The organism is Micromonospora sp. DT53, from assembly GCF_049841535.1.
Classification (GTDB): Bacteria; Actinomycetota; Actinomycetes; order Mycobacteriales; family Micromonosporaceae; genus Micromonospora.
In genome coordinates this window covers 284,228-341,898 of record NZ_JBNCKM010000003.1, presented here as the reverse complement: position 1 = coordinate 341,898, position 57,671 = coordinate 284,228, and the positions used below count along the sequence as shown (strand labels likewise).

The following is a 57,671-nucleotide window of genomic DNA, read 5'->3' as shown; positions in this document are numbered from 1 at the left end:
GGCAACGTCATGACCAACACCCAGACCCTCACGCTGCAACAACGTCCAGCCGGCAGCAACAACCTCTTCGTCGCCTGGGAGACGCTGACCCACGCCAGCAACCCCAACTGACCATGCTGCCGTGGGGCGGCGCCGCAGGCACGGCGCCACCCCACGGCGGTCCTCAGTTGTCGGCCCCCAACGCCACCACCGGGCTGACCCGCGACGCCCGACGGGCCGGCAGCACCCCGGCCAGCGCGGTCAGCCCGACCAGCACCACGAAGAGCCCGGCCAGCGGCAGCAGCGGCGCGGTCAGCGGCGCCTCGACCCCGAGGGCCTGGACGGCCAACCAGGCGTACGGGACACCGAGCACCAGGCCGATGGTCGCGCCGATCACCCCGTACAGCCCGGACTCCACGGTCAGCATGGTGCGCAGGCCGGTCCGGGACAGCCCGATCGCCCGGAGCAACCCGGACTCGCGTACCCGCTCGACCACCGACAGTGCGGTCGTGGAGCCCACGCCGACGACCGCGATCAGCACGGTCAGGCCGACCAGACCGACAGCGATCCAGACCAGGGTGCGCACCAACGCGTCGTTGCGGTCCCGTTCGTCGGCGAGCACCGCGAGGCCCACCCCGTCGCTGCCGCCGATCGCCTGCCGCAGCGCCCGCACGCCGGCGGTGCGACCGTCCTCGCCGGCACCGGCGGCGTCGGCCAGCAGACCGGTGTACGCGGCCGGCACGCCGAGCCGGTCCAGGTCCGCCGGATCGGTGAGGATGCCCGCGTGCAGCGGCCCGTCACCGGGCAGGACGGCGGCCACCCGCACGTCGACCCTGCGGGTGGCGACGGCGAGCGTGACGGTGTCGCCGGCTCGCAGGCCCGCGTCGCGTGCGACCCAGCTGTTCAGCACGATCCGGCCGGGGCCGCGATCGGCCAGGGTGCCCTGGGCCACGTTCAGGTCACCGGTGCTCGGCAACGCCGCCAGGTCCAGGTCGCTGGTCGGGTAACCGGACTCGACGTCGCCGAGCTTGTCGGCGCCGCGCAACAGCGTGGCGTCGCCGACCATCCGGTACGGCACCACCCGCGCCAGCGCGCCGTGGGCCGCCTCGGCCCGGGTCACGACGGCCGGCGGCAGCGTCCCGCCGTTGCTGGTGACCTCGAAGTCGGTCGGGGCCGACAGCGCCATCTCGCGGTCGGCGAGGATCTGCAACGACGCGCCGCCGATGACCACCCCGGAGATCAGGGTCACGCCCAGCGCGACCACGACGGAGACCGCGGCGGCCCGGCGCGGCGCCCCGCCGATCCCGCCGACCGACATCCGCCCGAGCGGCCCGAGCTGGCGCAGTGGCCAACCCACCACGGCCAGCACCGGGCGCACCAGCAGCGGGCCGAGCGCCACCAGCGCGAAGAACGCCAGCGCGCCGGACCCGACCAGCAGGAGCAGTGGCATCGAGGGGTCGTAGTTCGACTGGTCCGGTTTCGGCAACTGGCTGATCGTCGCGACCGCCGCCAGGATCGCGCCGACGGCCAGGAGCAGCCCGAAGACCAGACGTAGCACCCCGATGCCGCGCCGACCGGCGGTGGTGCTCGCCGTCCGCAGCGCCTCCAGCGGGGAGACCCGGGCGGCCGAGAGCGCCGGCGCCAGCACGGCCAGCACGGTGATCACGACGGCGCCGATCACCACCGTGACCGCCGCCGCCAACGGCAGGCCCGGCGAGGAGACCTCGTGGTCGGTGGCCCGCAGGATCGCCGGCAGCGCGTACCCGAGGGTGAGGGCGCTGGCGACCCCGACGACGCCGGCGACCAGCCCGGTCAGGGCGCCCTCGGCGGTCAGGGCCCCCACCAGGGTGCCCCGACTCGCGCCAACCGCCCGCAGCAGCGCGAGCTGCCGCATCCGCTGGGCGAAGACGATGCGGAAGGTCGAGGTGACCACCAGCGCCGCCGCGACGACCGCGATGGAGACGAACATGCCGACCAGGATGAAGAGCCTGCCCACCTCCTCGGCCACCGCGTTGGCCTCGGCCTCACGCACCTCGGCGCCGGAGCGGATCGGTTGGCCGGCGACCGCAGCGGTCACCCGTTGCCGGACGTCCTCCGTCGAAGTGCCGGTGGCGACGCGCAGGTCGACGCGCTCCACCGCCGTCAGGCGCGCCCAGGCGATCACGGCGCTTTCCGGGGCGTACGCGTCGTAGCCGGCGTCGGCGTCGGTGTCCACCACGCCGGTCACGGTGAGGGGGGCGGGCGTGGTGAGTTCCCCGCCCGTACCGCTGGTGGTGGTGCCTACCGACAGCCCGAGCCGTTCGGCGGTGCGCGGCGTGATCGCGATCTCGCCGGGCCGGTCCGGGTAGCTGCCCTCGATCACCCGGACCGCGCTCAGCGGGCCGGTGCCCGGATCGGACTGGAGGTTGAGGTACCCCTCGCCGACGGAGACCCCGGTCGAGACCCGGGCCACCGCCTCGGCCACACCGGGTACGGCCCGGATCTGCCGCAGGTCCGTCACGGTGGGTGGCGGCGCGTCGACGCTGCCGATCACCAGGTCGGTGACGGCCGGGGTGCCGCTGAGGTTGTCCCGCACGGTCCGTTCGGTGATCTGCTGCACCAGAACGGTGCCGAAGACGACGAACGAGGCGACCAGGATCGCCAGGCCGGTCAGGATCAGCCGGCCGGGCCGCCGGGCCGCGGCGGTCGTCTGGGTACGCAGCACGGTCGCCCTCATGCGTGGGCCGCCAGATCACGCAGGGCGTCGGTGACCGACACCTGGTTGGGCCTGTCGATCTCGCCGGCCAGCCGCCCGTCGGCGAGCAGCACCACCCGGTCGGCGTACGCGGCGGCGATCGGGTCGTGGGTGACCATGACGACGGTCTGGCCGAGGTCGCGTACCGAGTCGCGCAGGATGGTGAGCACCTCCGCGCCGGAACGGGAGTCGAGGTTGCCGGTCGGCTCGTCGGCGAAGACCACCTCGGGCCGTGCCACCAACGCCCGGGCCAGCGCGACCCGCTGCTGCTGGCCGCCGGACAACTCGCTGGGCCGGTGGTTCAGTCGGTCGCCGAGGCCCAGCACCCGCACCAGGTGCGCGAGGAGCTCGGCGTCGGGCTGCCGACCGGCGAGGTCCAGCGGCAGGGTGATGTTCTGCGCGGCGGTGAGCTGCGGCAGCAGGTTGAAGGACTGGAAGACGAACCCGATCCGCTCCCGGCGTACCCGGGTCAGCGTCCGGTCCGACTGGCCGGTCAGCTCGGTGCCGCCGAGCAGGACACGACCGGAGGTCGCCGTGTCGAGGCCGGCGAGGCAGTGCATCAGTGTCGACTTCCCGGACCCGGACGAGCCCATGATCGCGGTGAACTCGGCCCGGCCGAAGCCGACCGAGACCCCGTCCAGGGCACGGACGGCGGTGTCGCCGCTGCCGTACACCTTCACCAGGTCGACCGCGGCGACCGCGGCGTGGCTGGTCTCCGGCGGGGCGTGGGTTGTCATCGTTCCTCCAGTGGCTGCGTGGTGACCCGGAAAGCGTCGCCGCCACCGGCGGGTGGGCGCATCGGCCCGGGGCCGGGTATCGCCGGTGCCGGGTCTGTCTTTTGGCCGATCCGCCACCTCCCTCCGCCTGGCTACGCTGGGTCACCATGAGCACGCCGGATCTTCGACGTTGGTGGGTACGCCTGGCCCAGGCCGCCGGACTGGTGGCCATGGGGCTGCTCGCCCTCTTCGACCTGCGGTTCAGCGCACCGGATAGCATGGCCGCCCTGCTGGTTCTGCTGGTGCGGATGGGGCTCGCGGTGGCGACCGTGCCGCTGTGGCTGCCGGTGCACCGGCTGGGTTCACGGCTGCTGCCGCTGGCCGCGCTGGTGCTCGCCTGCGCCTCACTGGCCGTGACGGCAGCTGTCCTGCTGCTCTTCAACGGCAGTTATCTGATCAGCAGCAGCTGGGGGCTCGCCGAGTCGGCCGGGCTGATCGGGGTGGTCTTCGTGGTGGCCCGCTGGGGCGCCCCCCGGCTCGCCCCGTGGGCGGCGGTGGCCGCCGGGCTCGCCGTGGCCGCGTTACCGCTGCGCGTCGGTGCCGAGAACCTGCTGGTGATCTTCGGTCTGCTCCAGGTGCTCGCCGCGGCCGGCGCGGCCGGGGTGGGGCTCTATCTGCGGATCATGGCCGCTGGCCGGGAGCGGGCCATCGCGCTGGTCCGGGCCGAGCAGCGCACCGAGTTCGCCCGCGACCTGCACGACTTCATCGCCCACCACGTCACCGGCATCGTGGTGCAGGCGCAGGGCGCGCGGTTCGTCGCCGAACAGGACCCGCAGCGGGTGATCGTCGCCCTGGAGCAGATCGAACGGGCCGGCGCGGAGACGATGGCCTCGATGCGGCGGATGGTCGGGATCCTGCGCAACCCGGACGCGCCGCCGGACGCGCCGCTGGCTCCACTCGCCGGGGTGACCGAACTGGAGCCGCTGCTGACCGGGTTCAACGGCGCGGCGAAGGCGCCGGCCCGACTGCACGTCGACGGCGACCTGAACGGACTACCGGTGGAGGTGTCCACGTCGGCGTACCGGGTGGTGATGGAGGGGCTGACCAACACCCGCCAGCACGCCCCGGACGCGCGGTCCGTGGACGTCGCCGTGCGGCGTACCCCGGGCTGGTTGTTGGTCCGGGTCGCCGACGACGGGGGGTCGCCGCGGACCGCGCCGGCCCGGGGGCACGGCTTCGGCCTGATCGGCCTCACCGAACGGGTACGCGCCCTCGGCGGCACGATCACCGCCGGGCCCGGCGTCGCCGGTGGCTGGGTGCTCGACGCGGCGTTCCCGCTGCAGGTGGCGGTGGCCAGGTGATCCGGGTGCTGATCGCCGACGACCAGGCGATGGTCCGGACCGGCTTCGGCATGATCATCGGTGCCCAGTCGGACATGGAGGTGGTCGGCGAGGCCGCCGACGGGGTCGACGCCGTCGAACTGGCCCGACGACTGCGCCCGGACGTGGTGCTGCTGGACATCCGGATGCCACGCCTCGACGGCCTCGAGGCACTGCGGCTGCTCGCCGGGCCGGGCGTCGCCGACCCGATCCGGGTGGTCGTCGTGACGACCTTCGACCTCGACGAGTACGTGCACACGGCGCTCTCCAACGGCGCGTGCGGCTTCCTGCTCAAGGACTCCGGCCCGGCCCTGCTGGTGGAGGCGGTCCGTGCGGCCGTGTCCGGCGACGCGCTGATCAGCCCCTCGATCACGGTACGGCTGTTGGAGCACCTCAGCTCACCCGCCCCGGCGCGCGACGACGGCGGCCTGTCACCCCGGGAACTCGACGTCGTGAAGCTCGTCGCCCGGGGCCTGACCAACGCCGAGATCGCCGCCCAGCTCTTCATCGCCGTGGGCACGGTCAAGACCCACCTGGCGAGCGTGCAGATGAAACTCAGGGCCCGCAACCGGGTCGAGATCGCCGCCTGGGCCTGGGAACGCCGCCTCGTCGGCTGACGGGACACCGACCTGCGGCCCTCGCGCACGTACACCTTCTCGGTGTGGGCTCTGGACGCGGCCGGCAACAGCTCGGTGTCGAACCCGACCCTGCGGCTGACCATGCCCCCGGGGGACGACCAGCCGCCGGGCGCGCCGGGCGGCACGGTGTCGCTGGGGCTCGTCGCCTCCGGCACGCAACTGCCCGAGGAGGTCACGCTGAACGGTGGCCTCTGCGTGGTGGCAGACGAATAACGCTCGACTCCGGGGTCTGGCGCCAGTCGCGACATCTTGCGACGCTAGCGGTTGTGTATGACTACGACCTGTTGGTGCTGGGCTCCGGGCCCGGCGGTCAGAAGGCCGCGATCGCTGCCGCCAAGCTCGGCAGGCGGGTCGGCATCGTCGACCGCCGCGACATGATCGGTGGGGTGTGCATCAACACCGGCACGGTCCCGTCCAAGACGCTGCGCGAGGCCGTCCTCTATCTGACCGGGCTGAGCCAGCGCGACCTCTACGGCAGCAGCTACCGGGTCAAGGAAGAGATCACGGTCAGCGACCTGGCGGCCCGCACACAGCACGTGATCACCAGGCAGACCGACGTCATCCGCAATCAACTGGCCCGCAACCGGGTTGTGATGATCACCGGCACCGGCCGCTTCGCGGACGCGCACTCGATCTGGGTCGACAGTGGCTCCGGCCGCGAGTCGAAGGTGACCTTCGACAAGGTGATCATCGCGGCGGGCACCCGCCCGGCCCGCCCGGACAGCGTCGACTTCGACGACCGGACGATCGTGGACTCCGACGGCGTCATCAATTTGCAGGCCGTTCCCCGCAGCATGGTCGTGGTCGGCGCCGGCGTGATCGGCATGGAGTACGCCTCGATGTTCGCCGCGCTGGGCACCAAGGTGACAGTCGTGGAACGCCGCGAGCGGATGTTGGATTTCTGCGACGACGAGGTCGTCGAGTCGCTCAAGTACCACCTGCGCGACCTGTCGGTGGCGTTCCGCTTCGGCGAGGAGGTCGCCGCGGTGGAGAAGCACCAGACGGCGGCGTTGTGCATCCTCAAGAGCGGCAAGAAGATCGTCGCGGACACGGTCATGTACTCGGCCGGCCGGCAGGGTCAGACCGACGACCTGGCACTGGAGGCCGCCGGGTTGGAGGCGGACCGACGCGGCCGGATCAAGGTGGACGCCAGCTACCGCACCTCGGTGGACCACATCTACGCGGTCGGCGACGTGATCGGTTTTCCCGCGCTCGCGTCCACCTCGATGGAGCAGGGTCGACTGGCGGCCCAGCACGCCTGCGGCGAACCGATCCGGGAGATGCACGGCCTTCAGCCCATCGGCATCTACACGATCCCGGAGATCAGCTTCGTCGGGCAGACCGAGGCGCAGCTCACCGAGAGTTCGACGCCCTTCGAGGTCGGCGTCGCGCGGTACCGCGAGCTGGCTCGCGGCCAGATCGTCGGTGATTCGTACGGCATGCTCAAGCTGCTCGTCTCCCCCGACGACGGCCGACTGCTCGGGGTGCACGTGTTCGGCACGGCCGCCACCGAGATCGTCCACATCGGTCAGGCGGTGATGGGCTGCGGCGGCACGATCGACTACCTGGTCGACGCCGTGTTCAACTACCCGACGCTGGCCGAGGCGTACAAGGTCGCCGCCCTGGACGCGTCCAACAAGATCCGCAACATCACCCGCATCGACGGCTAACCCATCACCCCCACCCCCCGTCCCCGGTGATCAAGAGGTTTGCGTCATGACACGCCAGACGTGATGACGCAAACCTCTTGATCAACACGGGGTTGTCAGCGGGCTGAGCAGGTGGGGCTGAGGGTGCCGGCGGTGCCGGTGGCCTGGAAGCCGTACTCGGTGGAAAGGCCCGCGCCGACCTGGCCGTTGTACGCGACGTTCGTCCAGTTCGTCGTGCCGGTGCTACCGCTGCGGTTGGCGTTCCACGCGCCGGTGACCGCCGCGCCGGACGGCAGACCGATCGTGACCGTCCAACCGCTGATGGCCGACGAGCCGGCCGTCACCTTCACTGTGGCGACGAAGCCACCTGTCCACTGGTTCACCGACACCGTCGCCGTGCAGCCACCCTGACCCGGAGGCGGCGTCGTGGGCGGATCGGTCGGCGGGTCGGTGGGCGGGTCGGTGGGCGGGTCGGTGGGCGGGTCGGTCGGCGTGGTGCCGTTGTTCAACGCGGCGAGGACCGCGTCGTACGCCGGCTTCTTCGAGCCGTTGCTGTTGAACAGCAGCGGGGTCTGCGAGGACCGCCACGAGTCGCTGTCGCGGATGCCCCACACCGTGATGCCGTTGCAGCGGGCCACGGCCAGGCAGTCCTCGACCACGCTGCGGTAGGTGTTCGCCGACGCGCCCTGGATGTCCAGCTCGGTGATCTGCACGTCCACGCCGAGCGCCGCGAAGCTCGACAGCGTGGTGCGGTAGTTGCTCACGTACGGCGAGTCGTTGTTGAAGTGCGACTGGAACCCCACGCAGTCGATCGGGACGCCACGAGCCTTGAAGTCGCGCACCATGTTGTAGACGCCCTGCGTCTTCGCGTGCGTCCAGTTGTCGGTGTTGTAGTCGTTGTAGCAGAGCTTGGCGTTCGGATCCGCGGCGTCGGCGGCCCGGAACGCGGCCTCGATCCAGTCGTTGCCCGTGCGCTGCAGGTTCGAGTCGCGACGGCCGCCGGAGCTGCCGTCGGCGAACGCCTCGTTCACCACGTCCCAGGCCACCACCTGACCACGGAAGTGCGTGGCCACCTGCGTCACGTGGTTGAGCATCGCCTGCCGCAGAGCACTACCACTCATGCTCTCCATCCAGCCGGGCTGCTGCGAATGCCACGCCAGCGTGTGACCCCGCACGCTCATCCCGCGGCTGCGCGCGTGGTTGACGATCTGGTCCGCCGCCCCGTAGCTGAACTGGCCCTGCTGCGGCTCGGTGGCGTTCATCTTCATCTCGTTCTCGGCCGTCACCATGTTGAACTCACGGTTCAAGATCGTGGTGTACGCACTGTCGGAGAGCTTGAATCCGGCCACCGCCGTACCGAAGTACCGACCCTTCTCGGCGGCGGACGCGCCGAGTGTCGTGCCGGCGGCGGCGGGTGCCGTCGCGAACAGCGCCATGCCGGCGGCGAGGGCGCCCGCGCCGGCCAGCGCGAGCGCGGCTCTCGATCCCGCCTTCCACTTCGTTCTTCTCATCGTGCGACTCCTTCTGTGGTGGTGGATGAAGGTGGGATCAGGACACCGAACAGGCGGCGCCGTTGAGGGCGAACGACGTGGGTTTGCCAGTGCCGCCCTCATGCGTGGCCTGGAAGCCGATCTCGACCGACGCGTTTGGGGCGATGGTGGTGTTGTAGGAGACGTTGCGGGCGGTGACCGCACCGCTCGCCGGGGCGTACTGGGCGTTCCAGCCGCTGGTGATGCGTTGCCCGGTGGGCAGCGTGAAGGTCAGCGCCCAGCCGTTCACGGCGGTGGCGCCGGTGTTGGTGATGGCCACGCTCGCGGTGAGACCGCTGTTCCAGGCGTTGACCGTGTACCCGACCCGGCAGGCGCCGTCGGTCGGCGGTGGAGTCGTCGGCGGCGGAGTTGTGGGGGGCGGAGTTGTGGGGGGCGGAGTCGTCGGTGGTGGGGTGGTCGGCGGCGCGGTGCCGTCCAGCCCGAAGAAGCGGATCACCTGCGCGGCGTCGACCGGCAGGTTGTGCGTGACACCCTGCATGCTGATCGCCTCGACCGGCGCCATCGGGCCGCTGCTGCCGTAGCGGGTGCGGGTGTAGCCGGACTGCGGGGTGTCGGTGTACGTCGGGGTCTGACTCAGCCCGTACACGTTGGTCCACTGCTTGACCTGCTCACCGAAGTTCGGGTAGCGCAGCGTCTCGTCGTTGGTGCCGTGCCAGATCTGCATCCGGGGCCGCTGGCCGGTGTAACCGGGGTACGCCTCCCGGACCAGGTCACCCCACTGCTGCGCGGGCCGGATGAGTTGCCCGTTGGCGCACTGGCTGTTCCACTCCGAGGTGCCGCCGGTGGCGAAGCAGGCGAACGGCACACCGGCGAACGAGGCGCCCGCCGCGAACACGTCCGGGTAGACGCCCAGCATGACGTTTGTCATCATCGCCCCGGAGGAGGTGCCGGTGGCGAAGATCCGCGCGGGGTCGGCCGAGTAGCGCTGCCGCACGTAGTCGACCATCGACATGAGCCCGACCGGGTCGCTGCCGCCGCCACGGCGTAACGCCTGTGGGGAGTAGACGTCCCAGCACTTGCTGCTGCGGGTGGCCGACGGGTAGATCACGATGAACCCGTACCGGTCCGCGAGGGATGCGTACTGGGTGCCCGAGTGGAACGCGGGGCCCGTGCCGGTGCAGTAGTGCATCGCCAGGAGGATCGCCGGTCGGGTCGCCACCCGGTCCGGGACGTACAGATGCATCTGTAGGTTTGTGGGGTTGGTGCCGAAGTTGGTCACCTGCGTGAGCGTCGCCGCCGACGCGGGGGTGGCGAACGTCAGCGCGGCGGCGGCAAGCGTCACAGCCGCCATGGCGACGCCAAGCATTCTCGTCTTCAGTGTCATCGTCGCGATCCCTTGCGAAAAAGGCGCGTGGAAGGGGACTTAAGTCGAGGACTGCCCTTCGCCCGACCTTGACCGCGGCTCGCGTGACCATGCCAGCTTCAATCGAGCACACTCGATTGTCAAGACTTCCGGAAACCTTTCGCCGCAGCGGTTCCGGTGGTCACCTGCGCAGTGATGGGCGTCAACGGGTACGGTGAGCGCCGATAGGGCACGAGAAATTATCGGAACGTTTTCGGAAGCTGCAGACGTCCGATGAGCACGGCACGAGGGGCGGTCCAACCGGATGGTTGGGCCGCCCCTCGCCGCCACTCAGTAGATGTCCCGCCCGCGCTCGTCCGGCACCCCGGACTTGCGGAAGAAGTACGTGTTGATCTGGTCGCGCCACTCGGTGGCGCAGCGCACCTGCTCCTCGAGGCGTTCGGCGACCCGCTCGTACACGCTCGGGTCGATCATGCCGTTCAACGTCTGCCATCTGCGTCGCATCGCCCTCACGTCCTCGACCCCCGCGAAGTGGGTGTCGTAGATGTGCTGGATGACTGTCGAGCCGCTGTGCAGCACATGCCCGTACGGCACGTGGTGGAAGAAGAGCAGCAGCTCGTCGGGGCAGCTCTCAGGTGACTCGTACACCTCCGCCCAGTACGGCGGGTACTGGCCGGTGAAGCCGGTGCCCGACGCGCGGCTGCGATCCACGCCCACGCCGTCGCGGTCGGCGAAGTGGTAGGTGCCCCACCGGGTGTACTCGTACCCGTCGACGCCGGGGCCGTAGTGGTCACCGGGGTTGACCATGAAGCCGACCCCCAGCGGGGCGGTGTAACTCTCGTAGGTGCGCCACGAGTCGTCCATGATCTCGTGCAGTGTCCGCCGCACCAGCTCCGCGTCGGCGGTCGCCGACGGCGGAAAGGTCAGCGTGATCCACTCGTCGAGGATCGCCGTCGGGTCCCGCCGGGGATCCCAGGCCAGTCGGCCGAACGTGTACAGGTTGGCCTGCGCCAACGGATGCCCGGTCCAGAAGAGGTCGTCGCCGACGTTGGCCACGGCGACCATCCCGCCGCCCGCTGCCACCTCGCCCGTGACCACGTCGGCGATCGTCCGTCCACCCGGCCCCCAGGGGGCGAAGCCCAGCACCTCACTCCACCACGGGCCGAGGTGGCAGACGTGCCGCTGTTGGCCCGTGTACTCCTGGGTGACCTGCAACTCCACCGCCAGCCGGGTCGCCGGCATCGCGGCGAGCACAGGTGAGACCGGCTCGCGCGGCTGGAAGTCCACCGGGCCGAACTTCACCTGGACGACGACGTTTGTGCGGAACCGCCCGTCGAGCGGGGCGAAGTGGTCGTACGCGGCCCGAGCCCGGTCGGTGGACCGGTCCCGCCAGTCCTGGTGGTGGTTGTAGACGAACGCCCGCCAGTGCACCACTCCCCCGTGCGGGGCGAGCGCCTCGGCCAGGAGGTTCGCCCCGTCGGCGTGGTCCCGGCCGTACGTGAACGGGCCGGGTTGTCCCTCCGAGTCGGCCTTCACCAGGTAACCGCCGAAGTCCGGGATGCGCTCGTACACCCGCCGGGTGGCCGCGGCCCACCAGACCCGCACTGTCTCGTCCAGCGGGTCGGCGGTCGGCAGGCCACCGAGGACCACAGGCGCGGCGAAGCTGACCGACAGGTGCACCCGGATGCCGTACGGGCGCAGCACGTCCGCGATCTCGGCCACGTCGCCGATCCGGTCGGTGAGCAGCAGCGCCTCCGTGCGGGCCACGTTTACGTTGTTGACCGAGATCGCGTTGACGCCGCAGGAGGCCAGCAGCCGCCCGTACTCCCGCACCCGGGCCAGGTCGCCGCGCGGACGGCCGTCGTGCCAGAAGATCGAGCCGCCCGCGTACCCCCGTTCGACCTGGCCCATCACCGGGTGCACGGCCACGTTGTCCCAGTGGTTCAGCATTCGTCGGCGCAGCGCCGGCCGGTGCCGCTCCGGGGGGCGGGCCGGGTCGAAGGCCGCCGCGCAGAGCCGGACCACGTGGAAGAGCCCGTACAGCAGGCCGGCGGGCGCGTCGGCCAGCACGGCCGTCACGTCGCCGGCCCGCGCCAACACGAAACCCTCGTCGCCGAGCGTCGTGCCGTCGCCCAGCTCGACAAGCGCCGCCTCTCCGGCGGCGCGCGCCGCCTCCACCGCCGGGTTGGGCAGCTCACCCGCGTCGCGCAGGGCGAGCACCAGGTCGACGTCGACGTCCCAGGAGGGGGAATGCCACACTCGCCCGCCGTAACGCGCGCAGGCACGCGAGACCTCGTGCAGGACCGTGTCGACGAGTAACCCCTCGCCGTGCAGGAGGATGCGGCGCGCGCCAAGCGACCGGAACGCCTCCGGGGGCAACCAGGCCGGGTGGACGCGCGGCCGGTCACCGTCCATCGGCTCCTCGACGAACATGAACTGCTCCAACTCCACCGACTCTTCGGCGTTCACCGGGCCTCCTCCAGCACGACAACCCCGTACGCCGGCAGCCGCAGGGCAGCGGTGAGCAGGTCCGGGTGGGTGTCCTCGGGCCACTGTTGCGGGTTGTCGTCGCCTCCGAAGGGCACCTTGGCGCTGAGGGGCGGGCTCATGCGGTGAACTCCTTCCGGATCAGGTTGATCATCGGGTCGCTGACGCGCAGGAACGCCAGGACCGCGATCGACGCGAGCAGCATCAGCACCGCCTCGGAGAAGACCGCGATGATGCCGGCCGCCGCGGCCAGCAGCAGGGCGTTGCCGACGGACACACCGGGGGTACGCACGAGGAAGTGCACGGCCAGCCGGAGCACGTCCCGAGTGCGGAAGTCGAACAGCGAGGCGATCACCAGGGCGTTTGCCCCGCAGAGCGTCACAGCCACTCCGATCAGCACCAGCGGCACCGCCCACCAGCTGGACAGGCCGACCGCTCCGGAGTAGGCGAGGTTCACGGCGAGCACGGTCAGCCACAGCAGCGTCGGCACCCAGAGGCGCAGCACGCCGAAGACGTTGGCCCGGTAGCCACGCCAGAACAGGGTGGCCGGGCGCAGGTCGGTCAGGTCGGTCCCCTGGTGGCGCAGGGCGTACAGGGCGGCGGAGACGGCCGGGCCGACCGGTACCAGGAAGAGCGCGACAAGCGGCAGGTTGCTGGCGTCGCGGCCCAGCAACACCAGCGGGAGCAGGGCGGGCAGCGTGGTGAGCAGCAGGAGCAGCTCGACCACGAGCAGGATGTAGACACGCGAGGTGATCCGCGACAGTGGGCCGTCGCCGAACTGTCGCCAGGTCTGGGCCGCGCCACTCACCATCGCTCCCTCCGGTCGACGTAGCTGACCCGTGGTCGCCGGGGTCCGGCCGGGCGGCGACAGGCCGCCCGACCGGATCCCCGCCGATCAGCCGTTGTTCTTCTGGAACCGCTCGTACGCCTTGTTGACCAGGTCGATGTACTGCTCGGAGTTCTTGGCCTTCAGCTCGGCCACGTACGCGTCCCACTCGCTGAGCGGGCGCTGGCCCAGGGCGAACTTCAGCGTGTTCTGGGTGACGAAGTCCTTCAGCGGGGTCTCCCAGAGCGACACCTGCTCGCGCTCCTCGTCGGTGAACGGGTGCGGCGGGGGGACCTCCCTCGGCTTGCGGGCGTCCATCACCTTCTGGAACTCCAACTCCTCCGGCGAGAAGAACCCACGGACCAGGTCGGGGCTGCCGCCGTAGGCGAAGACGCCGTTCTGGAAGCCGAAGTCCTTCTGCAGGTGCTTGGACGCCTTCGGGTTGAGCCCCAGGAAGCTGACGTCAGGGACCAGCGTGCGCTTGCCGGCCGCGTCCTTGGTGAAGGTGGTGCCCTCGACACCCCAGCGGGCGAACTCCAAACCCGCGTCCGAATACCACAACCAGTCGATGAACTGCATCATGGCCACGAAGTTCTTGCTCTCCCGAGCCTTCGAGGAGATCATGATGCCGTTCTCCAGCCGGGGGAACGGGTTGATCTCCCCGGCCGGGCCGACCGGCAGCGGGATCTTGGCCATCTTCGCGTTCGGCATGGTCTTCGCCAGGTCGGGCCGGTGGTTGTTGACGAGCGTCTGGGCGTTGCCGGTGACCACGAAGGACTTGCCGTTGGCGAGCTTCTGGCGGGCCTGGTCGTCGGTCTGGGTGAAGCTCTCCGGGTCGAGCAGGCCCTCGGCGACGAGCTTGTGCAGGAACGTGACCATCTGCTTGTACTGCTCGGACGAGCCGGTGTAGCTGAACTTCTTCGCCGTCGGGTCCCAGGTGGCGTGCTGGAAGTCCCAGCCCGCGTAGGTGCCGTGGGACGAGCCGAGGAGGTTCAGCAGGGCACCGGTCGGGTTGGGCTTGCTGAACAGGTCGGAGTACGGGTAGACGTTCGGATACTTCGCCTTCATCGCCTTGAGCACCGTGTACAGGTCGTCCCAGGTCTTGGGGACGGGGAGGTTGAGCTCCTGCATGATGTCGGTGCGCACCAGCACCGTGTAGTCCTGCGTGGGCTTCTCGTGCACGCCGGGCAGCAGGTAGAACTTACCGTCGGCCTGCCGCAGATTGTCGATCTCCGGCTTGAGGTTCCACTTGGTGAGCTTGTCCTTGAAGTTGGGCATCAGATCCAGGTAATCGCTCACCGGGAGGATCGCCCCGGAGGCCACGAATGCGTCCTCCTGCGGGTGGTACGTCTTCGGGATGATCAGCGGGGCGTCCCCCGCGCCGATCAGCAGGCTGCGCTTCTGCTCGTAGTCGCTGAGCGGCACGGCCACCGGCTCGATCTTGACGTTGGTCCGCTTGGTCAGCTCCGACCAGAACGCCCAGTCTTCCTTGAGCGGGTAGAACGTGTGGTTGTTGTAGAGGGTGGAGAACGAGAGCGCCTCGGTGGCCTTGAACTGGTCACCGACGCCGTAGGTGGCCATCGCGCCGACCTTGTTCTCGGAGAGGTCAGTCGACTCGCCGGGGTCCTCGGAACAGGCGGTGGCAAGGGAGAGCGCGAGCAGACCCGCGCTGGCCAATGCCACGCGGCGCCACGTCTTGTGGAGCATGGCTCGTCCTTTCGGTGGTGGGGTTCGGAGGTGGAGCGGTGCGGCGCTGCCCGTCATCCCTTGACCGCGCCAAGCATCACGCCGCGGACGAAGAACCGCTGGACGAAGGGGTAGACCGCCAGGATCGGCAGGGTGGTCAGCACGATCGTCACGGCCTCAAGGGTGGCCGCGGCCTGGACCTTGTCGGCGTCGGCTGCGGCGGACTCGGCGCTGGTGGCACCCGCGATGAGGTTGCGCAGGTAGACCGTGACCGGCAGCAGGTCCTGCTGGTCGATGTAGAGGAACGCGGTGAACCACGAGTTCCAGAACGACACCGCGTAGAAGAGCACCATCGTGGCGATGATCGCCTTCGACAGCGGCAGCACGATCCGCAGCAGGATGCCGTACGTGTTCAGCCCGTCGACGGCCGCGGCCTCCTCCAACTCGCTCGGCAGGCTCTCGAAGAACGCCTTCATGACCAGCAGGTTGAACACGCTGATGGCGTTGGGGACCACCACGGCCCAGATGGTGTTCTTCATCCCCAGGCTGGTGACCAGCACGTAGTTGGGGATCAGGCCGCCGGAGAAGAACATGGTGAACAGCGCGATGCCGACCAGGACGCCGCGCCCCTTGAGCTGTGGCTTCGACAGCACGTACGCGTAACAGGTGGTCAGCACGATCGAGATGAGCGTGGCCACCACCGTGTACACCACCGTGTTGCGGTAGTTCGTCCAGAACAGCCCGTCGGACATCAACAGCTTGTACGCGGTCAGGTCGAACCCGCGCGGGACGATGCTCACCTTCCCCGTGATGATGTACGCCTCCTCGCTGAGCGAGCGGGCCACGATGTTGAGGAACGGGAACAGCGTCACGACCACGACGCCGATCAGGACGACCGTGTTGACGATCCGGAAGATCCGGTAGCCACGACTGTCCACCGGGCCCCGCGTCTTCGGGGCGTCACTCTTGGTGCCGAGGATCACCACAGGCTCGTCCCCACCGTGCGCCGGGAGATGAGGTTCGCCGTCAGGACCAGGATCAACCCGATCACCGCCTCGAAGAGGCCGATGGCGGCGGCGTAGCTGAAGTTGCTGGACTGGAAGCCCATCCGGAACAGATAGGTGGAGACCACGTCCGCGGTCGGGTACGTCAGCGGGTTGTAGAGCAGCAGGATCTTCTCGAACCCGACCGCCAGGAAGTTGCCGATGTTGAGGATCAGCAGCGTCATCATCGTCGGCCGGATCCCCGGCAACGTCACGTGCCAGGTCTGCCGCCACCGGCTCGCGCCGTCGATCCGGGCCGCCTCGTACAGGTCCTCGTCGACCGTGGTGAGGGCGGCGAGGTAGAGGATCGTCCCCCAGCCGACGGTCTGCCAGACCTCGGACGAGACGTAGATGGTGCGGAACCACTCCGATTTCTGCAGGAACGCCACCGGCTCCCCGCCGAACAGGCCGACGAGCTGGTTGGCCGCGCCACCGACCGAGGTCAGTTGCATGACCATCGCCGCCACGATCACGATCGACAGGAAGTGCGGCAGGTAGGACACCGACTGCACGAACCGCTTGAACCGGCGGGCGCGCACCTCGTTGAGCATCAGCGCCAGCACGATCGGCAGCGGGAAACAGAACAGCAGGGTCAGCGTCCCGAGCACCAGGGTGTTGGTGAACACCTCCCAGAACGTCGGGTCGCTGAGGAACATCCGGAAGTAGCGCAGCCCGACCCAGTACTCGCCGAAGATGCTGCCACCCGGCTTGAACCGGCGGAAGGCGATGATGTTGCCGATCATCGGCAGGTACCGGAAGACCAGGAAGAACAGCAGCGGCAGGATGGCGAGGGAGTAGAGCTGCCAGTCCCGGCGCAGGGCCTGCCGCCAACTGCGACCGCGTCGCGGCGAGCGCGGGGCAGGGCTCTGCGCCGGCTGCGGAGCACGCGGCGGCGCCGGCGGCGGTGGCCGCAGGGTGGATGTCATCCTCGGCCTCCTATGCCGACTGTGGGACAGCCACGAGAGGCTCCACCCGCACCGAGGTGAGCAGTTCCCGCTCGTGACCGACCTGACGCTCGTTGCCGACAAGTCGCAGCGGCAGGGCGGCCGCCACGTCGCCACTCGATCGGCCGAAGCGCAGCTCGACGTCGCCGGGTTCGACGATCCGCTGGCCGGCCAGCCCGGTGAACGACGCCACGTCGGCCGGTACGCCGAACGTCACGTGCGCCGCCTCGCCGGGCGCCAACGCCAGTCGGGTGTAGCCGATCAGCCGGACCACCGGACGGGTGGTCTGCGCCACCGGGTCGTGCAGGTAGAGCTGCACCACCTCGGTGCCGGCCCGCTCACCGGTGTTGGCGACGGTGATCCGCACCCGCACCTCGCCGTCGACCGGCCAGGCAGCCAGATCTTCGCCGGGCTCGACCACCGTCGCGTCGGACCATTCGAAGGTGGTGTAACTCAGCCCGTGGCCGAACGGGTACGCCGGGGTCGGGTCGATCGAGGACACCTTGTTGCGCCGGCCGAGCGGCGGTGTGAGGTAGGTGCTCGGCAGCCCGCCGCCGTCGCGGGGAACGCTGACCGGCAACCGCCCGGAGGGGTTCACCGCGCCGGTGAGCACCTCGGCGAGCGCCTGCCCACCGAGCTGACCGAGGAAGAACGCCTGCACCACGGCCGCCGCGCCGTCGAACTCCGGGCCGAGCGCGTACGGGCGGCCGGTCAGCGACACCAGGACCACCGGGGTGCCGCTGGCCAGGACAGCGCGGACGAGGTCGGCCTGCACGCCGGGTAGTCGCAGGTCGACGGCATCGCAGCCCTCTCCGGAGGTGCCCCGGCCGAACATTCCCGCTCGGTCGCCGACGGCCAGCACGCACACGTCGGCGGCGGCGGCCGCGGCGACCGCGGCCGGTATCCCCGAGGTGTCCTCGCCGGTGATGGCGCACCCCGGTTCGTGGGTGAGCAGCGGGACGCGTCGGGCCAACTCGTCGCGCAGTGAGGGGATGTCCACGCCGAGCCCGTAGTCGCTGTGGTTGACGCCCACGTGGTTGGGGAACGAATAGCAACCGAGCATGGCCATCGGGTCGTCGGCGAGCGGGCCGACCAGGGCGACCCGGCTGCCTCCGGGCAGCGGGAGGACGCCTGTGTTGCGCAGCAGGACGACGGACTCCCGGGCCAGACGCACGGCGATGTCCTGGCTGGCCTCGTCGTCGAGGCGCAGGGACGCCACGTCGTCGGGCAACTCCTGCCAGCCCTCGTCGAGCAGGCCGACCTCGATCTTCTGGACCAGCACCCGACGCAGCGCGCCGTCGATCAGCGCCTCGTCGATCTCGCCGCGGCGTGCCGCCTCCACAAGTGGTTCACCGAAGGTGTCCACGGTGGGCAGTTCGACGTCGATGCCGGCCCGCAGGGCGAGCCGGGCCGCGTCGGCGGCGTCCCCGGCGACGCCGTGCAGGGTCTGCAGGAACCGTACGGCGAAGTAGTCGGCCACCACGGTGCCGGTGAAGCCCCACTCGTCGCGCAACAGCCCGGTCAGCAGCCCACGGTCGGCCGCGACGGGCAGGCCGTCGATCTCGGCGTAGGAGTTCATCACCGAGCGCGCGCCGCCGAGGCGCAGCGCCATCTCGAACGGCGGCAGGATGACGTCGGCCAGCTCGCGGCGCCCCATCGGCACGGGCGCGAGATTACGTCCGCCACGGGAGGCGGAGTAGCCGGCGAAGTGCTTCAGCGTGGCCACCACGCCGGCCCGCTCCAGCCCCCGCACGTACGCGGCGCCTGTCGTTCCGACCAGGTAGGGGTCTTCGCCGATCGTCTCCTCGGTACGGCCCCAGCGGTAGTCGCGTGTGACATCCAGGACCGGGGCGAGGCCCTGGTGCACACCGGCTGCCCGCATCGACCGTCCGATCCGGTCGGCCATCGCCTCGACCAGTTCGGGGTCGAAGGACGCGCCCCAGCTGAGCGGGGTCGGGTAGACGGTGGCCCGCCAGGCAGCGAACCCGGTGAGGCACTCCTCGTGCACCTGTGCGGGGATGCCGAACCGACTGGCGGCCACGATCTGCGCCTGTGAGGCCGCCAGCGACCGGGCGCCGAGCACCGGGTCGACCGGGGCGGTGCCGAACGGGCGGGTCAGCTGGCCCAACCCGTGCCGAATGACAGTGCTCCACTGCGGCAACTCGCTGATCATGTCCGACTGGTGCGGTGCGACGCCCTCGCCGCTGGCCTCGGCGCCGACCCAGACCCCGACGAGCTGGGCGATCTTCTCTTCGAGGGTCATCTTCGGCAGGAGCGCCTCGGCTCGCTCGGTCGGCGACAGCCGCTGATCACGCCAGGGCGCGGCGCCGCTGTCGTCGGGCGACTGACTTCTCATGCCAAGACCCCTTAGCTCCGGCCACGTCCCCGTGCCCTCGTGGAACCAGCTCCGTGGCGGACGTTTCTCACGATCCGAAACTTTCCGGAAACCTGCGTAACCTTTTCGGCAACCTAAGTGCCGCATCGATGGCTGTCAAGAGTCTCAATCGGACTACCAGGACCTGTTTCCTGCACACGGTGACTCCCCAATCGGCGCTCCGTCGCCGATGAGCCGTGCAACGGCCCGCGAATGGACAACGCGACTTCGACACCGACTGGTGTGAATGTCCCATCATGTTAAGGTCGGCCGAAACTTTCGAATGTTGTATGAGGCCGCGATGACAGAGCACCACCCGCTCGACCCACCCGCCTCCACCACCATCGCGACCATCGCCAACGATGTCGGCGTCTCGGTCGCGACCGTGTCCAAGGTCCTCAACGGCCGCGGCGACGTCGCCCCCGGCACCAGAGCCCGCGTCGAGGCCAGCCTCGACCGCCACCAGTACCAGCGCCGCGCCCGGCGACACGCGACAAGCGGCGGCCGGGTGGACCTCGTGTTCCACGAGTTCGACACGGGTTGGGCGATGGAGATCCTGCGGGGCGTCGAGGCGGTGACCTCCGCGGCCGGCATCGGGTTGTCGATCGCCCAGCTCGACGGCGCGCACCGCCCGCCAGCACGATGGCTGGAGGCGTTAGTCGCCGACCGCCCCCTGGGCGTGGTGTTCGTCCTCTCCCACCTGGCCGAGGCCCAGCAGCAGCACCTGCGGCGGCAGGGCATCCCGTTCGTCGTCGTCGACACCGACAGCGCCACCTCGGCCTCAGTGCCCACCGTCGGGTCGAACAACTGGAACGGCGGTCTCCTCGCCGCTCGGCACCTGCTGGAGCTGGGGCACCGACGGATCGCCATCATCTCCGGGCCACCCGATGTGCTGTGCAGCCGCGCCCGCGCCGCCGGCTTCCAGTCTGCCCACGACGAGGCCGGGACAGCTGTCGACCGGGAGCTGATCCGCTACGGCAGTTTCTCCGCCGGCGCCGGGCACGCCCACGGGCTGCAACTGCTCCAGCGGCCGGACCGACCCACGGCGATCTTCGCCGGGTCGGACATCCAGGCGATGGGGGTGCTCCGGGCCGCGCGTCAGTGCGGCCTGCGAGTGCCCGAGGACCTTTCGGTGATCGGGTACGACAACCTGCCGGTCTCCGCCTGGACCGACCCGGCCCTCACCACGATCAACCAGCCGTTGCGCGACATGGCCGGCATCGCCACACAGATGTTGCTCGACCTGACCAGGGGGAACGAGCCGGCGACCAGCCGGATCGACCTGGTGACCGAGCTGGTCGTTCGGGAGAGCACCGCGCCCCCCGCCAACCCGCACTGACCCCGGCCCCTGCGAGGACCCGTGCCCCACTCCGCCTTCACCGTCGACGAACTCCAGCGGTACGCGCCCGAGGTCGCCGAACCCGACGACTTCGACGAGTTCTGGCGGGACACGCTCGCCGAGGCGACCGCCGTGCCGGCGCTCGTCGACGTCCGTCCCGAGCCCACCGACCTGCGGCTGCTCGACTCCTGGGACGTCACGTTCGCCGGCTTCGGCGGTGATCCCGTACGCGCCTGGTACACCCGCCCGGCCGGTGTTCGAGAGCCGCTGCCGGCCGTGGTCGAGTACGCCGGCTACGGCCGCGGTCGCGGCCTGCCCCACGAACGGCTGACCTGGCCGGTGGCCGGGTACGCGCACCTGCTGATGGACAACCGGGGCCAGGCGGGGCAGCACGGCGCCGGGGACACCCCCGACCCGCACGGCGCGCCCGGCGGGCCCTGGCCGGTCACCTGGGGGATCCTCGATCCGCGGGACTACCACTACCGCCGCCTGATCACCGACGCGGTCCGGGCGGTCGAGGCGGTCCGCGCGCTGCCGGGGGTCGAGGGTGACCGCGTCGCGGTGGTCGGTAACAGCCAGGGCGGCGGCATCGCCCTGGCGGTGGCCGGTCTCGTCGACGATCTCAGCGCGGTGCTGACCACCGCCCCGTTCCTCTGCGACATGCGCCGGGCCGTCGCGCTCACCGACCTCGCGCCGTACGGCGAGATCGCCCGGTACCTGGCGGTGCACCGGGAGGCCGAGGAGGCGGTGTGGCGCACCCTGTCCTATGTCGACGGGGTGAGCTTCGCGCGCCGAGCGACGGCGCCCGCCCAGTTCGGGGTCGGCCGGCGTGACACCGTCTGCCCACCGCGAACCGCCTTCGCCGCCTACAACCACTACGGCGTCGCGAATGGGCGACCGGTGCCACCCGAGCGGGAGATGCACGTCTACCCGTTCAACGGCCACGAGGGCGGCGAGGCCGTCCACGTCCGGCGTCAGCTGCGCTGGCTGGGCTCGGTGCTGCACCCGGCCGGGGCCTGAGCGGCTCACCTCCAAGGCATCGTCGAACGCCTATGCATTGCCGGTGTTGGCGATCACACGCTATGGTGCGTCAGGCGAGGTGCAGGGCACACCTCCGCCACGGCTGATCGGTCCGTCGCGCCACATCCTCGACGGCCGGCGCCCGCCACGCCGCCACGGCCACCAGTGCAGACGTCCGGGTTCTTGGTCGTGCCGCGCCGCCCACCTCCGCGTACCGCGTCATGGCGGCAGCCGTCCCACCGGTGGCCGCGGATGTCGCGCACCCCCACCAGAGGAAGTCCCATGCGCACTCCACCACTCGTCCGACCCGTCCCTCTCCCACCGACCGGCAGCGCGACGACGTCGAGGCCCCGGCGGGTCCACCGGTGGTGGACGGCCCTGGCCGCCGTCGCCGCCATGGTCGCCGCCGTGCCGATCGCGACCACTCCCGCGAACGCGGAGTCCAACGGCGGTGTACGCGTGATGCCGCTCGGTGACTCGATCACCGACGGTTTCAACGTTCCCGGCGGTTACCGAATCGAGTTGTGGCAGCGGTTCACGTCCGGTGGTTACCGGATCGACTTCGTCGGCTCCCAGTTCAACGGCCCGGCCAGCCTCGGCGACCACGACCACCAGGGCCACTCCGGCTGGACGATCGCCCAGATCGACGCCAACGTGGTGAACTGGCTGCGGGCCACGAACCCGCGGACCGTGCTGCTGCACATCGGCACCAACGACATGTACGGCGACACCTCCGGTGCCCCGTCCCGGCTCGCCACGCTCGTCGACCGGATCACCAACACCGCCCCGAACGCGGACGTGTTCGTCGCCACGATCATCCCGAAATCCGGCGCGGACAACCAGGTCCGGGGCTACAACGCCGCGATCCCCGGAATCGTGCAGAGCCGGGCCGCCGCCGGCAAACGCGTACACCTGGTCGACATGTACCGCGCCCTGACGCTCAGCGACCTGGCCGACGGGGTGCACCCGAACGCCACCGGGTACCGCAAGATGGCCGCCGCCTGGTACGACGCTCTCCGTGCGGTGCCCGGCAGCATCGGGGGCGACACCCCACCCACCACTCCCCCACCGACCACGCCGACAGGTGACTGCCGCGTCGCGTACACGGTCAGCGCCTGGAACAGCGGTCTCACCGCGTCGGTCTCGCTGACCAACACGAGCAGCACGCCGGTAAACGGTTTGGCCCTGACGTTCACGCTGCCCGGTGGGCAGACCATCACCAGCGGCTGGAACGCCAGCTACTCCCCGTCCAGCGGAGCGGTGACCGCCCGCAACGTCTCCTACAACGCGACGATCGCGCCGAACACCTCGGTCGACATCGGATTCCAGGCCACCCACACGGGTGGCACCGGCCGACCGTCCGCGTTCACCCTCAACGGCACCGCCTGCACGGTCGCCTGACACCATCCGCGCGGTGCCGGGCCCTGGTGGCCCGGCACCGCCCCACCACCAGCCTCACTGCTGTCCGGCGCGGTAGAGCCGGCTCACGGTCTCGGCCACGCAGACGGGCTTGCCGCCGCTGTCGCTGTCCACGGTGACCGTCACGACCAGTTGCACGCCGCCACTCACCGGCGACACGTCGGCGATGGTGGCGGTGGCGCGTACGGCGTCGCCGACCCGGAGCGGAGCGGGGAACCGCACCCGGTTCAGCCCGTAGTTGACCCCCATCACCACCCCCTCGACCCGGTAGAGCCCGCCCGCCAACGCCGGCAACAGGGACAGGGTGAGGTAGCCGTGCGCGATCGTCCCGCCGAACGGCCCCGCCGCGGCGCGGACCGGGTCGAGATGGATCCACTGGTGGTCGTCGGTGGCGTCGGCGAAGAGGTCGACGCGGCTCTGCTCGATGCGCTGCCACGGACCGGGTCCGAGGCTCGCGCCGGTCGCGGCGGTCAACTCCTCAAACGAGCTGAACACTCTCATGCCAGGTCTCCCTACAGTTAGAAGGCGTTGACGCCGGTGAGCGCCCGTCCGATGAGGAGTTGCTGGATCTGACTGGTGCCCTCGTAGAGCGTGGCCACCCGCGCGTCGCGCAGGTACTTGCCGACCGGGTACTCGTCGATGTACCCGTACCCACCGAACACCTGGACCGCGTTGTTGGCCGCGCGGACGGCGGCCTCGCTGGCGAAGAGCTTGGCCACCGACGCCTCGGTGGCGAACGGCTGGTCGCGGTCGATCAGGTCGGCCACCTGCCACACCAGCAGCCGGGCGGCCGCGGTGTCCACCGCGATGCCGGCGAGCAACTGTTGGACGAGCTGGTGCCCGGCGATCGGCTTGCCGAACTGGGTCCGCTGCCCGGCGTAGCCGACCGCCGCGTCGAGGCAGCCCTGGGCGATGCCGACACACCCGGCGGCCACCGACATCCGGCCCTTGGCGAGGGTGGCCAGGGCCAGCCGGAACCCGCCGCCCTCGGCGCCGAGGCGGGCCGTGTCGGGCACGCGTACCTCGTCGAAGCCCAGCTCGCCGGTGGCCTGACCGCGCAGGCCGAGCTTGCCGTGGATCTCCCGCCGGGTCAGCCCTGGGCTGTCGGTGGGCACCAGGAACGCGCTGATCCCCCGGTGCCCGGGGCCGCCGGTGCGGGCGAAGACCAGCGCGACGTCGGCGGTGGTGCCGTTGGTGATGAAGGTCTTCGTGCCGGTGAGCAGCCAGTCGGCGCCGTCGCGGACCGCACGGGTGCGCAGTGCCGCCGCGTCCGAGCCGCTGTCCGGCTCGGTCAGCGCGAAGCAGCCGAGCGCGCTGCCGGCGCAGAGCCTCGGTAGCCACTCGGCCCGCTGTTCCGCACTGCCGTGCGCGGCGATCGACTTGGCGACCAGGCCGAGCGAGACCGAGACGATGCCACGCACCGCCGAGTCGCCCCGGCCGAGCTCTTCCAGGACCAGGCAGTACGCGAGGTGGTCGCCGCCGGAACCGCCGTCGGCCTCGGCGATGGTCAGCCCGAGGAAGCCCAGGTCACCGAGCATGCCGACGATGGCGGGGTCGACTGATTCGCGGCGATCCCAGGTGGCCGCGTGCGGCAGCAGCTCGCGGTTGGCGAACTCGGCGGCCAGCTGGCGGACCGCCGCCTGCTCGGCGGAGAGGGTGAGGTCCATGACGCTCAAACTAGCGGTGATAGTTTAATGCGTCCAGGCCGGACGATCACCGGTCCGAGGCGAGACCGACGTGGCGTTCGGCGGTGAACGCGCGGGCCAGCTCGGTACGCGAACGGATGCCCAGCCGGTGGAACACGTTGCGCAGATGGTGGTCGACCGTACGGGTGGAGAGGAACATCCGGGCGGCGATCTCCCGGTTGGTGGCGCCCTCGGCGACCAGCTCGGCGATCCGCAGTTGCTGGCCGGTCAGCAACCGCGCCGCGGGCAGGTCCGGCGGACCGATCGACTCCCCGGCCGCCCGCAGCTCCGTGGTGGCCTGCTCGGCCCAGCACTCCACCCCGAGCAGGCTGAACATCTCGCGGGCCTGGTGCAGGTGCGTCCGCGCGTCGCGAGGGCGTCGACTGCGGCGCAACTCCTGGCCGAAGAGCAGTTCGGTGCGGGCCCGCTCGAAGGTGCCGGCCTCCGTCGGGTGCAGGCGCAGCGCCGTCTGGAAATCCCGTTCCGCCTCGGCGCCGCCCCGGGGAGCGAGCAGCGCGTGGCACCGCGCGGAGAGGGCCCGGCGCAGCGGGCTCGCGGTGCTGCTGGCCCACCTGTCGAACGCGGCGAGCGCGGCCGTCGCCGCCGGCCGGTGCGCCAGGTGGGCCGCCGCCTCCACCAGGTACGGGGTGGCCATCACCTGCACGAGGACCTGGCCTCGACCGGTGCCGAGCCGGGCCAGCGACGCCAGCCGGTCGGCGGCCTCGGCGTGCCGGCCGTCGACCAGGTCGAGCACCGCCAGGGCCCACGCGGCGAGCGCGTGCGGGCGGCTGCCCGGCGTCGGCGACTCGCCGATCTCGCGGATCCGGCGCAGGCTGGTGTCCCGGTCGGCCCGGATCGCGGCGAGGACGGCGAGCATGCCCAGATGGACGTTGGCGCAGTTGACCTGGCCGCTGGCACGGGCGACGCGCAACCCGTCGCGGGAGGTCACCGCCGCCGCCTCGTGTCGACCCAGCCAGTACTCGGCGACCGCCCGTAACTCCAATGCCCGCGACAGCATGGACACCTCGCCCCGTTCCCGGGCCAGCTCGACGGCGCGCTCGGCGAGCCGGTGGGCCGCGCCGTCCACCGCCACCAGCAGTCCGGCCGCCGCGGCACAGCTGAGCGCGGTGGGGGTCAACGCCCAACCGGTCAGCCGGCCGCCCAGCACCACGGCTCGGCGCAGCGCGGGCCCGGCTCGCTCGTGGTCGCCCCGCAAGGTCGCCGCCACCCCGGCGATCAGGCAGCTCATCACCTCCACGGCCGGCGGGTCGTTGGGGCGCCGCAACGCCAGCGCCCGGCGGCCGACCTCGGCGTACCGGTACTGGTCACCGACGAAGCAGACCGCCTCACCGGCTCGCACCAGCCCGGTCAACGCCAAGGCGCGGTCGGTGCCGTCCACCGCCGCGACGGAGGCCAGCAGCGTGGCCGACGCGCTCGACGCGGCGCCGCAGCGCAGCTCCAGCTCACCACGGAGCAGGTCGGCACGCGCTCGGACGATCGGCTCGGCGCAGACCGCGCGGAGGCGGTCGAGCAGTAGCCGGGCCGCGTCGGGTTGCCCCCCGAGCCAGGCGTAGCGGGCAGCGGTCAACAGTCGGGCGGCGGTCAGCCGTGGATGGTCGCTCAACTCGGCGGCCCAGCGCAGGGCCACCGAGGCGGCGGCCCAGCCATCGGACCCGACGACCGCCGCCTGTTCCAGCTCGGCGGCGAGGGCCGGATCGGCACCCCCCGTCGCGGCGGCGAGGTGCATCGCTCGGCGGAGCCGCTGCCCGTCCGCGACCAGCACCCCGGCGAGCAGGCGGTGCGCCGCGCGGCGCTCCGCCAGCGGCGCGCCGGCCGCGATCATCGCGCGCACCAGCGGCTGCGGGAAGGTGACACCTCGTTGGTCGATCCGGACCAGACCGGCGACCTCCGCCGGGGCGAGCGCCTCGACCTCGGCGCCGGCGGCTGCGGCGGCCCGGATCAGGGTGACCGGCTCGCCGTCCTCGTCGAGCGCCGCGAGCAGCAGCACCCGTCGGGTCTCCGGTGGCAGGCGGTCCAGCCGGGCGCGGTACGCGCGACCCAGCGCTCCGTCCGCCGGTGGCGCGGCGGGCAGCGACTCCTCCCCCCGCCACTGTCCCGCGCTGAGCACCTCGGCGAGATCCACCAGGGCCTGCGGGTTGCCGCCGCCGATCGTGGCCAACGCGGTCAGGGCCGACGCGGCGGGCCGCTCGGGGAGCCGGTCGACGCCCTCGCGCTCGGTCAACCGACACAGGCGGTCGGCGAGGACGGCGACACTCTCCTGCTCGGTCAGCACGCGCAGTCGGTGTGCCGGTATCCCGTCGAGGTTGGCGGTGACGTCCGCGGTGAGCAGGACGGCGAGCGGCAGGTGCCGCAGTCGGCGGGCCACGAACGCCAGCACCTGCGCGGTCTGCGGGTCACCTCGGTCGATGTCGTCCATGGTGGCGAGCAACGGCCGATCCTGGGCGGCGGCGGCGAACAGCCCGAGCACCGCCACCGACAGCGTCAGTTGCCGGTCGGCCGGGCAGCTCTCCCCGGCCAGCGCGCGCCGCAGCAGTTGGCGCTGCTCGGTGGGCAGGGCGGCGGCCCGGTCGAGCACCGGGTCGACCAGACGTTGCAGACCGGCGTACGGCAGGGCGGCCTCCTCGGCGAGCCCGCTGCCGGTGAGCACGGCGCAGCCCTCGGCGTGCCGATGGGCGTAGCCGACAAGCGCCGTCCGGCCCGATCCGGGCTCTCCGCGCACCAGTAGGGCACCGCCGGCGTTGGTCATGCCGTCGAGCAGGCTCCGGACAGCCCGGCACTCGTCGTCCCGGCCACGCAGCACGGTTAGTTGCACTCTTGATGCAGTAACCATGCTTGCCAGTGTTACCCATCGGAAACCGAATGGAAAGAGGGGGCGATATCGGGCCGGGCCGGAATCAGTCGGGCGCGACCTCGGCCAGCAGGGCGCCCACGGTCCGGGCCATCACCGCGCGGGCCTGGTCCACGCCCAGAGCGAGCCCGTAGCGCAGCATCGACCAGGCCTGCCACGTGCTCGCCACCACCAGGGCGTTGAGCAACTGCTCCCGCCCCTGAGCGGCCTCGGCCAACTCGACGGCGAAGAGCTCCTCGACCTCGTCACGGACCCGTTCGATGTGCTTGAGACGGTTGCGGTGCAGTTGCTCGGAGACCGGCTCACGCATCTGGGCGGCCCGTGCCGACGGTGCGATGAGCTGGAGCAGCCGAGCCCGCTGCCGGCAGTACGCGTCGACCCGCTTCGCCAACGGCAGCCCAGGGGAGATCGGCCGGTGGGCGGCGTCCTGCTGGCGGAGCACCTCCGCGCCGCTCGCCTCGAAGAGCGTCTCCATGTCCTTGAAGTTCGTCCAGAGGGTGCGCAGCGAGATGCCGGCCCGTTCGGCGATGCGTTCCCCGGTCGGGCGGAGGTCGCCCTCGGAGATGAGCGCGAGGTGCGCCTCGACGATGGCCGCCCGGGTCCGTTCGGCGCGGGCGGTGCGCCCGTCGACCCGGCCCGCCACATCGACCCCGTCCATCCGCCCCCGCCCCCTCACCGCCATGGCGTCCCCCGACGCACCGCCGAGTCTAGACAGGCGTTGATCAGCATTGCCGGACGCTCCGCCGACGCCGCCGTCCGGCCCGAGCGGTCAGCGAGGAGCCGCCGTCGCCGACGATCCTCCAGGTGGTGTCGTCGGGCGACGGAACGGCCCGAATGTGCATTCACAGTGCAGATAGTAGGAGCGCTGATCGGCATCGGTCAACGCCTCGGACGATCGGCCGGAAGGCCGCGCCAGCGGCACACGCGCGGCCGTCCGACCGGGCGTGGTCACGCGCGACCACGCCCGGTCGGATGTCGGGAGTACGGGACGTCAGGAGACGGTCGGCACCCCGTTCGCCGGCGGCGCGGCCGGGGTGGCGGTGTACTCGTTGACCGACCCGTCCGCCTCGTCCGTCTCGTACGCCGGCCCGAAGTAGCTCTGCACTCCCCCGGTCACCCGGCTCAGCCGCTGGCCGCCGTACCCGGAGTGGTCCTTGGCGGAGTAGCGCAGCGGCACCAGCCCGGGGCCCTGGAAGCCACCCTTCTGCACGGCGTCCAGCACCTTCTCCCGGGTGAGGTCCTTTCCGGCGGCGAGCAGCGTCTGCACGAAGAGGTAGCCGACCGACATGCCGTAGACGGTGTTGCCGTCGAACGGCGCGTCCCCGTTGTGCTCCTTGTTCACCTTCGTGAAGAGCTGGATCCACGGGTTCGCGGTGTCGTTCTGCATCGGCAGATAGTTGGTGCCGACCATGCCCTCCAGCAGCGGCGCGGCGGCGCCGAGCTGCTTGGCCAGGGTCGGGTGGTCGGCGCCGACGTTGGAGACCAGCCACTGCGGCTTGAAGCCCAGCCGGGCCGCGGTGCCGACGGAGAGCGCGGTGAAGCCGGGCACGGTGGCCAGCACGACGACCTGGCAGCCGGCCGCCTTGAACGCGCCGATCTGCGGCGCCACGTTGGTGTTGCTGGTGACGTACGTCTGCTTGACCGCTACCGCCCCGGCGCCGAGCACCTTCTCCACGCCGGCCAGGCTGTCCCGGCCGAAGTCGTCGTCCTGACCGAGGAAGCAGACCTTCTGCCCGGCCAGGTCCCGCTTCGCGTAGTTGGCGAGGATCTTGCCCTCGACCGTGTAGTCCGGGTTGAACCCGAACGTGCCCGGATACTTGTCCGGTTGGTCCCAGCTGCGGCTGCCGGAGGCGACGAACAGGTCCGGCACCCGGTTGGTCTTGAGGAAGTCGAGCACCCCGCTGTGCGTCGGCGTGCCCAGGCCATTGAGGACGGCGAAGACCTTGTCCTGTAGGACGAGCTGGCGGACCACCTGCTGGGTGTTCGCCGGGTTGTAGCCGTCGTCCATGATCTTGTAGGTGATCTTCCGGCCGTGCACCCCGCCGTTGGCGTTGACGTAGTCGAAGTACGCCTTCGTCGCCGGTGCGATCTTGGAATAGCCGGCCGAGGCCGGCCCGGTCAGCGGCATGTGGGTGCCGACGACGATCTCGGTGTCGGTGACGCCCGGCACCGACGCTCCGCCGGAGCCGGGGCCGTCGTCGCCGCTACAGCCGGCCGCGGTGATGAGCAGGGCAAGGGTGCTGGCGATCGCGAGGCCGCGATGCGCTTTACGGTGCATGGGAAACACCGACCTCTCTCGGTCCGGTTTTCGGTGGGAACGGTGTGGTGGTGGGGCGCCCGGCCGAGGCCGGACCGGGGACAGCTCAGGAACGCCGGGTCGGCCACTTGGCCAGCAACACCCGGCCGAGACGCGACAGCAGACCCTGCACACCGCCGGGGGCGGCGATCATGACGACGATCAGGGTGAGTCCAAAGATCGCCAGGGGGAGGTTGCCCTCCAGCCGCTGCGCCACCGCGGGCGAGAGCGTGAGCGCGTCGGTCAGCGAGTGGGTGAGATCGGGCAGGGCGACCAGCAGGACGGCCCCCCACAGCGCGCCGGTCAGTCGGCCCAGGCCACCGATCACCACGGCCATCAGCAGGAACAGCGACAGGGTCAGCGAGAACGCCCCGGGTGAGACGCTCTGCGCGAGCACCGCCAGCAACGCGCCGCCGAGCCCGGCGGTGGCGGCACTGACCACGAACGCGAGGACCTGGGTGCGGGCCACGTGGATGCCGGCGAGGCGGGCCGCCACCTCGTCGTCGCGGACCGCCCGGAAGGTGCGCCCGTAACGGCTGCGGATCAGGTTCGCCAACAGCAGCAGCGCGAGCAGGGTGGCCGCACCGGTGGCCCAGAGCTGCCACCGCTCGTACGGGAAGTACGGGCCGAGCGACAGCGGCGGCGGCTCCACCGGCACCGACAGCCCCTGCTCGCCGTTGAACACGCCGTCGAAGGTCACGGCCAGCGCCGGCACCACCACGGCCACCGCGAGGGTCACCCCGGCCAGGTAGGGGCCGCGCAGCCGGGCCGCCGCCACACCGACCACCGCGCCCACCGCGACCGTGCTGACGATCGCCGCGCCCAGCGAGAGCGGCAGCAGCCAACCGCCGGTCATCCCCCGGTCGGCGAACGCGGTCTGGCACAGCGCCACGGTGTACGCCCCGGTCGCCATCAACGCGCCATGCCCGAGCGACAGTTGACCGTTGAGCCCGGTGAGGACGGTCAGCCCGGCGGTCGCGCAGAGGTAGGCGGCCACTGTGGCGAGCTGGAAGTTGCGGAACGGCTCGACGGCGTAGCTGACCCCGACCAGCAGGAGCCCGACGACGAGCATGATCGCGAGGTGGCGCAGCAGTGTCGAGCCGCGTCGCCGGTCGACGGGTCGACCCTTGTCGACGAGCTGCTGTGTCGGCGGCAGGGCCGCCCTCGTGGCGCTCACACCCGCCTCGCCGCGACCGGGGCGAACAGCCCACCGGGCCGGACCAGCAGCACCGCCAGCAGCAGGACCAGCACCGCGAGCGGGGTGAGGTCACTGCCGGCGTAGCCGCTCACGTAGGAGAGCAGCAGCCCCACCACCAGGCCGCCGACCACCGCCCCCGGTGGACTGTCCAGCCCGCCGACCACCGCCGCGGTGAACGCCGAGACGAACACCAGGTCCATCGCGTGCGGGTGCAGACCCAACTCGGTCGGCAGGACCAGCATGGCGGCCAGCGCGCCCACCCCGGAGGCGAGCGCCCAGCCGAGGGTCAGCATGCCACCGACGTTGACCCCGAGCAGCCGGGAAACCTCCGGAGCGAAGGCCGCCGCCCGCATCCGCAACCCCACCGGGGTACGTGCGAACATCCAGGCCAGGCCGCTGACCACCACGCCGATCGTGGCGAAGACGAACAGGTCGTACGGGGACAGCACGGCGACCCCGCCAACGGTGAGAGCGGACCGGCTGAACGGGGCCTCGGCCGGGCGGAACTCGCTGCCGTACACCATGCCCAGCACGGCCTGGATCAGCAGCACCAGCCCCAGCGCGACGATCACCGGGTTGAGCGGTGAGGCGTGATCGACGTGCCGCATCACCACCCGGTCCACGAGCGCGCCGAGCAGCAGGCCGGCGACGATCGCGACCACGAAGCCCAGCCAGTACGAGCCGGTCGCGGTGCTGACGGTGTAGGCGACGTACGCGGCGGCGACGGCCATCGCCCCCTGGGCGAAGTTGACGACCCGCGCCGCCCGCCAGATGAGCACCAGGGCCAGCGCGAACGCGGCGTACACCGCGCCCCGGGACAGGCCGTCGACGGTGAGGAACACGAAGCGGTCCAACAGTCCTCCCTCCGGGGGACGAGGTGGTGGTCAGAAACCGAGGTACGCGTGGCGCAGGTCGACGTCGTCGCGCAGCCGCGCCGCCGGGGCGGCGATCACCACCCGACCGAGGGACATCACGACGCCCTGGTCGGCGACGGCGAGCGCGCTGCGCACGTTCTGCTCGACCAGCAGGACGGTCAGGCCGGTGCGGTCGCGCAGTTGACGCAGCAACGCCATGGTCCGGGCGACCACCCGTGGCGCCAGGCCGAGCGACGGCTCGTCCAGCAGCAGCAGACGGGGTCGGCCGACCAGGGCCCGACCGAGCGCGAGCATCTGCCGCTCACCGCCGGAGAGCTGGTGACCGAGGTGGCGGCGGCGACGGGCCAGGGGCTCGAAGAGCTGGTAGACCTCGTCGAGCGCCAGCCGGGCGTCGGCCCGGTCGCGTCGCCACAACCCGCCCAGCCGCAGGTTCTCGTCGACAGTCAGCTCGCTGATCACGCCCCGACCCTCCGGGACGTGCGCCATGCCGCGTCGGACGAGCTGCTCCACAGGCGTACCCCGAAGGTCCTCCCCGGCCAGGAGGACCTGGCCGGCGGCCGGGCGGATCATGCCGGAGAGCGCACGCAGGAGCGTGGTCTTGCCGGCGCCGTTGGCGCCGACGACAGCGGCGATCGTGCCGGCCGGGACGGTGAGGTCGATGGCCCGCAGCACGGGCGCGGCGCCGTAGCCGGCGACCAGCCCCCGCACGACGAGCAGGTCGGTCGCGCGAACGGGATCACCTTTCGGTCGCGACTGCGGGGCTCGCAAACCCGGCTCACTCCTCGCGCTCATGGAGTCACCTCCTCGACGGTGGCACCGAGGTACGCGTCGGTGACCGCCGGGTCGTCACGGATCTCGTCCGGGGTGCCGGCGGCGATGACCCGGCCGAAGTCGAGCACCACGATCTCGTCGCAGACGGCCATCACCAGGTCCATGTGGTGCTCGACCAGGAGCACGGCACAGGGGTCGGTGTCCCGCCGGGGCAGTTGCCGGACCAGCTCCGCCAGGGCGGCGATGTCGTCGGCGCCGAGGCCACCGGCCGGCTCGTCGAGCAGGAGCAGGCGGGGCCGGGCGGCGAGCGCGCGGGCCAGGGCGACCCGCTGGCGTACGGCGAAGGGCAGGGTGGTCGGCGCGGCCTCGGCGTGCTCGGCGATGCCCAACTCGTCGAGGATGGCCAGGGCGTCCCCGCGGAGCCGGCGCTCGTCGCGGTCGCTGGCCGGCAGCCCGAGCAGCGCCGGGACGAAACCCGCACGGGCGGTGTGCGAAGCGCCGGTCATCACGTTCTCCAGCACCGTGAGCCCGGCGAAGAGCCCGGTGCCCTGCAGGGTCCGGGCGATGCCGAGCCGGGTCAGCCGGTGCGGCCGAGGCCGCAGCGACCGGCCGTCGAGGGTGAGCGAACCCGTCTCCGGCGTGACGAAGCCGCAGATCACGTTGAACAGTGTGGTCTTGCCGGCGCCGTTGGGCCCGATGACGCCCACCACCTGGTTGGGTGGCACCCGCAGGGAGACGTCGTCGAGGGCGGTGAGGCCGCCGAAACGGACGCCGATGTGGTGCAGTTCGAGGCCGCGCTCCATCACCCATCCCTCTGTCGTGGCGGGTGTTTATTTACACTCGCAGTGTACGTTTCTCGGGTATGGCGTCAAGACCTTCAATGCGGCCGCGCGCACGTGGACGGGGCGGCCGCCAACGGCGACCGCCCCGGTGACCGCCGTCAGGCGCTGGGACAGGTGTTGCGGTACTCCTCGATCTGCGAACCGCTCGGGCCGGGGCAGAGGAACTGCTCGTAGCGGGTGTCGTCGTCGACGAACCGCTTCAACCAGGCCACCATCTGCCGCGCGGTAGGCGTGTTTGTGGTCTGCGGGAAGAAGTGGCTCGCCCCGTTCAGCTCCAGGTACGCCTTCTCGGCGGAGGCCGGGATGCTGTTGTAGAAGGGCACCGAGTGCGACGCCACCGGCGCGACGCTGTCGCTCTCACCACCGATGATCAGCGTGGGCACCCGCAGTTCGGACCAGCTCTTGTCCGTGTTCCACGGCGCGAGCGGCACCGCGGCCTGCAACGACGGTCGCGACGAGGCCGCCTCCAGGGTGCCACCGCCACCCATGGAGTGGCCGGCCACCGCGAGTCGACTGCTGTCGATCCGGGTGCGCACCGAGCTGCGCTGGGTGAGGTAGTCCAGCGCGGCGAGCAACTGCCGGCCCCGGCTGTCCGGCTGGTCCAGCCGTGTGTTGGTCTCGATGCCGATCACCACGAAGCCGTGCGAGGCGATGCGCGGTCCGAGCCAGCTGATGCTGGACCAGGCGGCGGTGTAACCGGGCGAGATGGCGATGGCGCCGAAGGTGCCCTCGCTGGCGCTGGTCGGGTAGTAGATGACGCCGCCGCCGAAGCCGGTGACGCTCAGCGAGGACACGCTCTGCGAGGCCGTGGCGAAGGGGCCACGGCTGGCCTCCAGGATCGCGGTGGTCGGGGCGGGGCCCCGCTCGTACGGGCTCGCGGCCTGGGCGGCGCCTGACGATCCGGCCAGGACGCCGCCGGCGGCCAGGACGGCGGCCAGCGCGAGTCGGGTGGCACGGGCTGCGACGGAACGGGGACGGGTGGTGGTTGGTGAGGACACGTCGGGCACTCCCTAAAGTCGAGGGATATCGACGTATGTCAGTTTTGGCTGTTCCGCCGATCCCGGCATCGGCGAAATCACCAGTCCCCGGGCAGGATGCCGAGACAAGTTGTGTTTCGACCCTCTGACCAGGGGTAGCAGGGCAGGCGCCGGCCCGCACACGCGCCATGGAGAGGTTCAATCAGTGGATTCCAGCAAGCCCGCCGAGGCGGTCAAGAACGCCGTGAAGACCGCCTCAGGAAAGATCGCCGACGCCCTCACCCCGGATGTCCCCGGAGCGCCGGGGAGCGCGCCGCCACCCCTCGATGAACCGACGACGCCGCACGACCCGCTGCCGCCGAAGCCGGAACAGGGGGCACCGCAGACGCGCACGCCGACCGGCGCCGAGACCGGCGCGCCAACGGTCGCGAACGGCCAGCAGGGGGCCTACCTCACGACCGCGAACGGGGCCCGGCTGCGCGACACCGACCACTCGCTCAAGGCCGGCCCGCGCGGCCCCGTGCTCCTGCAGGACCACCACCTACGCGAGAAGATCACGCACTTCGACCACGAACGCATTCCGGAGCGCGTGGTGCACGCCCGGGGCGCCGGCGCGCACGGTGTGTTCACCGCGTACGGCACCGCCGAGGCGGTCACCAGGGCCGGCTTCCTCAAGAAGGGGCGCGAGACCGAGGTCTTCGTCCGGTTCTCCACGGTGCTCGGCTCGCGGGGTTCGGCCGACACGGTCCGCGACACCCGTGGCTTCGCCACGAAGTTCTACACCGACGAGGGCACCTTCGACCTGGTCGGCAACAACATGCCTGTCTTCTTCATCCAGGACGCGATCAAGTTCCCGGACATCATCCACGCCGGCAAACCGCACCCCGACCGGGAGATCCCGCAGGCGCAGAGCGCCCACGACACCTTCTGGGACTTCGTGTCGCTGCACACCGAGGCGCAGCACCACACCATCTGGAACATGTCCGACCGGGGCATTCCGCGTTCGTACCGGACGATGGAGGGCTTCGGCGTGCACACCTTCCGCCTCGTCAACGAGGCCGGGGAGACGGTGCTGGCCAAGTTCCACTGGAAGCCCAAGCTGGGCGTCCACTCGCTGACCTGGGAGGAGGCGCAGCTGCTCGGCGGCATGGACCCGGACTTCCACCGCCGTGACCTCTACGACGCCATCGAGGCCGGCGCGTACCCGGAGTGGGAGCTGGGCATCCAGGTCTTCCCGGACACTCCCGAGGAGACCTTCGCCGGCATCGACCTGCTGGACCCGACGAAGATCGTGCCGGAGGAACTGGCCGAGGTGCAGCCGATCGGGAAGCTGGTGCTCAACCGGACCCCGACGAACTTCTTCGCCGAGACCGAGCAGGTCGCCTTCCACCTCGGCCACCTGCCCCCGGGCATCGACGTCACGAACGACCCGCTGTTGCAGGGCCGGCTCTTCTCGTACGTCGACACGCAGCTCACCCGGCTGGGCGGGCCCAACTTCACGCAGATCCCGATCAACCGACCGCACGCCGCCGTGAACGACATGCTGCGCGACGGCTTCCACCAGCACGCCGTGCACGCGGGCGTCGCGCCGTACCGGCCGAACTCGCTCGACGGCGGCAACCCGTTCCCCGCCGGGGACGCCGAGCACGCCTTCGTCGACGTGCCGGTCACCGTCGCGCAGGCACCGAAGGTACGCGCGAACCCGGCCTCGTTCGACGACCACTACAGCCAGGTCCGCCTGTTCTGGCTGAGCATGTCGCCGGTCGAGAAGGAGCACATCATCCGGGCGTACACCTTCGAGCTGGGCAAGTGCTACCACCAGTCGATCAAGGAGCGTCAGCTGCAGAGCCTCGCCAACATCGACCCGGTGCTGTGCGAGCAGGTCGCCACCGGTCTGGGCCTGCCCGCGCCGCAGCCGACCACTCCCCTCGTCGACGTCACGCCCAGCCCGGCGCTGTCGCAGGTCGGTCGGGAGTGGCCCAGTGACGGGCGCGTCGTCGGGATCGTCGTCGACCCCGACGGCGACCTGGACGGCGTCGACGAGGTCCGCCGGGCCGTGTTCGACGCCGGCATGGTGCCGCTGCTGATCGCCCCGCACGGCGGCGTGGTGGGCGACCTGCCGGTGCAGCGCACCTTCGCCACCGGCCGGTCGGTCGAGTTCGACGCGGTCCTGCTGGCCGGGGCGCCGGCACCCGCACCGGACGCCCTGCCCGCCCGCGACGCCAAGGCGGGCCGGCCGGACCCGGCAACCGTCGACCCCCGCGTGCTGCTGCTCGTCGAGGAGTGCTGGCGGCACGCCAAGGCGATCGGCGCCTGGGGCGCCGGCGTCACCGTGCTGGAGCAGGCCGGCGTGGCCGGCACCCCGGGCGTCGTGGCGGCGGGATCCGGCGCCGAGGTGCTGGTGGCGGTGCAGCAGTTGATGGCCGCGCACCGGGTGTGGGAACGGTTCCCCGCAGCGGTCGCCTGACCCAGCCGATCCGTTCGAGGGCTGTCCTCCGCACTGCTGGAGGGCAGCCCTCGGTCGGCAACCGGCCAGTGACCGTTCAGGCGGGCGCCCGCACCGTCCGCAGGAACCGGGGTAGCAACCACGGACGACGGCCGCCGATGGCGATCTTGCGGGTGAGTATGGCGCGCGACCGGCTGATCCGCCCGAACATCATCAGGTTCAGTGTCGGCGGGTCGAAGGACACCCGTACATCCACGTCGCGGCCGGGCTCGTCCACCGACACCCGGCCGTCCCGCAGGACCAGCGTCCTGGTGGACGTGTACGCGGAGCGGAACTCGACAGCGATCCGGCCCGCCCGAACCGGCTCGGCCGAGTCCAACAGCCGCCCTTGGTCACTCGTCAGCAACCCGACCAGGAACAGGTCGAAGTACAGTGCCGCGTCCCGCGGCGGGATGGACCACGGGAGCCGCGCCACCCGGGCGATGTCCCAGCCATGGATCAACAGCTCGTTCAGCAGGTGGGCCAGCACGGCGGCGACCGGCGGACGGGAGCCACCGAGCCAGGGCACCGGCGTCGCCGGATCGACGTTCTCCGTCGCACCGAGGATCTGGTCGACCTCGGCGCGAAGCCGCTGGGTCAGCATCTCCGGGTCACGCTCGGTGAAGTGCCGCATCACCACGTCGTTGAGGTCGGACACATTGTCCATGGTGGTCGCCTGGAGCTGATGTCCGATCGCGGGCACCGACAGCGCGGACGGTGCCGCACCCGGCCGGACGATCGAGGTGTACATCGCGGCGATGGCGACCACGTGCGCGGCGGTGTCGACGATCGACCAGCGCGCGGTCGCCAGTGCCGCCGGATGCTGGGCCGCCCGAACCAGGTCGCCGAACCGGTCAGCTGTCGCGTCGAGGCTCTCGCGCACCCCGCCCCACCCGTCATCACTGCGGTTGACAGCCACGTTCCCCCTCCGCCGACGCTCGCTGCGCGCAACGTACCGCACCGACGTCGCCGCCATGACCCCGCGAAGTGGAGCAACGAGCCGAGATCCGCCGCGCCGGAGGCAGTCTCCGGCGCGACCACCGCAACCCGGGATCAGCCGATGTCGGCCAACCGGGGCAGCACCTCGTCGCCGAGCCGCTGGGCGAACTCGACCGGGTGCCGGTCCGGCGTCACCTGCACCTCGCTGACGCCGAGCGCGGCGTACTCGGACACCTCGGCGAGGAACGCGTCGGTGTCGTCCAGCGGCGCCTGGGCGGCGACAACCGTCTTCTCGATGGTGTCGTAGTCGCGGCCCTCGGCGGCGCAGTGCCCGCGCAGCACGTCCAGCTTGCGCGCGATGTCGTCGATGCCGCCGCGACCGAACAGGTTGCAGGCGTCGGCGTACCGGGCCACCAGCAGCAGGGTCTTCTTCTCGCCGCCGCCACCGATCATGATGGGCGGTCGCGGGCGGCTCAACGGCTGCGGCGAGTTGATGGTCTCGGCGAGCTGGTAGTGCTTTCCGTTGAACGGGCCGTCGTCGGCGCTCCACATCTGGAGGCAGATGCGCAGCGTCTCCTCCAACCGCTCGAACCGCTCGGCCACCGGGACGACCGGCACACCCAGCCCGAGCTGCTCCCGCTCGTACCAGGAGGCGCCGATGCCGAGGCGGGCCCGGCCGCCGGAGAGCACGTCGAGGGTCGTCACGGTCTTGGCGAGCAACCCCGGATAGCGGTACATCACGCCGGTGACCAGCACGCCCAGTGTCATCCGCTGAGTCTTCGCCGCGACGTAGCCGAGCGTGGTGTACGCCTCCAGCATCGGCTCCTCGGCCGCGAACACCGCGTCCATCTGGAAGAAATGGTCCATCACCGTGAACGACGCGACGCCGGCCTGTTCGGCGGTGGTCGCCGCCTCCGCCAGGGTCGGGGCGATCGCTGCCGGATCGGCCGGGGTCGAGTAGTTCCAGTAGTGCAGCCCGAGCTTCATCTTCGACACCTCCGCACCGAGCCTAGTGCGCCTCGGGGGCGGTTCGGCGATTCGACGGGGATACACGGCTGACCTGCGCGGCGACCAGCGAGTCCAGATGACGGCGCAGGACGTCGCGCAGCAGATCCGGCGGGAAACGCTGCGGAAACATCACGGCCTGCAGTCCCAGCCCGTCCAGCAGGGCACGGAGTCGGACGCTCTCCAGCTCCACGTCGAAATCCGCCGGCAGGCCGCCGGCCGCCTGCGCACCCTGCAAAGTGCGATGGACCAGTCCGTCGAGCGTCTGCTGCATCGCCTCGGCATGGCTGAGCAACTGCGGGCGAGCGCGGGCCGCCGTGGTGAACGTGTGCCGGAGAATCACCTCGTCGCGCCGCGCGTCGTCGAGCGGCAGGAACTCGGCGAGGAGTTCCTCGGTGCGACGACGACGGTCCTTGCGGCTACCGCTGGACGGGCCGAGCAGGCGCTGGGCGTGCGCCCAGATCCGCTCGCCAACGCGGCGTCCGAGCTCCTGCGCGGCGAAGATCATCAGCTCGTCGTGGTCGGTGAAGTAGTGCCTTACCGATCCAACCGCCAGCCCCGCCTCGTCGGCAACATTGCGCAGCGTCGCCGCTTCCAGGCCATCGCGCGTGACGACGGCGTACACGGCGTCGGCCACCGCACGGCGGCGCTGCTGGGGATCGACGATCTTCGGCACAGGGCTTTTATAGCACGCCCATGCCATGATAATTTAGCACCGTGATGCTAAATACGGCGGCGCGGTTGTGAACGGCTGGGTCCTGGCGGCGATCATCACTCTCGCACTGATCATCGTCGTGGTGAGGCGACTGATCGGCGAGCCGCTGAACAGGCGTGATCTGTGGGTACCACCGACAGTCCTCACCGCGATCGGCCTCTACACCCTGTCCAAGACCAACGGCCTGCACGCCGACGACTACGCCTGGCTGGTGGGCGGGACCGCATTGGGCCTCGCCCTCGGCTTTCTCCGCGGCTCGTTCGTCGTGGTGTACGAGAAGCGCGGCTTCCTGTGGCAGCGCTACCGTGGCCGGACCTTCGCTGCCATCGCCGGCACGCTGGCCGTGATGCTCGGCTACAGCCTGCTGGGCGACCAGCTCGGCATGCAGCCAGGAGCACGCCCGATCCAGCTCTCCATCGGCATCAGCTTCCTCGGCGAGGCGCTGGCCGTGACCCGCCAGGGACTCGCCCTGCGGGTGCCGTTCGCACCCGAACGTCGATGACGACGGCAGGCCTGCGCGGTGTCCATTACCGGATCATGACAATTCGTGGATCACGTGCGGATATCCGGCTGGCAGCTTCTGCTGAGTGATCCAACTGCTGTCTCGCACCGAGTCCCGGCCCGCCGACATGGAGTCCGACGCGACGCGCGTCCGATTCCGTCACCGGGCCGGGACCACCCCCGCCGTGGGACGACCACAGCGGGCCGAGTGGGCCGACGCCGCCAAAGGCTTCTGCATCATCCTCGTCGTCCTGTGGCACGTCGTCGTGAAGGACTATCTCCAGATCGACTGGCACGTCGGCGTACCGGTGCCGGGCTTCTGGGGAACGCTCGGTGAGCAGTTCCTTCCGCTGCGGATGCCGCTGTTCTTCACCATCTCGGGCGTCTTCGCCGCGAACGCTGCCCAGCGGCCGTGGCGGGTGGTCGCCCGCAGCCGGATCGCCGGGTTCCTCTACCTGTACGCCGTCTGGCTGCTGATCCACACCGCGATCCTCGCCGCCGCACCGCAGCTGCCGACCGACCGTGCCACCTCGGCCCTCGGGCTGCTGGAGCAGCTCACCATCACACCGTCCAACCTCTGGTACCTGTACGCCCTGGCGCTGTACTTCACGATCGCCAAGGCGACCCGCCGGGCGCCCCGGGTGCTGGTCCTCGTCCCCGCCGCCGCGCTGTCCGCCGTCGCCGCCGCCGGCCTGCTCGACACCCCGGGCAACCGAGCCGGTCTCTACCAGAACCTGGTCTTCTTCCTCGCCGGCCTGTACCTGCGGCCGCAGATCCAGCAGTGGGCCGACACCGCCAGCCGCCGCCGGCTGTTGCTGACCTCGGGCGGCTATGTCCTGGCGCTCACGGCGATGGCGGTGACCGGCGCCCAGCGGTGGTTCGGGGTATGGCCGGCGGTCTCCGTGCTGGCAGTGATCTTCGGCATAACCGCCGCTGCCCGACTGTCCCGGTGGTCGGCGCTCAGCGCACCGCTGGCTAGGCTCGGCCGCATCACTCTGCCGATCTACGTCATCCACATGCCGGTCCTGGCCCTGCTGCACCGGCTGTTGCTCGTACCGGTTTCCGGGCTGGGTGGGTCCGCTCAGGGCCTGTTCGTGCTGGGTTATCCGGTTTTGCTGACCGCGCTGGTGATCGGCCTGAGCCTGGCCGTCCACCGCGGGCTGCTGGCGGTTCGCGCGGGTTGGCTGTTCGCGCTCCCCGGCCCACGGCGGGTGGAGGTGGCCGGATGAGCGCCCTCGCCGAAGCCCTGGTCGACCTGGACGCGATCGCCAGCAACGTGCGGACGATCGCGGCGGTCACCGGCACCGGACTGATGGCAGTGGTGAAGGCCGACGGGTTCGGCCACGGCGCGGTGCAGGTGGCCCGAGCCGCGCTGCGCGCCGGGGCCTCCTGGCTGGGAGTGACCTCGACGGCAGAGGCGCTGGCCCTGCGCGACGCGGGTGTGACAGCGCCCACGTTGAGCTGGCTGCACAGCCCGGACGACGACTTCGGTATGTTGATCAAGAATGGCGTCGACATCGGTGTGTCCACGACGACGCACCTGCACGCCGTCGCCGACGCGGCCCGTCTGCTCGGTGTACCGGCGATGGTGCAGCTCAAGGCGGACACCGGGTTGTCCCGCAACGGGGCCGCCGGGGACGACTGGCCCGAGTTGGTCGGTTGGGCCCGCAAGTACGAACGAGAGGGTGGGATCCGGGTGCGCGGGGTGTGGTCCCACCTCGCCGACGCCGACCTGCCGGGCGCCCCCGCGCTCACCCGTCAGGTGGCGACCTTCGAGGAGGCGCTGCGGACCGCACGGTCGGCCGGCCTGGACCCCGACCTGGTCCACCTGGCCAACTCGGCGGCAGCGCTCTCCGCGCCACGGACCCGCTTCGACCTCTGCCGGATCGGGATCGCCCTCTACGGTGTGGACCCGTTCGGCGCGAGCGGTCCGGGCGAGTTCGGGCTGCGCCCCGCGATGACCCTGCGGACGAGCGTGGTCAACGTCAAGCGGGTGCCGGCCGGTACTGGCGTCTCCTACGGACCCGAGCACGTGACCGGCGCAGCGACCACGCTGGCGCTGCTGCCGCTCGGCTACGCCGACGGGCTGCCCCGGGCCACCGGTGGTCGCGCCTCGGTGTGGCTCGCCGGTCGGCGGTGCCCGATCGTCGGACGCATCGCCATGGACCAGTGCGTGGTCGACGCCGGGGATCTTCCCGTGACGATCGGCGACCCGGTCGTGGTGTTCGGCCCCACCGAGGGTGACCAGAGCCCTCCGACGGTCGTCGACTGGGCCCGTTGGGCCGACACCAACCCACACGAGATCTTGACCGGCATCGGGGCCCGGGTGGCCCGCGAGCACCTCCACGGAAGGGCACGGAACTCATGACAACCCGACTGGCAGTGCTGTACGGCGGGCAGAGCGGCGAGCACGAGGTGTCCCGCCGCTCGGCGGCGAGCATCCTCGCCCACCTGGACCGTGCGCGGTACCAGGTCACCGAGGTGCTCATCGACCGCGACGGCGGGTGGCACGTCGGCGGCCGACCGACGCCCCTCCCTGCGGCGTTGCGCGTGCTGCGCGCCCAGGACGTGGTGTTCCCGGCCCTGCACGGCCCCTACGGTGAGGACGGCACCGTGTCGTCGCTGCTGGAATGGCTCGGCGTGCCGTACGTCGGCAACGGCGTCTTCGCCAGCGCCGCCGGCATGGACAAGGGGGTCACCAAGCGGCTCCTCGCGGCGGAGGGCCTGCGGGTCAGCCCGGGGGTTACCCTGCGTAACGGCGAGGACCTGTCGCCCGAGGACCAGGGTCGGCTGGAGCTGCCGGTCTTCGTGAAGCCGGCCCGCGCCGGGTCGAGCCTGGGCGTCGTCAGGGTCGACGACTGGGCGGGGGTTCCCGCCGCGCTGGAGCAGGCCCGCCAGGTCGACCCGAAGGTGCTCGTCGAGCAGGGGGCGCGGGGGCGCGAGATCGACGTGGCCGTCCTCCAGCACCCGGACGGTCGGGTGCAGGCCGGTCCGCCGCTGGAGATCCGGGTGACCGGCGCCGGCTTCTTCGACTACGACGCGAAGTACGACGGCGGGGCGATCTTCCAGATTCCCGCCCCGCTCGACGCGGCGACCACCGAGGTGCTTCAGGACCGCGCGATCCGCGCCTTCCAGGCCCTCGACTGCCGCGGCCTGCTGCGGGTCGACTTCTTCCTGCCCGCCGAGGGGTCGCCCGAGCCCATCGTGAACGAGGTCAACACGTTTCCCGGTTTCACCGCCGCGTCCCAGTTCCCGCAGATCTGGCAGCAGGCCGGCATCGGGTTCCCCGCCCTGATCGACATCCTGATCGCCGGCGCGCTGACCGACCAGGACCATGGCAACCACAGCGGGTTGCCCCGGCCGGCCCGAGCGGTCGACCTGGTGTGAGGCGGTGGTCGGCGCCCGGTCACTTGAACGGACACCGGCGGGCTGCTTGGGCACCGTCGGGCGCGACGATGGTGACCGGGGTCGAACTCGCCACCAGGCCGGTCTGGGCGGCTGCGTCGACCGCCGTGCAGATGATCTGGTCGGTCGCCGTCGGCGACAAGGGTCGCGTCGTCCCGGTCGCTCGCACCGTGAGACCAGCGGTTTGACCGGCACCGGGCGTCACCTCGACGACCGTGGTCAGACCGGCTGGCACTTCGCTGGTCAGACCATCGCTGCGTTCGTTCTCCTCCGGGCCGGCGGCGAGCAGGGCAAGTGCGTCGCTCGGCGCGGCACCGCCAACCGCGTTGACGGGGCGGAGGACCAGCACCAGTTCGCCCTGCGCGACCAGGTAGAGCCCGGCGCCCTGCCCTGGGCCGCTGACCGCGGGACGACCGGTGATGACGGCGCTGGGCCGTACCCCACAACCCGCTGCCAGCAGCGTGCCGAGCAGCAGTCCGCCGACGAGCAACGCGCGGCCGGTCCGCCGGCCGGTCACCGGGCACCTCCGGCGTCCGTCGTCTCGCGGGGCAGCCGGAGCGTGAAGACCGCGCCGCCATCCGGGCCGTTGCCGGCGACGAGGGCCCCCCGTCGCTCGCCGTGGCGGTGCAGCCGCGCGTTCTCCCAGGAGATGGCGAGGCCGAGGCCGCTGCCCTCGGAGCGGGTCCGCGCGGTGTCGGCCTTGTAGAGGCGGTCGAAGACGTGCGACAACACCTCCGGGCGCAGCCCTGGCCCCTGGTCGGCCACCTCGATGGTGACCCAGTCCGGGTCGGCGCTCAGGCGCACCGAGACCGGCTCGGCACCGTGCCGGAAGGCGTTGCCGACCAGGTTGGCGACGATGACGTCCAGCCGGCGGGGATCGAGCCGGGCCACCACGCCGGGTGGTAGCTCCGTTCGCACCCGGTCCAGCCAGCCGCGGATCCGCAGGGTCGCGGTCACCGCCGCGGCCACGTCCACGTCGTCCAGGGCGAGCCGCGCGGTGCCGGAGTCGAACCTGCTGATCTCGATGAGGTCGTTGACCAGTTGGGTGAGGTTCTGCGTCTCCTGGCTGACCAGCCGGGCGGCCCGGCCCGCGTCCCCCGGCAGGTGTTCCGCCTCCTCGTCGAGCACGTCGGTGACCGCAGTCATCGCGGACAACGGCGTACGGAGTTCGTGCGAGACGTCGGCCACGAAGCGGCGGGCGTCGGATTCCATCCGTCGCAGCTCACCGACCTGCCGTTCCAGCGTGCCTGCGGTGTCGTTGAAGGTCCGCGCCACGTCGGCCAGCTCGTCGACACCCCGGACCGTCAACCGGGTGGTCAGGTCGCCCTCACCGAGGCGGCGGGCCGCCCGGCCCAGGTCGCGGACGGGTCGCAGGACTCCGCGGGCGGACAACAGGGCCAGCAGGACGGCGAGGACCAGGGACAACCCGCCGGTCAGCCACGCCCTGGTGGCGAGCCGGTCGATGCTCTGCTGTTCGGGCACGAGGCTGCGCACCGAGTAGACCTCCAACCCGGATGGGCGGGACGTGCCGTCGGGTCGGTCGAGCCTCAGTTGGGTGCCGATGAGCAGCCAGGGTTGTCCGTCCAGCGAGACACGCTGCCAGGCGAGGCGACCGTCCCGGACCTTCTGCCGCAGCTCCGGGGTGAGCGGGTCGACGGGTGCGGAGCCGCCCTGTGCCCGCAGGTCCCGATAGACGACCACCGCGAAGCTCTCCCGGTCGCTGAGGCGCTGAGCCATCAGTTCGAGGTTGTCCTGGGTCGGCGGGAGTTGGCCGATCGGATAGCCCTTGGTGAGCTGGTCGGTCAGCGACATCACCGCGGCGTCCTGCGCCTGCTGGAGGATGACGGTCCGGGCCTGCGCGTAGCTGCCGCTGGCCACGACTGCCGTGGTGGTGATCCCCAGCAGGGCGAACGCCAGGAGCAGCCGGACCCGTAGGCCCGAAACCTGGGCGGCGACCGAGCGCCAGAACGTCACAGCGGCCCGAACCGGTATCCGAAACCACGCACGGTCTGGATGAAGACCGGCGCCGACGAATCGGCCTCGATCTTGGCGCGTACCCGCTGGACGCACGCGTCCACGAGTCGCGAGTCGCCGAGATACCCGTGCTCCCAGACGGCCTCCAGCAGCTGCTGGCGGCTGAGCACCTGACCCGGTGTGTGCGAGAGTTCGAGCAGCAGTCGCAGCTCCGTCGGGGCGAGGCTGACCGGCGTTCCGTCCTTGCTGACCACAAGCGCGGCCCGGTCGATGGTCAGCGCGCCGTGCTGTTCCAGGCCGGCCCGGTCGCCGCCGCGCCGCGAGTCGCCACCGGTGCGTCGGAGCACCGCGCGGATGCGCGCCTCGAGGACCCGGGCCTGCACGGGCTTGACCACGTAGTCGTCGGCCCCGGCCTCCAGGCCCGCCACCACGTCCATGTCGTCGTTGCGGGCGGTGAGCATGATGATCGGCAGGTCACCGAGCTGCCGAATCCGGCGGCAGACCTCGAACCCGTCCATCCCGGGCAGCATGAGATCGAGGACCACCACGTCGGAGGGGGTCGTGCGCAGCCGCTCCAACCCCTGCTCACCGGTGCCCACGGCATGCACGGTGTGGCCCTGTCGGGTGAGCGCCAACTGCAGTCCGTCGCGCACCGTCTGGTGGTCTTCGATCAGCAGGACCTGGGACATGTCGTCAAGTATCCCATCATGAGATCTTTCGGGCTTCGCTCGATGGCGGCGGCTCAGGGCTCCGTGCGGTGAGCGGCACCGCGAAATCCGTGGAACGCACCAGGAACACCACGGCGCCCACCAGGAACATCGTCGACGCGGCTGCGGCCACGATGGCGACCAGCAGCCCGCGCTGCACCGACGCGGCCAGACCGGGCATGACCACCACCAGCGCCCAGACCACCACGACCAGCCCGAGTCCCGCCTCGGCCAGCCTGCGCCAGAGGCTGCCACCGTCGGCACCGCCGACCGCGGCCCGGTCGCCGGGCCAGGCCGCCAACGCGGCCGCGGCCAGGCAGAACAGGGTAACCCCCAGCAGTACGCCACCGAGCACGTCACTGAACCGGTGCCAGCCCGCGATCATCGTGGCGGCGGCGATCACCGAGACACCTGCCGCGCCCGGCACCGCCAACCACCGCCGGGCCCAGCCGGGCAGGACCAGCATGAACGCCAGCAACAGGGCCGTCGCCGCCGCGACATGACCGCTGGGGAAGCTGTTGTGGGTGGTGGAACTCTGGATCTGCAGATCCGGGCGGGGCAGCGCCGACTTCACCGCGCCGGCCACCAGCACCGCGGAGACGACCAGGCCCACGCCGACGACAGCCGCCACCAGCCGTCGGCCCAGCACACCCACCAGCAGCACGACACCGAGCAGGGCCGCGATGAGCGTCGGGCTGCCGAAGGTGGCCAGCACCGTCTTGGCCGGGCCCACCAGCACGGTCTGCTGCTCGTACCCGCCGCCCCGCTCGGCGCGCGGCAGGAGAACGCCGTCCAGCCACTGCCCGGGGTACGTCCGCACGAAGACGGCGGCGGTGAGCGCGAGGGCGAACAGACCGCACAGCGCCGCCGCGAGCAGTCGCAGCCCCAGCGGCACCGCCGGGCGGGCGTGGGGCAGCGGTCGCGCCGGACCTGGCGTCGACCGCCCGACGGAGTACAACGATCCGATGGACATGGCGACCATGCTCGCCCCGGCAGGTCCGTACACCGTGCGCGAATTGTCTTGGTTCTGTCACAACCACCCCACCGCTTCCGGAGAGGCGCATCGTCGGCGGTGGGGGCCGGGTGGACCTGGACGGTAAGCGAGATTCACATGCTTACATGCAGCGATGGTTAACCCAGCCGAGATCAGCCACCACTAGGGTCAGGACGCCGATCGATGTTTCGGTCGACGGTGCGAAATCCATCCGGAGTGAGTTGGGAACCGGAAGGTGTTGGCAAATGCAGGAAATTCCAGTCGCCAGCCTGGTCATCGGCATCGCGTCCTCGCCGGCCGAGCGGCGGCAGCTGGCCCGGCTGCTCGGCGGCAGTGACGCCTTCCTGATCGTCTCGACCGTCGACCAGGCACGAGAGTTCCTCGGGGTGGTCGAGGCGCGTCCCGTCCCGGCTCCCCCGACCACTGTGGCGCTCGCCGAGGTGGCGCCGAGCCCACAGCCACCGCCGCCGGATCTGGCCGTCGACTCCGACCGCCGGGTGCTGCGGTGGCGCGACCAGGAGATCGACCTGACCCGGTTGGAACACGACGTTCTGCTCTGCCTGGTGCACGCGCCCGGCCAGGTCTGGACCTATGAGCGCCTGCACCTTGAGGTCTGGGGCAACCGGCACCTGGGCCGGGGCTCCGACATGCACTCGGTGGTCCGGCGGGTGCGCGGCAAGCTCGCCCGGCTCAACGCCGCGGCGACGATCCACTCGGTGCGCGGCGTCGGCTTCCGGCTCGCCCCCGCCTGACCGCCCCGGACACGGTCCGGCCCGCCTGGTCGGCGACCAGGCGGGCCGGACTTCGTCGGCTAACGCTCAGGCGTCAGCACTTGATGGGCGCCAACCCGAAGTTCTCCACGGTGGGAGTGGCGGTGTCGATCCTGGTCTGACGGGTCTGCGGCTTCCAGCCGTCCTTGGCCACGATCATCGTGAGCGGGTTGTTGCGGCGGTCCACCCAGTAGGCGTACCTACCCTCGGCATCGGTGGCGAAGGTGTACGACGCCGCCCACGAGTCGACCTGCACGACCGCGCCGCTGAGCGGTGAGGTCGCACCCTGGCAACTGGTGCCGGTGACCGTACCCATGAGCTTGCCCCAGGTCTTCGGCGGGTTCGCGGTCATGGTCACCGCGACCGGCGCCACCGAGTACGGGGTGTTCTCGGAGATCGTGACCGCGCCGGAGTAGGTGCCCGGCTGGTCCACGTTCGCCGTCAGACCGACGGTGACCGTGACCTTCGCACCCGGCGCGAGGGTGACCGCCGACTTGTCGATGGTCATCCAGCTGACGTCGGCGGCGGACTCGGAGCATCCCTCGAAGCCCGGGAGCACCTCGCTCTCCGGAGCCGCGTTGAAGCTCCCGGACGAGCCGCCGATCTTGTAGAAGCCGCACGCCGCGCCGCCGCGGTACCGCGCGGTGTTGGCGTTGGGCAGGTTGGACCACGAACCGGCGGCCGGGTCGAAGGCGAAGCCGGCGTTGCTGATGGCCCCACCCTGCGAACCACCGACGACGAGGAGCTTGCCGCTGGCGACGGCGTACGAGCTGGCCCAGTTGTCGGCCGGCGCGTCGGCGACGGCGGTCCACGTGTTGGCACCCGGGTCGAAGGCGTAGCTGGACTTCTGCGCGGCGGAACCGTCGTTGCCACCGGTGCAGTAGAGGACGCCGTCGATCCCGCCGCAGGAGGCGAAGGCCACCGACTTCGGGTAGTTGGCCACCGTCTCCCACTTGTCACTGCTGGGGTCGTACCGGACGACGCTGTTCGACATCGGCAGGCAGGCCGCCGTCGTGCAGCCGCCGACCGCGTACAGCTTGCCGTCGACGACGGCCTGACCGGCCGCGGCCCGCGGCGCCGGGTTGTCAGCCAGCGCCGTCCAGGTGTTGGCCCCCGGGTCGTACGACCAGGTGGCGGAGTCCGGGCCGGAATCGCCCCAGCCACCGCTGACAATGATCTTGCCGTTCACCACGCCCGCGGTCAGGGCGTTGCGCGCGCCGGGCAGGTCGGCGATAGCCGTCCAGGTCTGCGCGCCCGGGTCGTAGGCGTAGTTCTTGGTGCTGGAGGCCTCACCGTCGCCGCCACCGAGCGAATACACCTTGCCGTCCAGGTTCACCACCCGGTTGTCCATGATCGTGGCCGGGTAGTTGGCGATGTCGGTCCACGGCGCCGCCTGCGGACCGGCCGCCGCGGCAGCCGCCTTGGCCTCCTTGCCGGACGCCTTCGCGGCGAACGACGTCGGTACGGTGAGCCGCTGCTCCGGCGCGCCACTGGACCCGAGCGCCTGCTGCCGGGTGACCTTGGAGCCGTCCGCCCGCAGGAGTTCGAAGCCGTTGTCCCGCTCACCGAACTTGACCTCGACCGGCGCGCCGCCGATGTTGGTCACCGTGAACGACTTGCTGGTCTTGCCGTTGGGCATCTGGAGCGTCGCGCTCAGCTGCGTCGGCGTCACCGCCAGTCGACCGGCCGCGAGCTGGAAGTTCGCGGTGGTCGCCCAGTCGGCCTCGACGTCGACAGACTTGGTCTGGCTGACGTAGTTGCCGGCGGTCGCCGTGAACTGGTGCTCGCCGGTGAGCGACGAGTAGATCCAGTAGAAGCCGTCGGCCAGCCCCGGGTCGTCCGGGGTCGCCACGGTGACGGCCTTCTCGGCGGGCCGGTCCTTGCTGGTGACTGTCGCGCCGTTGACGTAGCTGTCGTCGTTCTTGTCGCGGACGTTGCCGACGACCAGACCGCCGTCGACCGGCACGCAGGTGACCTGGCTGCCGATCAGGACGTTGTCGACCTCCCACCACCAGTCGTACGAGGCGTCGTAGTAGTGGAACCGAACCTGCACCTGCGCCTGACCGGCGGCCTGCGGGATCGGGATCTCGGTCAGCTTCGGTCCCCGGACGTCCGTCTCCTGCCGGAGCACGTTGGTCCAGGTGGTACCGCCGTCGATGCTCAGGTCGACGTCGGCGGTGTCATCGTTGAGCTGGTTGAAGTCCTGGTTGAACCGGATGACCGGAGCCGTGACGCTGGTCAGGTCGACCACGGGGCTGACCAGGGAGGTGTCCTGGGTGGTGCCCGCTCCGTAGGCGTCGCTGTCGACCATCGCGAAGTTTCCGCTGGCGCCGGTCAGGTTGCCCCGGTCGCCGTCGTCGGTGAACTTCCAGACCTGACCGCTGTTCGCGTTGTCCACGACGGCCCAGCCGGCCGGCGTGGTCGTGCCGTCGAAGGTCTCGTACTCACCGTCGGAGCCGAACGTGTATCCGGGCGCGGTGGTGCAGACGCTGGTGTCCACCGGCACGGCGACGTTGGCGGTGACGTTGCCCGAGCCGACCACGACCTGCTTGGTGACGGTCTGGTAGCCCGGGTACTGCGGCTCGTACGTCAGGGTGTACGTCTGCCCGGCCGGCAGCTTGATGCTGTAGCGGCCGTTCGACGGGGTGGTGTAGTCGTAGACGCCGGACACGCCCGTCACTGTCACCTTCGCGTACAACGGCCAGCCGTGGCCGGAACCGTCGGTGACCGCTCCGGTGACGTTGACACTCGGCACCGCAGTGAGGGCGACGTTGAGCGTCGTGGTCGCGCCCTTGGCGACCGTCGCCGTCTTGGTGGTGCTGCCGTACCCGAACGCCGCGACGGCGACCTGGTAGTCGCCGGCGGGGAGCTGGGTGGAGAACTTGCCGTCGGCACCGGTGGTCAGCTCACGCTCGGACGGGCCGGTGAGCGTCAGGGTCGCGCCGGCGATGGGGGCGCCGGAGGTCGCGTCGGTGACCGTGCCGGCCAGCGTGCCGATGTCGCCGGTCGGGGCGGCGTTGAGCAACGCGAGGGCGTCGAGTCGGCCTTCGCCGTAGACGTTGTTGTCCGCCGCGGTGCCACCGCACTGGTCGTCGGCCTTGTCGACGGCCGCGCCGTTGAGCAGCGCACGGGTGGCGTTGACGTCACCGACCAGCGACGGCGCCGCCGAGTACAGCAGCGCGATCGCGCCCGCGAGGTGCGGTGCCGCCATCGAGGTGCCGCTGGCACTGCCGTAGATGCCGCCCGGAAGGCTGGACCGGACGTTCACGCCCGGCGCGGAGATGTTCGGCTTGATCTCGCCGTTCTGACCGGCGCCACGGGCGGAGAACCCGGCGACGTTGTTGTTGACGTCGTACGCGCCGGTCGAGTAGTTGCTGACGAGGCTGCCCGGCGAGCCACTGCTCTGGCAGGCCGGCCCACTGTTGCCGTTGGACCAGGTGCCGAAGATCCCGGATGCGGCCCAGGCGTCCGTCACGTCCTCCATGAACGGCTCGTTGGACGGGTCCCGGGTGCCCCACGAGTTGTTGATGATGTTCGGTCGCTTGCTCGCGTCCGCGTTCTGACCGTTGAGGTCCAGCGGCTCGAGCATCCACTGACCGGATTCGACCAGAGCGGCGTCACTCGGGCAGCAACCGTTCGCCGCGATCCACTTGACCCCGGGGGCGACACCGATCTGGTTCGCGCCGTCGGAGCCGGCCATGGTGCCCATCGTGTGCGTACCGTGGCCATCGCCGTCGCAGGGGGCTGTCGCGCAGGCCCCGGTGGCGTCGGCGGCGTTGAACCAGTTGTAGTTGTGGTCGAACGTCCCGTCACCGTTGTTGCCCCGGTAGGAGCTCACCAACGCCGGGTGGTTGAACTGCACGCCGGTGTCGATGTTCGCGATGGTGATGCCCTCGCCCTTGACGCCGTACTGGGACCAGACGTCGTCGGCGTTGATGTTGGCGATGCCCCACTCCAGGGCGTTCACGGTCTTCTCGTCGGTGCCCTTGGTCGTCTCCGGCACCTTGTACGCGACCGGGGCGTAGAGGCCCTCGACCTCCGAGTGCCCGGCGAACTTCTGGGCCATCGCCAGGGAACCGCTGTTCACCTTGATGGCGTTGGTGACCCAGAAGGTCTGGTACTTCGTGCCCGAGCTGTCGAGATCGGCTCGGACCTTGCCCTGGCTCGCGGCGGCGGTCTTGCGCAGCGCGTCCGCCACCGCCGTTCCCCGCTTCGACCAGTCCTTGATGGCGCTGGCCTTGCTCAGGTCCGCCCGATCCTTGAACCGGATCCAGAAGTCCCCTTCACTCTTGGCCTGGAGCTGCTTGGCGAGCTCCGGTCGGATCTTGTCCCCGGTCGGGGCGCCCGCCCCCATCGCAGCGCCGGGCGCGGCCTGCGCGCCCGAGCCGATGGTGGCCAAGCATGTCGCGGCGAGGATCGTCGCCGCGCCGGCGCTCACCAGTGATCTGGCTGCGCGCCGCCATTGTGGACGTCTGAACATCGGTGCTGCCTCCCTCAGAACGACCCAGGGTGTAATGGGCCATGGTGGACCTCCCCCATGCACCGCGCGGGTCACGCCGGTTGCCCGAGTGGACACTATGATCGAGAAGAACGGACGATCAAGAACTTGCCGTGAGCAACTTGTCGCTAAGAGTTGCCCTGACTGGCGGCGCGCCTGCCAATCATTGTCAGTACCGTGACGAGAGCTGGGCAGGGATGCCCATCGATCCCAGGTGGTGCGGTGGCCGAGGACGAGGCAACGGTGAACAGCGGTGATCCGGCCGACGAGCCGTTCCCACTGCTGATCGCGGTGACCCCGTCGCCGGCCGAGCGCATCCGGCTCGCCGAGCTCCTCGACGGCATCGCTCCGCTGCTGCTGGTGGCCGACCTCGACGAGCTGCGCCGGCTGATCGCCGCTCCGCAACAGGTCGCCCCACCCGAACCGGCGCCGGTCGCCGCCCTGGTGATCGACTCGGCCCGCTCCAGCGCCCGCTGCGGAGCACGCGAAATCGACCTCACCCGCCTGGAACACGACCTGCTGACGTGCCTGATCACCGAGCCGGCCCGGGTCTGGAGCTACGCCGAGTTGCACCGGTCGGTCTGGGGTGACGAGGGGCGGGAACGCAAGGCGGACGTGCAGTCGCTTGTGAAGCGGCTGCGCCGCAAGCTGCACGACCTGGGCACCGGGGCCACCATCGATGTCGTCCGCGGTGTGGGGCTACGGCTGACCGACCACCAGCACGCGCGGGTCGAACGGGCCTGACGGCGCCGTCGCATGAACTGATCCCACCCGGGGTACGCCAGGAAGATCAGCATCAGCAATGGCGACGAAGCACGCTGGCAAGGAGAGTCAAAATGGCATTCCCCAATCCCTCGACCGTGTCCATCGGGCTGAAGAAGGCCGCGCACGTCGGGATCGCGGTGAGCGACCTCGACCGCTCGGTCGCGTTCTATCAGGCCCTGCTCGGCGCGGAACCGGTCGTCCGGGACGAGAGCATGCACGGTGCCGGGTTCGCCCAGTCGCAGGGGTTGCCGACGACGAAGCTGCGGTACGCCACGTTCAACCTCGACAACCTCGGGATCGACCTGATCCAGTTCCAGGAGCCGGTCGGCGACGCCGCCCAGGTGGCCGCCAACCGGCCCGGCTCGATGCACCTGTGCTTCCACGTGGACGACGTGCGCGCGGTCTACGACCGGATGAGCGAGGCCGGGTTCACGTTCCTCGGGCAGCCGTACACGTTCGCGTCCGGCGAGGTGCACCCGGAGGCGGCGGTCGGCACCGAGGTCGCGTACTTCAACGACCCGGACGGCACGAACCTGGAGATCATCGCCCCGAAGGGTGGTTTCGCCCGCAGCGAGTGAGCCCACCCGGGTGGCGTGGGGCCGGGCCCGCGGGTCCGCGTTTTTTGGTAACAGCATGGTGCGAACCGGCCGCCACGTAACGTGAGGTGAAGCCGGTAATCGGCTGACGCCAGACGTGCGCCGAGCGGCGCCACCGCGGCGCCGCTCGGCCAACTGCCGGGTCGGACAGCTCGGCAACGTCGCTGCCTACTCAGCCGCAGGAGGTGTGGACGATGCCCATGCTGTCGGTCTTCGATCCCCGGCACACGGTCGCTCCCCCGGGATACAGCCGCTGGCTCATCCCGACCGCGGCACTGGCCGTGCACGTGTGCATCGGCCAGGTCTACGCGACGAGTGTCTACAAGAACTCCCTCATCGCGCACTTCGACGTCAGCCAGACGGCGATCGGGGCGATCTTCAGCATCGCCATCGTCATGCTGGGTTCGTCGGCGGCGGTGGGTGGCCGTTGGGTGGAGCGGAACGGACCGCGCCGGGCGATGTTCGCCTCCGCCTGCTTCTGGGCGGTCGGCTTCCTGGTCGGCGCGCTCGGGATCGCGACCCAACAGCTCTGGCTGCTCTACCTCGGATACGGCGTGATCGGCGGCATCGGGCTCGGCATCGGCTACATCTCGCCCGTCTCCACACTGATCAAGTGGTTCCCGGACCGGCCCGGCCTCGCCACCGGCCTGGCCATCATGGGGTTCGGCGGCGGCGCCCTGGTCGCCGGCCCGCTCGCGCGCCAACTGCTCTCCCTCTACGACTCCGGCTACAACCCCGACAACCCGGCCGCCGTCGCGTCGGGACACGCCCTCGTGGCGCTCTTCGTCACGTTCGGCATCGGCTATTTCGTGATCATGATGTTCGGCCCGTTCAACGTCCGGGTTCCGGCGCCGGACTGGCGGCCCGCCGGGTTCGACCCCGCGAGCGTCGCCGCCCGACCGCTTGTGACAACGGCGAGCGTGTCCGCGTCGAACGCGGTGCGTACCCGGTCGTTCTGGCTGCTGTGGATCGTGCTGTTCTGCAACGTCACCGCCGGCATCGGCATCCTGGAGCAGGCCAGCCCGATGATCCAGGACTTCTTCCGGGACAACGGCACCGCCACCACGGTCTCGGTGACGGCGGCGGCCGGTTTCGTGGGAGTGCTGTCGCTGTTCAACATGGCCGGGCGGTTCGTCTGGTCGACGACGTCCGACCTCATCGGCCGCAAGCCCATCTACATGGTCTACCTCGGCGTGGGCATGGTGCTGTACCTGCTGCTCGCCGTGGCCGGCCACTCCGCGACCGCGGTCTTCGTGCTGATCGCCGCCGCGATCATCTCCTTCTACGGCGGTGGCTTCGCCACCATGCCCGCCTACCTGCGTGACCTGTTCGGCACCTTCCAGGTCGGGGCCATTCACGGCCGGATCCTCACCGCCTGGTCGGCCGCGGGTGTCGCCGGCCCGCTGATCGTCAACGGGATCCTCGACACGAAGGGCAAGCCCGGCACCCTCACCGCGGCCGCGTACCGGCCCGCGCTGTTCACAATGGTCGGCATCCTCGCCATCGGGTTCATCGCGAACCTGCTGGTGCGTTCCGTGCCCGAGCGGTTTCACGAACCGAACCGAGGGCCCACCTCGCCCGTGGCGAAGGCCACCGTCACCGAGCCTGTCGCTCTCGGGCGGGACAGCCAGCCGCCCGCGCCGCCGCGCGTCGGTAGCCAGACCGGGCGGCTCTGGTTGTCGTGGCTGCTGGTCGCGGCGCTACTCGGGTACGGCATCGTCCAGACCGCCATCACCGCCGCGAAGCTGTTCACCGGCTGACGCGCGGCGGCCTGTCGCGGCCGGACCTCTTGCACCGCAACGGAAGGCGCCCCCTTCAAGGGGCGCCTTCCGGTTCGTCGATCCCCTCAGAGTTGGGTCGCCGACCGCTTCTCACGGAGCCGCTCCCGTTGTGGCACGACCGTGTACTTCGGATCGCGGGCCGACACTCGTCCCGCCTCGAAGACGCCGAACCGGGTGGCGACCGACGATGCCACGAGGGCGGCGCCGGAGATGGCCGACAGGACCCGGCTGCGTCGGCTGACCAGCGCGGTGGCGGCGCCGACGGCGAGCAGGGCGCGTCCGGCCTTGACCAGCCGGCCGCTGCGTCCGTGCGTGTAGGGCTCGCCGGTGAGGCCCTGCCGCTCCAGCCGGTGCCCCCCGCCCAACTCGATGGCCGCGGCGGCCAGGGCGAGTCGTCGCAGCGGGGCGGTCTCCGCGGCCGGTGCCGCGATCAGACCGACACCGGACGCGGCGGCGAGCGCGCTGCCGGCGAAGACGAACGGCAGCGACGGGTAGGCGTCGTGCCAGGACGGAACGGCCGTGTCGGCGAGCAGCACCCCGGTGTACGTGGCCAGCGCCGGTGCGGTGGCCGCCGCGGCCAGGCCGGCCACGTTGCCGATGGGCGGTGCGATCCGACGGGCGAGGCCGAGCACGCCGTGCTGCGGGAGCAGCGGCGCGAGCTCGGTGACCGCAGCCACGCCGGCCAGCGGGCCGAACGCGGCGAGAATCCAGGTGCCGACCGACATCGGTGAGGTCACCTTGGCGACCCGGAGCATGTGGTGGAACCGTGTCGGTCGGCCGAGGTCGTGGACCAGCAGGTACGTGCTGGCGGCGACGCCGCCGAGGGCCGTCCAACGGCCCACCGTGCGCAGCCCGGGTCGTCCGGTCAGTTGGGCGCCCGCGCCGATCAGCGCACCTCCGGCGGCGAGGCCGCCGGTGAACAGATAGCCGGCGATGTCGTACTTCCACACCGGTGGCTTCAGAACCGGCCGGCCGTAGTAGGAGGCGAAGTCGGCCGGCGGCACCGTGAGCTGCTCGCCGCCGCGGGTCATCGCCGCCTGCCCAGGAACGCTACCGCCGTGGCGAGCGCCATCGTCATCGCCGCCAGGCCGGCGCGCTTCCACATGGCCGGCAGGTCGCGGGTGGTCACGATCGGGTCCGGTGGCAGCCCGTACACCTCCGGCTCGTCGAGCAGCAGGAAGAACGCACCGTCACCACCGACGCCGTCGTTCGGGTCGTGCCCGTACAACCGCGCCTCCGGCACACCCCGCTCGTGCAGCTTCGCCACCCGCGCGGCGGCCCGCTCCCGCAACTCGTCCAGTTCCCCGTACTGGATCGACTCCGTCGGACACGCCTGCGCACACGCCGGGGTCATGCCCGCGCCCAACCGGTCGTAGCACAGCGTGCACTTCCACGCCCGACCATCGTCCTTGCGTTGGTCGATGACCCCGTACGGGCAGGCGGAGATGCAGTAACCGCAGCCGTTGCAGATGTCCTCCTGCACCACCACGGTGCCGAACTCCGTCCGGAACAGCGAACCTGTCGGGCAGACATCCAGGCAGGCAGCGTGGGTGCAGTGCTTGCACACGTCCGACATCATCAGCCAACGGAAATCCGTCCGTCCCTCCGCGCCCGAGCCCCTCCCCGGTGGCTGCGCACCCGGCATCCCCAGAAACTCCGGCCCGCCCGACATCCGGGCCGCCGCGGCGGGCGAGCCGGTCTCCAGGCCAGGGTCCGTCCCGGTGTCGGTGCTGGTACGCGCGCCGACCGCCGCCGTGAGCGGGCTGACCGGTGGCCCGTCGGGTTGCTCCTCGAACGCCGGAGTCGACCAGCCCGTCGAGCGGGGCTGCTCCACGAACGCGACGTGCCGCCACGAGTTGGCGGTCAACGCGCCCGTGTTGTCGTACGACATGCCCAGCAGGTCGAGCCCACTCTCCGGGACTCCGTTCCACTCCTTG

Annotated in this window: 48 protein-coding genes (2 of these 48 running past the window's edge); 17 read left to right on the top strand and 31 right to left on the bottom strand. The window is 71.0% G+C overall.

All coding sequences use genetic code 11. The annotated features are described in order from the left end of the window. Nucleotides 1-111, top strand: the final stretch of a protein-coding gene (locus tag ACLQ3B_RS12905) for a ricin-type beta-trefoil lectin domain protein (protein WP_425780423.1). Its footprint begins 1,506 nt before the window's first position; 111 of the gene's 1,617 nt are visible here — the last part of the coding sequence; its start codon lies beyond the left edge, outside the window; its stop codon occupies nt 109-111. Nucleotides 112-163: 52 nt separating this feature from the next. Here ACLQ3B_RS12905 and ACLQ3B_RS12900 read toward each other — a convergent pair whose 3' ends face one another. Continuing rightward, the gene (locus tag ACLQ3B_RS12900; protein WP_425780421.1) at nt 164-2,695 is read right to left on the bottom strand and encodes an ABC transporter permease; all 2,532 of its coding nucleotides are present in this window, start codon (nt 2,693-2,695) and stop codon (nt 164-166) included. Next, a complete protein-coding gene (locus ACLQ3B_RS12895) occupies nt 2,692-3,450 on the bottom strand; it encodes an ABC transporter ATP-binding protein (protein WP_425780419.1) in 759 nt (252 codons plus the stop codon). The genes ACLQ3B_RS12900 and ACLQ3B_RS12895 overlap by 4 nt, the downstream gene beginning before the upstream one ends. 146 nt (nt 3,451-3,596) lie before the next feature. Here ACLQ3B_RS12895 and ACLQ3B_RS12890 point away from each other — a divergent pair, with 146 nt between their 5' ends. Genes ACLQ3B_RS12890 through sthA form a run of 4 tightly spaced genes read left to right on the top strand, consistent with a single transcriptional unit; the run spans nt 3,597 to nt 7,116 of the window. Beyond that, nucleotides 3,597-4,790, top strand: a complete 1,194-nt coding sequence (locus ACLQ3B_RS12890; protein WP_425780417.1) for a sensor histidine kinase — start codon at nt 3,597-3,599, stop codon at nt 4,788-4,790. Continuing rightward, entirely contained in the window at nt 4,787-5,425 is a 639-nt protein-coding gene (locus ACLQ3B_RS12885; protein WP_425780415.1) for a response regulator, read from the top strand. Before ACLQ3B_RS12890 ends, ACLQ3B_RS12885 begins: the two co-directional genes overlap by 4 nt. A 42-nt stretch (nt 5,426-5,467) precedes the next feature. Next, a complete protein-coding gene (locus ACLQ3B_RS12880; RefSeq protein ID WP_425780413.1) occupies nt 5,468-5,659 on the top strand; it encodes a hypothetical protein in 192 nt (63 codons plus the stop codon). A 53-nt stretch (nt 5,660-5,712) separates the two neighbouring features. Continuing rightward, a complete protein-coding gene (sthA, locus tag ACLQ3B_RS12875; protein WP_425780411.1) occupies nt 5,713-7,116 on the top strand; it encodes a Si-specific NAD(P)(+) transhydrogenase in 1,404 nt (467 codons plus the stop codon). Nucleotides 7,117-7,211: 95 nt separating this feature from the next. Here sthA and ACLQ3B_RS12870 read toward each other — a convergent pair whose 3' ends face one another. From ACLQ3B_RS12870 to ACLQ3B_RS12830, 9 genes are all read right to left on the bottom strand, one after another. Beyond that, nucleotides 7,212-8,606 (bottom strand): endo-1,4-beta-xylanase, encoded by a 1,395-nt coding sequence (locus tag ACLQ3B_RS12870; RefSeq protein WP_425780409.1) that lies wholly within the window; start codon nt 8,604-8,606, stop codon nt 7,212-7,214. Between the two features lie 37 nt (nt 8,607-8,643). Further along, the gene (locus tag ACLQ3B_RS12865) at nt 8,644-9,969 is read right to left on the bottom strand and encodes an extracellular catalytic domain type 1 short-chain-length polyhydroxyalkanoate depolymerase (RefSeq protein WP_425780407.1); all 1,326 of its coding nucleotides are present in this window, start codon (nt 9,967-9,969) and stop codon (nt 8,644-8,646) included. A gap of 309 nt (nt 9,970-10,278) precedes the next feature. Further along, a complete protein-coding gene (locus ACLQ3B_RS12860) occupies nt 10,279-12,417 on the bottom strand; it encodes an alpha-glucuronidase (RefSeq protein ID WP_425780405.1) in 2,139 nt (712 codons plus the stop codon). After that, entirely contained in the window at nt 12,414-12,557 is a 144-nt protein-coding gene (locus ACLQ3B_RS12855; protein ID WP_425780403.1) for a hypothetical protein, read from the bottom strand. Before ACLQ3B_RS12855 ends, ACLQ3B_RS12860 begins: the two co-directional genes overlap by 4 nt. Continuing rightward, nucleotides 12,554-13,243, bottom strand: coding sequence for a DUF624 domain-containing protein (locus tag ACLQ3B_RS12850; protein ID WP_425780401.1), 690 nt, complete (start codon nt 13,241-13,243; stop codon nt 12,554-12,556). The genes ACLQ3B_RS12855 and ACLQ3B_RS12850 overlap by 4 nt, the downstream gene beginning before the upstream one ends. Before the next feature lie 87 nt (nt 13,244-13,330). After that, nucleotides 13,331-14,968: an extracellular solute-binding protein gene (locus ACLQ3B_RS12845; protein WP_425780399.1), complete on the bottom strand. Its 1,638-nt coding sequence runs from the start codon at nt 14,966-14,968 to the stop codon at nt 13,331-13,333. A gap of 53 nt (nt 14,969-15,021) precedes the next feature. Then, a complete protein-coding gene (locus ACLQ3B_RS12840; protein ID WP_425780397.1) occupies nt 15,022-15,930 on the bottom strand; it encodes a carbohydrate ABC transporter permease in 909 nt (302 codons plus the stop codon). Continuing rightward, nucleotides 15,927-16,916, bottom strand: coding sequence for an ABC transporter permease (locus ACLQ3B_RS12835; RefSeq protein ID WP_425780395.1), 990 nt, complete (start codon nt 16,914-16,916; stop codon nt 15,927-15,929). The genes ACLQ3B_RS12840 and ACLQ3B_RS12835 overlap by 4 nt, the downstream gene beginning before the upstream one ends. A gap of 10 nt (nt 16,917-16,926) precedes the next feature. Further along, nucleotides 16,927-19,290 carry a glycoside hydrolase family 3 N-terminal domain-containing protein gene (locus ACLQ3B_RS12830; protein WP_425780393.1) on the bottom strand — a complete coding sequence of 788 codons (2,364 nt, stop codon included), beginning with the start codon at nt 19,288-19,290 and terminating at the stop codon, nt 16,927-16,929. Nucleotides 19,291-19,609: 319 nt separating this feature from the next. Here ACLQ3B_RS12830 and ACLQ3B_RS12825 point away from each other — a divergent pair, with 319 nt between their 5' ends. From ACLQ3B_RS12825 to ACLQ3B_RS12815, 3 genes are all read left to right on the top strand, one after another. Next, nucleotides 19,610-20,647: a LacI family DNA-binding transcriptional regulator gene (locus ACLQ3B_RS12825; RefSeq protein WP_425780391.1), complete on the top strand. Its 1,038-nt coding sequence runs from the start codon at nt 19,610-19,612 to the stop codon at nt 20,645-20,647. Between the two features lie 21 nt (nt 20,648-20,668). Then, on the top strand, nt 20,669-21,667 hold the full coding sequence (locus tag ACLQ3B_RS12820) for an acetylxylan esterase (RefSeq protein WP_425780389.1): 999 nt from the start codon (nt 20,669-20,671) through the stop codon (nt 21,665-21,667). 282 nt (nt 21,668-21,949) lie between these two features. Beyond that, nucleotides 21,950-23,068: a cellulose binding domain-containing protein gene (locus ACLQ3B_RS12815; protein ID WP_425780387.1), complete on the top strand. Its 1,119-nt coding sequence runs from the start codon at nt 21,950-21,952 to the stop codon at nt 23,066-23,068. A 54-nt stretch (nt 23,069-23,122) separates the two neighbouring features. Here ACLQ3B_RS12815 and ACLQ3B_RS12810 read toward each other — a convergent pair whose 3' ends face one another. From ACLQ3B_RS12810 to ACLQ3B_RS12765, 10 genes are all read right to left on the bottom strand, one after another. Next, complete coding sequence (locus ACLQ3B_RS12810; RefSeq protein WP_425780385.1) at nt 23,123-23,587, bottom strand: MaoC family dehydratase; 465 nt, start codon at nt 23,585-23,587, stop codon at nt 23,123-23,125. 17 nt (nt 23,588-23,604) lie between these two features. Then, a complete protein-coding gene (locus ACLQ3B_RS12805; protein WP_425780383.1) occupies nt 23,605-24,753 on the bottom strand; it encodes an acyl-CoA dehydrogenase family protein in 1,149 nt (382 codons plus the stop codon). Between the two features lie 46 nt (nt 24,754-24,799). Further along, on the bottom strand, nt 24,800-27,622 hold the full coding sequence (locus ACLQ3B_RS12800; RefSeq protein ID WP_425780381.1) for an AAA family ATPase: 2,823 nt from the start codon (nt 27,620-27,622) through the stop codon (nt 24,800-24,802). Between the two features lie 64 nt (nt 27,623-27,686). Further along, nucleotides 27,687-28,298 (bottom strand): TetR/AcrR family transcriptional regulator, encoded by a 612-nt coding sequence (locus tag ACLQ3B_RS12795; protein ID WP_425780379.1) that lies wholly within the window; start codon nt 28,296-28,298, stop codon nt 27,687-27,689. A gap of 333 nt (nt 28,299-28,631) precedes the next feature. Next, entirely contained in the window at nt 28,632-29,918 is a 1,287-nt protein-coding gene (locus ACLQ3B_RS12790) for an ABC transporter substrate-binding protein (RefSeq protein WP_425780377.1), read from the bottom strand. Between the two features lie 85 nt (nt 29,919-30,003). Beyond that, on the bottom strand, nt 30,004-31,113 hold the full coding sequence (locus tag ACLQ3B_RS12785; protein WP_425780375.1) for a branched-chain amino acid ABC transporter permease: 1,110 nt from the start codon (nt 31,111-31,113) through the stop codon (nt 30,004-30,006). Continuing rightward, complete coding sequence (locus ACLQ3B_RS12780; protein ID WP_091399163.1) at nt 31,110-31,988, bottom strand: branched-chain amino acid ABC transporter permease; 879 nt, start codon at nt 31,986-31,988, stop codon at nt 31,110-31,112. Before ACLQ3B_RS12780 ends, ACLQ3B_RS12785 begins: the two co-directional genes overlap by 4 nt. Nucleotides 31,989-32,018: 30 nt before the next feature. Further along, nucleotides 32,019-32,801 (bottom strand): ABC transporter ATP-binding protein, encoded by a 783-nt coding sequence (locus ACLQ3B_RS12775; protein ID WP_425780373.1) that lies wholly within the window; start codon nt 32,799-32,801, stop codon nt 32,019-32,021. Next, complete coding sequence (locus ACLQ3B_RS12770) at nt 32,798-33,583, bottom strand: ABC transporter ATP-binding protein (protein WP_425780371.1); 786 nt, start codon at nt 33,581-33,583, stop codon at nt 32,798-32,800. The genes ACLQ3B_RS12775 and ACLQ3B_RS12770 overlap by 4 nt, the downstream gene beginning before the upstream one ends. A gap of 137 nt (nt 33,584-33,720) precedes the next feature. Further along, on the bottom strand, nt 33,721-34,620 hold the full coding sequence (locus tag ACLQ3B_RS12765) for an alpha/beta hydrolase family protein (RefSeq protein ID WP_425780369.1): 900 nt from the start codon (nt 34,618-34,620) through the stop codon (nt 33,721-33,723). A gap of 184 nt (nt 34,621-34,804) precedes the next feature. Here ACLQ3B_RS12765 and ACLQ3B_RS12760 point away from each other — a divergent pair, with 184 nt between their 5' ends. After that, the gene (locus ACLQ3B_RS12760) at nt 34,805-37,066 is read left to right on the top strand and encodes a catalase (RefSeq protein WP_425780367.1); all 2,262 of its coding nucleotides are present in this window, start codon (nt 34,805-34,807) and stop codon (nt 37,064-37,066) included. A 76-nt stretch (nt 37,067-37,142) separates the two neighbouring features. Here the strand turns inward: ACLQ3B_RS12760 and ACLQ3B_RS12755 are convergent, their stop codons facing one another. The 3 genes from ACLQ3B_RS12755 to ACLQ3B_RS12745 all read right to left on the bottom strand — a co-directional run bounded on the left by ACLQ3B_RS12755 (nt 37,143) and on the right by ACLQ3B_RS12745 (nt 39,704). After that, nucleotides 37,143-38,003, bottom strand: a complete 861-nt coding sequence (locus tag ACLQ3B_RS12755) for a maleylpyruvate isomerase N-terminal domain-containing protein (protein WP_425780365.1) — start codon at nt 38,001-38,003, stop codon at nt 37,143-37,145. A 134-nt stretch (nt 38,004-38,137) separates the two neighbouring features. Next, complete coding sequence (locus ACLQ3B_RS12750; protein WP_425780363.1) at nt 38,138-39,010, bottom strand: LLM class F420-dependent oxidoreductase; 873 nt, start codon at nt 39,008-39,010, stop codon at nt 38,138-38,140. 22 nt (nt 39,011-39,032) lie between these two features. Next, complete coding sequence (locus ACLQ3B_RS12745) at nt 39,033-39,704, bottom strand: TetR/AcrR family transcriptional regulator (protein WP_425780361.1); 672 nt, start codon at nt 39,702-39,704, stop codon at nt 39,033-39,035. Between the two features lie 67 nt (nt 39,705-39,771). Between ACLQ3B_RS12745 and ACLQ3B_RS12740 the strand changes: the two genes are divergently transcribed. The 4 genes from ACLQ3B_RS12740 (at nt 39,772) to ACLQ3B_RS12725 (ending at nt 43,631) form a co-directional block, all read left to right on the top strand. After that, nucleotides 39,772-40,245 carry a DUF1453 domain-containing protein gene (locus tag ACLQ3B_RS12740; protein WP_425780359.1) on the top strand — a complete coding sequence of 158 codons (474 nt, stop codon included), beginning with the start codon at nt 39,772-39,774 and terminating at the stop codon, nt 40,243-40,245. Between the two features lie 184 nt (nt 40,246-40,429). Beyond that, entirely contained in the window at nt 40,430-41,473 is a 1,044-nt protein-coding gene (locus tag ACLQ3B_RS12735) for an acyltransferase family protein (RefSeq protein ID WP_425780357.1), read from the top strand. Continuing rightward, on the top strand, nt 41,470-42,612 hold the full coding sequence (alr, locus tag ACLQ3B_RS12730; protein WP_425780355.1) for an alanine racemase: 1,143 nt from the start codon (nt 41,470-41,472) through the stop codon (nt 42,610-42,612). Before ACLQ3B_RS12735 ends, alr begins: the two co-directional genes overlap by 4 nt. Beyond that, nucleotides 42,609-43,631: a D-alanine--D-alanine ligase family protein gene (locus ACLQ3B_RS12725; protein ID WP_425780353.1), complete on the top strand. Its 1,023-nt coding sequence runs from the start codon at nt 42,609-42,611 to the stop codon at nt 43,629-43,631. Before alr ends, ACLQ3B_RS12725 begins: the two co-directional genes overlap by 4 nt. Nucleotides 43,632-43,650: 19 nt before the next feature. Here ACLQ3B_RS12725 and ACLQ3B_RS12720 read toward each other — a convergent pair whose 3' ends face one another. The 4 genes from ACLQ3B_RS12720 to ACLQ3B_RS12705 are packed head-to-tail and all read right to left on the bottom strand — an operon-like array spanning nt 43,651 to nt 47,303. Then, a complete protein-coding gene (locus ACLQ3B_RS12720) occupies nt 43,651-44,166 on the bottom strand; it encodes a hypothetical protein (protein ID WP_425780351.1) in 516 nt (171 codons plus the stop codon). Beyond that, the gene (locus tag ACLQ3B_RS12715) at nt 44,163-45,623 is read right to left on the bottom strand and encodes an ATP-binding protein (RefSeq protein WP_425780349.1); all 1,461 of its coding nucleotides are present in this window, start codon (nt 45,621-45,623) and stop codon (nt 44,163-44,165) included. Before ACLQ3B_RS12715 ends, ACLQ3B_RS12720 begins: the two co-directional genes overlap by 4 nt. Continuing rightward, the gene (locus ACLQ3B_RS12710) at nt 45,620-46,312 is read right to left on the bottom strand and encodes a response regulator (protein ID WP_425780348.1); all 693 of its coding nucleotides are present in this window, start codon (nt 46,310-46,312) and stop codon (nt 45,620-45,622) included. Before ACLQ3B_RS12710 ends, ACLQ3B_RS12715 begins: the two co-directional genes overlap by 4 nt. A 16-nt stretch (nt 46,313-46,328) precedes the next feature. Beyond that, nucleotides 46,329-47,303, bottom strand: a complete 975-nt coding sequence (locus ACLQ3B_RS12705) for a phosphatase PAP2 family protein (RefSeq protein WP_425780346.1) — start codon at nt 47,301-47,303, stop codon at nt 46,329-46,331. A 266-nt stretch (nt 47,304-47,569) separates the two neighbouring features. Here ACLQ3B_RS12705 and ACLQ3B_RS12700 point away from each other — a divergent pair, with 266 nt between their 5' ends. Next, entirely contained in the window at nt 47,570-48,076 is a 507-nt protein-coding gene (locus ACLQ3B_RS12700) for a winged helix-turn-helix domain-containing protein (RefSeq protein ID WP_425780344.1), read from the top strand. Nucleotides 48,077-48,149: 73 nt separating this feature from the next. Here ACLQ3B_RS12700 and ACLQ3B_RS12695 read toward each other — a convergent pair whose 3' ends face one another. Continuing rightward, on the bottom strand, nt 48,150-52,574 hold the full coding sequence (locus ACLQ3B_RS12695) for a S8 family serine peptidase (RefSeq protein WP_425780342.1): 4,425 nt from the start codon (nt 52,572-52,574) through the stop codon (nt 48,150-48,152). Nucleotides 52,575-52,814: 240 nt separating this feature from the next. Here ACLQ3B_RS12695 and ACLQ3B_RS12690 point away from each other — a divergent pair, with 240 nt between their 5' ends. The 3 genes from ACLQ3B_RS12690 (at nt 52,815) to ACLQ3B_RS12680 (ending at nt 55,713) form a co-directional block, all read left to right on the top strand. Further along, the gene (locus ACLQ3B_RS12690; protein ID WP_425780340.1) at nt 52,815-53,336 is read left to right on the top strand and encodes a winged helix-turn-helix domain-containing protein; all 522 of its coding nucleotides are present in this window, start codon (nt 52,815-52,817) and stop codon (nt 53,334-53,336) included. Between the two features lie 92 nt (nt 53,337-53,428). Further along, the gene (locus ACLQ3B_RS12685) at nt 53,429-53,935 is read left to right on the top strand and encodes a VOC family protein (protein WP_425780338.1); all 507 of its coding nucleotides are present in this window, start codon (nt 53,429-53,431) and stop codon (nt 53,933-53,935) included. Nucleotides 53,936-54,153: 218 nt separating this feature from the next. After that, nucleotides 54,154-55,713 carry an OFA family MFS transporter gene (locus tag ACLQ3B_RS12680; RefSeq protein ID WP_425780893.1) on the top strand — a complete coding sequence of 520 codons (1,560 nt, stop codon included), beginning with the start codon at nt 54,154-54,156 and terminating at the stop codon, nt 55,711-55,713. Between the two features lie 86 nt (nt 55,714-55,799). On the opposite strand, the gene nrfD is transcribed toward ACLQ3B_RS12680, so the two are convergent. Both nrfD and ACLQ3B_RS12670 read right to left on the bottom strand, forming a co-directional pair. Further along, complete coding sequence (gene nrfD, locus ACLQ3B_RS12675) at nt 55,800-56,765, bottom strand: NrfD/PsrC family molybdoenzyme membrane anchor subunit (RefSeq protein WP_425780336.1); 966 nt, start codon at nt 56,763-56,765, stop codon at nt 55,800-55,802. Beyond that, nucleotides 56,762-57,671, bottom strand: partial view of a 4Fe-4S dicluster domain-containing protein gene (locus tag ACLQ3B_RS12670; protein ID WP_425780335.1) — the 3' portion only. The gene runs 134 nt beyond the window's last position; the window shows 910 of its 1,044 coding nt (coding positions 135-1,044); its start codon lies off the right edge, out of view — the gene reads right to left on this strand; it ends in the stop codon at nt 56,762-56,764. The genes nrfD and ACLQ3B_RS12670 overlap by 4 nt, the downstream gene beginning before the upstream one ends.

Excerpts from the sequence above, each read along its gene's own strand:
- ACLQ3B_RS12815 (WP_425780387.1), top strand. The coding sequence starts at position 21,950 with ATGCGCACTCCACCACTCGTCCGACCCGTCCCTCTCCCACCGACCGGC.
- ACLQ3B_RS12805 (WP_425780383.1), bottom strand. The coding sequence starts at position 24,753 with ATGGACCTCACCCTCTCCGCCGAGCAGGCGGCGGTCCGCCAGCTGGCC.
- ACLQ3B_RS12750 (WP_425780363.1), bottom strand. The coding sequence starts at position 39,010 with ATGAAGCTCGGGCTGCACTACTGGAACTACTCGACCCCGGCCGATCCG.
- ACLQ3B_RS12795 (WP_425780379.1), bottom strand. The coding sequence starts at position 28,298 with ATGGACGGGGTCGATGTGGCGGGCCGGGTCGACGGGCGCACCGCCCGC.
- ACLQ3B_RS12830 (WP_425780393.1), bottom strand. The coding sequence starts at position 19,290 with ATGAGAAGTCAGTCGCCCGACGACAGCGGCGCCGCGCCCTGGCGTGAT.
- ACLQ3B_RS12825 (WP_425780391.1), top strand. The coding sequence starts at position 19,610 with ATGACAGAGCACCACCCGCTCGACCCACCCGCCTCCACCACCATCGCG.
- ACLQ3B_RS12770 (WP_425780371.1), bottom strand. The coding sequence starts at position 33,583 with ATGGAGCGCGGCCTCGAACTGCACCACATCGGCGTCCGTTTCGGCGGC.
- ACLQ3B_RS12900 (WP_425780421.1), bottom strand. The coding sequence starts at position 2,695 with ATGAGGGCGACCGTGCTGCGTACCCAGACGACCGCCGCGGCCCGGCGG.
- ACLQ3B_RS12695 (WP_425780342.1), bottom strand. The coding sequence starts at position 52,574 with ATGTTCAGACGTCCACAATGGCGGCGCGCAGCCAGATCACTGGTGAGC.
- ACLQ3B_RS12685 (WP_425780338.1), top strand. The coding sequence starts at position 53,429 with ATGGCATTCCCCAATCCCTCGACCGTGTCCATCGGGCTGAAGAAGGCC.
- ACLQ3B_RS12705 (WP_425780346.1), bottom strand. The coding sequence starts at position 47,303 with ATGTCCATCGGATCGTTGTACTCCGTCGGGCGGTCGACGCCAGGTCCG.
- ACLQ3B_RS12790 (WP_425780377.1), bottom strand. The coding sequence starts at position 29,918 with ATGCACCGTAAAGCGCATCGCGGCCTCGCGATCGCCAGCACCCTTGCC.
- alr (WP_425780355.1), top strand. The coding sequence starts at position 41,470 with ATGAGCGCCCTCGCCGAAGCCCTGGTCGACCTGGACGCGATCGCCAGC.
- ACLQ3B_RS12710 (WP_425780348.1), bottom strand. The coding sequence starts at position 46,312 with ATGTCCCAGGTCCTGCTGATCGAAGACCACCAGACGGTGCGCGACGGA.
- ACLQ3B_RS12865 (WP_425780407.1), bottom strand. The coding sequence starts at position 9,969 with ATGACACTGAAGACGAGAATGCTTGGCGTCGCCATGGCGGCTGTGACG.
- ACLQ3B_RS12700 (WP_425780344.1), top strand. The coding sequence starts at position 47,570 with ATGCAGGAAATTCCAGTCGCCAGCCTGGTCATCGGCATCGCGTCCTCG.
- ACLQ3B_RS12890 (WP_425780417.1), top strand. The coding sequence starts at position 3,597 with ATGAGCACGCCGGATCTTCGACGTTGGTGGGTACGCCTGGCCCAGGCC.
- ACLQ3B_RS12810 (WP_425780385.1), bottom strand. The coding sequence starts at position 23,587 with ATGAGAGTGTTCAGCTCGTTTGAGGAGTTGACCGCCGCGACCGGCGCG.
- ACLQ3B_RS12845 (WP_425780399.1), bottom strand. The coding sequence starts at position 14,968 with ATGCTCCACAAGACGTGGCGCCGCGTGGCATTGGCCAGCGCGGGTCTG.
- ACLQ3B_RS12870 (WP_425780409.1), bottom strand. The coding sequence starts at position 8,606 with ATGAGAAGAACGAAGTGGAAGGCGGGATCGAGAGCCGCGCTCGCGCTG.
- ACLQ3B_RS12680 (WP_425780893.1), top strand. The coding sequence starts at position 54,154 with ATGCTGTCGGTCTTCGATCCCCGGCACACGGTCGCTCCCCCGGGATAC.
- ACLQ3B_RS12855 (WP_425780403.1), bottom strand. The coding sequence starts at position 12,557 with ATGAGCCCGCCCCTCAGCGCCAAGGTGCCCTTCGGAGGCGACGACAAC.
- ACLQ3B_RS12895 (WP_425780419.1), bottom strand. The coding sequence starts at position 3,450 with ATGACAACCCACGCCCCGCCGGAGACCAGCCACGCCGCGGTCGCCGCG.
- ACLQ3B_RS12835 (WP_425780395.1), bottom strand. The coding sequence starts at position 16,916 with ATGACATCCACCCTGCGGCCACCGCCGCCGGCGCCGCCGCGTGCTCCG.
- ACLQ3B_RS12725 (WP_425780353.1), top strand. The coding sequence starts at position 42,609 with ATGACAACCCGACTGGCAGTGCTGTACGGCGGGCAGAGCGGCGAGCAC.
- nrfD (WP_425780336.1), bottom strand. The coding sequence starts at position 56,765 with ATGACCCGCGGCGGCGAGCAGCTCACGGTGCCGCCGGCCGACTTCGCC.
- ACLQ3B_RS12775 (WP_425780373.1), bottom strand. The coding sequence starts at position 32,801 with ATGAGCGCGAGGAGTGAGCCGGGTTTGCGAGCCCCGCAGTCGCGACCG.
- ACLQ3B_RS12800 (WP_425780381.1), bottom strand. The coding sequence starts at position 27,622 with ATGGTTACTGCATCAAGAGTGCAACTAACCGTGCTGCGTGGCCGGGAC.